Source organism: Pseudomonas sivasensis (assembly GCF_013778505.1).
GTDB lineage: Bacteria > Pseudomonadota > Gammaproteobacteria > Pseudomonadales > Pseudomonadaceae > Aquipseudomonas > Aquipseudomonas sivasensis.
The window spans coordinates 568,347-625,277 of sequence record NZ_JAAOWU010000001.1 but is presented as its reverse complement, the minus strand read 5'-3'; the positions used below and the strand labels follow the sequence as shown (position 1 = coordinate 625,277).

Annotated in this window: 51 protein-coding genes (2 of these 51 running past the window's edge); 27 read left to right on the top strand and 24 right to left on the bottom strand. The window is 57.2% G+C overall.

The features are described from left to right. Nucleotides 1-1,215 carry the beginning of a PepSY domain-containing protein gene (locus G9Q84_RS02800; RefSeq protein ID WP_181642859.1) on the bottom strand. Its footprint begins 1,311 nt before the window's first position, so only the first 1,215 of its 2,526 coding nucleotides appear in the window; its start codon is at nt 1,213-1,215; the stop codon falls past the left edge of the window. Nucleotides 1,216-1,350: 135 nt separating this feature from the next. Then, a complete protein-coding gene (locus G9Q84_RS02795; RefSeq protein WP_181642858.1) occupies nt 1,351-3,654 on the bottom strand; it encodes a TonB-dependent receptor in 2,304 nt (767 codons plus the stop codon). Between the two features lie 205 nt (nt 3,655-3,859). On the opposite strand from G9Q84_RS02795, the gene G9Q84_RS02790 reads away from it, so the two are divergent. The 4 genes from G9Q84_RS02790 to G9Q84_RS02775 all read left to right on the top strand — a co-directional run bounded on the left by G9Q84_RS02790 (nt 3,860) and on the right by G9Q84_RS02775 (nt 6,129). Then, nucleotides 3,860-4,540 (top strand): Fe2+-dependent dioxygenase, encoded by a 681-nt coding sequence (locus G9Q84_RS02790; RefSeq protein ID WP_032886214.1) that lies wholly within the window; start codon nt 3,860-3,862, stop codon nt 4,538-4,540. A 2-nt stretch (nt 4,541-4,542) separates the two neighbouring features. Continuing rightward, nucleotides 4,543-5,292 carry a tetratricopeptide repeat protein gene (locus tag G9Q84_RS02785; RefSeq protein ID WP_181642857.1) on the top strand — a complete coding sequence of 250 codons (750 nt, stop codon included), beginning with the start codon at nt 4,543-4,545 and terminating at the stop codon, nt 5,290-5,292. Between the two features lie 197 nt (nt 5,293-5,489). Next, nucleotides 5,490-5,672, top strand: coding sequence for a type II toxin-antitoxin system HicA family toxin (locus G9Q84_RS02780; protein WP_095183815.1), 183 nt, complete (start codon nt 5,490-5,492; stop codon nt 5,670-5,672). Between the two features lie 55 nt (nt 5,673-5,727). Continuing rightward, the gene (locus G9Q84_RS02775) at nt 5,728-6,129 is read left to right on the top strand and encodes a type II toxin-antitoxin system HicB family antitoxin (RefSeq protein ID WP_095183816.1); all 402 of its coding nucleotides are present in this window, start codon (nt 5,728-5,730) and stop codon (nt 6,127-6,129) included. Nucleotides 6,130-6,202: 73 nt separating this feature from the next. Here the strand turns inward: G9Q84_RS02775 and G9Q84_RS02770 are convergent, their stop codons facing one another. The 6 genes from G9Q84_RS02770 to G9Q84_RS02745 form a co-directional block, all read right to left on the bottom strand. Beyond that, nucleotides 6,203-7,366 (bottom strand): type III PLP-dependent enzyme, encoded by a 1,164-nt coding sequence (locus tag G9Q84_RS02770; protein ID WP_181642856.1) that lies wholly within the window; start codon nt 7,364-7,366, stop codon nt 6,203-6,205. A gap of 419 nt (nt 7,367-7,785) precedes the next feature. Further along, the gene (locus tag G9Q84_RS02765; RefSeq protein WP_181642855.1) at nt 7,786-8,133 is read right to left on the bottom strand and encodes a hypothetical protein; all 348 of its coding nucleotides are present in this window, start codon (nt 8,131-8,133) and stop codon (nt 7,786-7,788) included. A gap of 231 nt (nt 8,134-8,364) precedes the next feature. After that, the gene (locus tag G9Q84_RS02760; protein ID WP_032886218.1) at nt 8,365-9,522 is read right to left on the bottom strand and encodes an osmoprotectant ABC transporter ATP-binding protein OsmV; all 1,158 of its coding nucleotides are present in this window, start codon (nt 9,520-9,522) and stop codon (nt 8,365-8,367) included. Next, on the bottom strand, nt 9,519-10,172 hold the full coding sequence (locus G9Q84_RS02755; RefSeq protein ID WP_027604864.1) for an ABC transporter permease: 654 nt from the start codon (nt 10,170-10,172) through the stop codon (nt 9,519-9,521). Before G9Q84_RS02755 ends, G9Q84_RS02760 begins: the two co-directional genes overlap by 4 nt. 12 nt (nt 10,173-10,184) lie before the next feature. Further along, the gene (locus G9Q84_RS02750; RefSeq protein ID WP_032886219.1) at nt 10,185-11,078 is read right to left on the bottom strand and encodes a glycine betaine ABC transporter substrate-binding protein; all 894 of its coding nucleotides are present in this window, start codon (nt 11,076-11,078) and stop codon (nt 10,185-10,187) included. A 20-nt stretch (nt 11,079-11,098) separates the two neighbouring features. Further along, entirely contained in the window at nt 11,099-11,851 is a 753-nt protein-coding gene (locus G9Q84_RS02745) for an ABC transporter permease (protein ID WP_242460935.1), read from the bottom strand. Nucleotides 11,852-12,146: 295 nt separating this feature from the next. On the opposite strand from G9Q84_RS02745, the gene G9Q84_RS02740 reads away from it, so the two are divergent. From G9Q84_RS02740 to G9Q84_RS02715, 6 genes are all read left to right on the top strand, one after another. Then, entirely contained in the window at nt 12,147-13,730 is a 1,584-nt protein-coding gene (locus G9Q84_RS02740; RefSeq protein ID WP_181642854.1) for a peptide chain release factor 3, read from the top strand. Between the two features lie 248 nt (nt 13,731-13,978). Next, nucleotides 13,979-15,352, top strand: coding sequence for a DUF6002 family protein (locus tag G9Q84_RS02735; protein ID WP_181642853.1), 1,374 nt, complete (start codon nt 13,979-13,981; stop codon nt 15,350-15,352). A gap of 27 nt (nt 15,353-15,379) precedes the next feature. After that, nucleotides 15,380-16,414 (top strand): hypothetical protein, encoded by a 1,035-nt coding sequence (locus G9Q84_RS02730; RefSeq protein WP_233896952.1) that lies wholly within the window; start codon nt 15,380-15,382, stop codon nt 16,412-16,414. Then, entirely contained in the window at nt 16,407-17,606 is a 1,200-nt protein-coding gene (locus tag G9Q84_RS02725; protein ID WP_122752407.1) for an MFS transporter, read from the top strand. The genes G9Q84_RS02730 and G9Q84_RS02725 overlap by 8 nt, the downstream gene beginning before the upstream one ends. 308 nt (nt 17,607-17,914) lie before the next feature. Next, nucleotides 17,915-18,160 (top strand): hypothetical protein, encoded by a 246-nt coding sequence (locus G9Q84_RS02720; protein WP_099601121.1) that lies wholly within the window; start codon nt 17,915-17,917, stop codon nt 18,158-18,160. Between the two features lie 96 nt (nt 18,161-18,256). Next, nucleotides 18,257-18,517: a hypothetical protein gene (locus G9Q84_RS02715; RefSeq protein ID WP_122764732.1), complete on the top strand. Its 261-nt coding sequence runs from the start codon at nt 18,257-18,259 to the stop codon at nt 18,515-18,517. A gap of 98 nt (nt 18,518-18,615) precedes the next feature. Here the strand turns inward: G9Q84_RS02715 and G9Q84_RS02710 are convergent, their stop codons facing one another. The 11 genes from G9Q84_RS02710 to G9Q84_RS02660 form a co-directional block, all read right to left on the bottom strand. After that, on the bottom strand, nt 18,616-19,587 hold the full coding sequence (locus tag G9Q84_RS02710; RefSeq protein WP_095183822.1) for a peptide ABC transporter ATP-binding protein: 972 nt from the start codon (nt 19,585-19,587) through the stop codon (nt 18,616-18,618). Continuing rightward, nucleotides 19,587-20,555, bottom strand: coding sequence for an ABC transporter ATP-binding protein (locus G9Q84_RS02705; protein WP_095183823.1), 969 nt, complete (start codon nt 20,553-20,555; stop codon nt 19,587-19,589). The genes G9Q84_RS02710 and G9Q84_RS02705 overlap by 1 nt, the downstream gene beginning before the upstream one ends. A 10-nt stretch (nt 20,556-20,565) precedes the next feature. Next, nucleotides 20,566-21,477, bottom strand: a complete 912-nt coding sequence (locus G9Q84_RS02700) for an ABC transporter permease subunit (RefSeq protein WP_032886481.1) — start codon at nt 21,475-21,477, stop codon at nt 20,566-20,568. A gap of 10 nt (nt 21,478-21,487) precedes the next feature. Continuing rightward, nucleotides 21,488-22,498 (bottom strand): ABC transporter permease subunit, encoded by a 1,011-nt coding sequence (locus tag G9Q84_RS02695; RefSeq protein WP_003171721.1) that lies wholly within the window; start codon nt 22,496-22,498, stop codon nt 21,488-21,490. Between the two features lie 76 nt (nt 22,499-22,574). Further along, complete coding sequence (locus tag G9Q84_RS02690) at nt 22,575-24,173, bottom strand: ABC transporter substrate-binding protein (RefSeq protein WP_095183824.1); 1,599 nt, start codon at nt 24,171-24,173, stop codon at nt 22,575-22,577. Between the two features lie 80 nt (nt 24,174-24,253). Beyond that, complete coding sequence (locus G9Q84_RS02685) at nt 24,254-25,669, bottom strand: OprD family outer membrane porin (protein ID WP_032886229.1); 1,416 nt, start codon at nt 25,667-25,669, stop codon at nt 24,254-24,256. A gap of 171 nt (nt 25,670-25,840) precedes the next feature. Beyond that, nucleotides 25,841-27,394 (bottom strand): ABC transporter substrate-binding protein, encoded by a 1,554-nt coding sequence (locus G9Q84_RS02680; RefSeq protein ID WP_375803695.1) that lies wholly within the window; start codon nt 27,392-27,394, stop codon nt 25,841-25,843. A gap of 355 nt (nt 27,395-27,749) precedes the next feature. Continuing rightward, nucleotides 27,750-29,378 (bottom strand): ABC transporter substrate-binding protein, encoded by a 1,629-nt coding sequence (locus G9Q84_RS02675; protein ID WP_032886231.1) that lies wholly within the window; start codon nt 29,376-29,378, stop codon nt 27,750-27,752. Between the two features lie 258 nt (nt 29,379-29,636). After that, nucleotides 29,637-31,238 (bottom strand): ABC transporter substrate-binding protein, encoded by a 1,602-nt coding sequence (locus tag G9Q84_RS02670; protein ID WP_181642851.1) that lies wholly within the window; start codon nt 31,236-31,238, stop codon nt 29,637-29,639. Nucleotides 31,239-31,349: 111 nt separating this feature from the next. Further along, nucleotides 31,350-33,854, bottom strand: coding sequence for a hypothetical protein (locus G9Q84_RS02665; RefSeq protein ID WP_242461385.1), 2,505 nt, complete (start codon nt 33,852-33,854; stop codon nt 31,350-31,352). Between the two features lie 880 nt (nt 33,855-34,734). Beyond that, nucleotides 34,735-35,439 (bottom strand): SIMPL domain-containing protein, encoded by a 705-nt coding sequence (locus tag G9Q84_RS02660; RefSeq protein ID WP_095183826.1) that lies wholly within the window; start codon nt 35,437-35,439, stop codon nt 34,735-34,737. 396 nt (nt 35,440-35,835) lie between these two features. Between G9Q84_RS02660 and G9Q84_RS02655 the strand changes: the two genes are divergently transcribed. The 3 genes from G9Q84_RS02655 (at nt 35,836) to G9Q84_RS02645 (ending at nt 39,473) form a co-directional block, all read left to right on the top strand. Beyond that, entirely contained in the window at nt 35,836-37,098 is a 1,263-nt protein-coding gene (locus tag G9Q84_RS02655) for an ATP-binding protein (RefSeq protein WP_032886234.1), read from the top strand. Beyond that, the gene (locus G9Q84_RS02650; protein WP_003171731.1) at nt 37,091-37,651 is read left to right on the top strand and encodes a response regulator transcription factor; all 561 of its coding nucleotides are present in this window, start codon (nt 37,091-37,093) and stop codon (nt 37,649-37,651) included. Before G9Q84_RS02655 ends, G9Q84_RS02650 begins: the two co-directional genes overlap by 8 nt. 97 nt (nt 37,652-37,748) lie before the next feature. Next, entirely contained in the window at nt 37,749-39,473 is a 1,725-nt protein-coding gene (locus G9Q84_RS02645; protein ID WP_181642850.1) for an ABC transporter ATP-binding protein/permease, read from the top strand. Between the two features lie 167 nt (nt 39,474-39,640). Here G9Q84_RS02645 and G9Q84_RS02640 read toward each other — a convergent pair whose 3' ends face one another. After that, entirely contained in the window at nt 39,641-40,078 is a 438-nt protein-coding gene (locus G9Q84_RS02640; protein ID WP_032886236.1) for a Z-ring associated ZapG family protein, read from the bottom strand. Between the two features lie 147 nt (nt 40,079-40,225). On the opposite strand from G9Q84_RS02640, the gene G9Q84_RS02635 reads away from it, so the two are divergent. The 3 genes from G9Q84_RS02635 (at nt 40,226) to zapE (ending at nt 43,409) form a co-directional block, all read left to right on the top strand. After that, nucleotides 40,226-40,855: an alpha/beta hydrolase gene (locus tag G9Q84_RS02635; protein WP_095183828.1), complete on the top strand. Its 630-nt coding sequence runs from the start codon at nt 40,226-40,228 to the stop codon at nt 40,853-40,855. 24 nt (nt 40,856-40,879) lie between these two features. Next, nucleotides 40,880-42,235 (top strand): tryptophan--tRNA ligase, encoded by a 1,356-nt coding sequence (locus tag G9Q84_RS02630; protein ID WP_181642849.1) that lies wholly within the window; start codon nt 40,880-40,882, stop codon nt 42,233-42,235. 79 nt (nt 42,236-42,314) lie between these two features. Then, the gene (zapE, locus tag G9Q84_RS02625; protein ID WP_032886239.1) at nt 42,315-43,409 is read left to right on the top strand and encodes a cell division protein ZapE; all 1,095 of its coding nucleotides are present in this window, start codon (nt 42,315-42,317) and stop codon (nt 43,407-43,409) included. A gap of 112 nt (nt 43,410-43,521) precedes the next feature. Here the strand turns inward: zapE and G9Q84_RS02620 are convergent, their stop codons facing one another. Then, nucleotides 43,522-44,442 (bottom strand): GlxA family transcriptional regulator, encoded by a 921-nt coding sequence (locus G9Q84_RS02620; RefSeq protein WP_177326430.1) that lies wholly within the window; start codon nt 44,440-44,442, stop codon nt 43,522-43,524. A 220-nt stretch (nt 44,443-44,662) separates the two neighbouring features. On the opposite strand from G9Q84_RS02620, the gene G9Q84_RS02615 reads away from it, so the two are divergent. Then, the gene (locus tag G9Q84_RS02615) at nt 44,663-45,799 is read left to right on the top strand and encodes an acyl-CoA dehydrogenase family protein (protein ID WP_181642848.1); all 1,137 of its coding nucleotides are present in this window, start codon (nt 44,663-44,665) and stop codon (nt 45,797-45,799) included. Between the two features lie 105 nt (nt 45,800-45,904). On the opposite strand, the gene G9Q84_RS02610 is transcribed toward G9Q84_RS02615, so the two are convergent. Next, nucleotides 45,905-46,945, bottom strand: a complete 1,041-nt coding sequence (locus tag G9Q84_RS02610) for an NADP(H)-dependent aldo-keto reductase (RefSeq protein ID WP_032886242.1) — start codon at nt 46,943-46,945, stop codon at nt 45,905-45,907. 248 nt (nt 46,946-47,193) lie between these two features. Here G9Q84_RS02610 and rplM point away from each other — a divergent pair, with 248 nt between their 5' ends. The 8 genes from rplM to G9Q84_RS02570 all read left to right on the top strand — a co-directional run bounded on the left by rplM (nt 47,194) and on the right by G9Q84_RS02570 (nt 52,986). Continuing rightward, nucleotides 47,194-47,622: a 50S ribosomal protein L13 gene (gene rplM, locus G9Q84_RS02605; RefSeq protein WP_003171742.1), complete on the top strand. Its 429-nt coding sequence runs from the start codon at nt 47,194-47,196 to the stop codon at nt 47,620-47,622. A gap of 14 nt (nt 47,623-47,636) precedes the next feature. Then, nucleotides 47,637-48,029 (top strand): 30S ribosomal protein S9, encoded by a 393-nt coding sequence (gene rpsI, locus G9Q84_RS02600; RefSeq protein WP_003216038.1) that lies wholly within the window; start codon nt 47,637-47,639, stop codon nt 48,027-48,029. 266 nt (nt 48,030-48,295) lie between these two features. Continuing rightward, complete coding sequence (gene petA / locus G9Q84_RS02595; RefSeq protein WP_032886243.1) at nt 48,296-48,889, top strand: ubiquinol-cytochrome c reductase iron-sulfur subunit; 594 nt, start codon at nt 48,296-48,298, stop codon at nt 48,887-48,889. After that, the gene (locus G9Q84_RS02590; RefSeq protein WP_122680366.1) at nt 48,889-50,100 is read left to right on the top strand and encodes a cytochrome b; all 1,212 of its coding nucleotides are present in this window, start codon (nt 48,889-48,891) and stop codon (nt 50,098-50,100) included. Before petA ends, G9Q84_RS02590 begins: the two co-directional genes overlap by 1 nt. After that, complete coding sequence (locus G9Q84_RS02585; RefSeq protein WP_095183832.1) at nt 50,100-50,879, top strand: cytochrome c1; 780 nt, start codon at nt 50,100-50,102, stop codon at nt 50,877-50,879. Before G9Q84_RS02590 ends, G9Q84_RS02585 begins: the two co-directional genes overlap by 1 nt. A gap of 148 nt (nt 50,880-51,027) precedes the next feature. Beyond that, complete coding sequence (locus G9Q84_RS02580; RefSeq protein WP_032886246.1) at nt 51,028-51,645, top strand: glutathione S-transferase N-terminal domain-containing protein; 618 nt, start codon at nt 51,028-51,030, stop codon at nt 51,643-51,645. 17 nt (nt 51,646-51,662) lie between these two features. Beyond that, nucleotides 51,663-52,082 (top strand): ClpXP protease specificity-enhancing factor, encoded by a 420-nt coding sequence (locus G9Q84_RS02575; RefSeq protein WP_181642847.1) that lies wholly within the window; start codon nt 51,663-51,665, stop codon nt 52,080-52,082. Nucleotides 52,083-52,239: 157 nt separating this feature from the next. After that, nucleotides 52,240-52,986, top strand: coding sequence for a FadR/GntR family transcriptional regulator (locus tag G9Q84_RS02570; RefSeq protein WP_032886248.1), 747 nt, complete (start codon nt 52,240-52,242; stop codon nt 52,984-52,986). Nucleotides 52,987-53,066: 80 nt separating this feature from the next. On the opposite strand, the gene G9Q84_RS02565 is transcribed toward G9Q84_RS02570, so the two are convergent. Together G9Q84_RS02565 and G9Q84_RS02560 are read right to left on the bottom strand one after the other, a co-directional pair. Beyond that, nucleotides 53,067-53,309 carry a hypothetical protein gene (locus G9Q84_RS02565; protein ID WP_032886249.1) on the bottom strand — a complete coding sequence of 81 codons (243 nt, stop codon included), beginning with the start codon at nt 53,307-53,309 and terminating at the stop codon, nt 53,067-53,069. Nucleotides 53,310-53,585: 276 nt separating this feature from the next. Continuing rightward, complete coding sequence (locus tag G9Q84_RS02560; RefSeq protein ID WP_181642846.1) at nt 53,586-54,740, bottom strand: phospholipase; 1,155 nt, start codon at nt 54,738-54,740, stop codon at nt 53,586-53,588. A gap of 234 nt (nt 54,741-54,974) precedes the next feature. Here G9Q84_RS02560 and kdgD point away from each other — a divergent pair, with 234 nt between their 5' ends. Both kdgD and G9Q84_RS02550 read left to right on the top strand, forming a co-directional pair. Beyond that, nucleotides 54,975-55,886, top strand: a complete 912-nt coding sequence (gene kdgD, locus G9Q84_RS02555) for a 5-dehydro-4-deoxyglucarate dehydratase (protein ID WP_032886251.1) — start codon at nt 54,975-54,977, stop codon at nt 55,884-55,886. A gap of 54 nt (nt 55,887-55,940) precedes the next feature. Further along, nucleotides 55,941-56,931, top strand: the 5' portion of a protein-coding gene (locus tag G9Q84_RS02550; protein ID WP_032886252.1) for an aldehyde dehydrogenase family protein. Its footprint extends 455 nt past the window's final position; only the first 991 of its 1,446 coding nucleotides appear in the window; it begins with the start codon at nt 55,941-55,943; its stop codon lies off the right edge, out of view.

The following is a 56,931-nucleotide window of genomic DNA, read 5'->3' as shown; positions in this document are numbered from 1 at the left end:
TTGTCCGGCGGTCTGCCAGGCCAGTTGCTCGGCAAACCCGCTCTGGCTGGCAAAGCCGATCAGCCAGGCCGGAGCGTCGCTGTGGTTGGCGCTTAGGCCGTTGCGGGCGTCGCGCACCTGGCGTTTTTTGCGGCGACGGTCCAGGTACAGCAACCAGCCAGTGATGAAGAACAGCGGCATCAGCAATGAGCTGACGGTAAGGATGATTCGCCCGGCCAGGCCGAAGTAACTGCCGGTGTGCAGCGCATAGATGCTGGTCAGCAACTGCGCCTTGAAGCTTTTGCTGGCGTACTGGTCATGGGATTTGACCTCGCCGGTGGCCGGGTCCAGGTTGATCTGGTTGAGGGCACGGTCATGGGGCGAGTCTTTCAGCAGGTAGTAGACGGTCGCCGGTTGCCCTGCAACGGCGGGCATGCGGATGTTATAGGCATTCAAACCCGGGCCGGCCTGGCTGTAGATGCTGCTCCACATCGCGTCATAGTTGGCTACCGGTGCTGGGCCTTCCGGCGGCGGGCCGCGCTTGCGCATCCGCTCGGTTTGCGGCGCATCGGACAGCAGTTTGTTCAGGCCCTGGCTGTACCAGTCATAGGACCAGGACAACCCGGTGAGCGCCGCGAGCAAGTACGCCAGCAGGCACCAGGTGCCGAATACCGAGTGCAGGTCCCAGTTGAAACTGCGGCCTTTTTTGCGCCAGTCCAAGGTCAGCCACACACGCCAGTTTGCCACCTGGCGCGGCCAGCGCAGGTACAGGCCGGACAGGCAGAAAAACACCAGGATCAGCGTGCAGGCGCCCGTGATATTTCGCCCGGTTTCACCCATGGCGAGGAAGCGGTGCAGTTGCAGGATAAAACCGAAGAAGTCCTGGCCAACCGCGTCGCCCATGTAGTCGCCGGTGTAGGGATCGAAGTAGCGCAGTTGGCCACGTCGCTCACCCGGCGGTGGGGTAAAGAACACGCGCGCGGCGTTGCCACTTTCGCTTTCCACGAACAGCATGGACACGGTCTTGCCTTCGGTGGCTTCCAGTTTGCGCACCAGTTCGGCAGGCGGAAGCACGCCGGCTTCGCGTTTTTCTACGCTCAGTACGTGGGGGTTGAGAGCCCGCAGTAGTTCATCCTGGAACGAGACCGCAGCCCCGGTGATCCCCATCAAGGCCAGCACCAGCCCGGCAGTAATGCCGAAAAACCAGTGCAACTGGAACAGGGTTTTCTTCAACACGTCTGACCGCCTCGTCTATCTGGGTATGTAGGGCACGGCGCGCATTATGCCGTGGCCTGTCGAGAAACATTCTGTTTAACACGCAAAAGCCCCACGCATCCGATGCGTGGGGCTTTTTGCTATGTGGAGCGGTGTTTAGAAGTGGAAGCTGGTGGACACCAGCGCCGTGCGCCCAGCCGCCTGGTTGGCGAAGTGCGAGGCGTAGGCCTTGTCGTAATAAGTCTTGTCCGTGAGGTTTTGCACGTTCAACTGCAGGTCGACGTTTTTGGTCAGCTTGTAGCTGGCCATGGCGTCGTAGCGAGTGTAGGACGGCACGTACACGGTGTTGGCCGCATCGCCATAAACCTGGTCGACGTAGAACGCGCCACCGCCGACGGTCAGCTTCGGCGTTACGTCGTACGTGGTCCACAGGCTGAAGGCGTTCTTCGGGGTGTTGGGCATTTGGTTGCCTTTGTTGGAACCGGCCTGGACCACGCCCTGGCGGTTACCGTTTTTGCCTGGGTCAACCAGTTCGGCTTGCAGGTAGCTGTAGCCGGCGAACACTTGCCATTGATCGGTGATCTTGCCGCTGGCCGACAGTTCCAGGCCATCGACTCGCGACTCGCCCGCGGTTTCGTAGGTGTTGGAATCCACCAGGATGCGGGTGTTTTTCTTCTCGGTGCGGAACACCGCTGCAGCCAGGGACAGGCGGTTGTGGAAAAGGTCCCACTTGGTGCCCAGCTCGTAGTTGACGGTTTCTTCGGGTTTCAGGTCGCTGGTGTTGATACCGGTTGGGATCGCGTTGTTGTCGACGCCTTCACCCACCAGGCCGCCGGCCGGCGATGCCGAAGTGGCGTAGGAGGTGTAGATGCTGCCGTTGTCCAACGGCTTCCAGACCAGACCGGCTTGCCAGTTGAAGAACTGGCTGTCGTCCTTGACCTTGCTGCGTGCCTTGACCGTCGAGGAGGGCACGGCATTGGTGTTGGCTTCGGTGTCGAAGGTGTCGTAGCGCAGGCCGACGTTCAGCAACCATTTCGGGTCCAGCTCAATGGTGTCGAACACGTAGGCGGCGCGGCTGGTGGCCTTGGTGTTGGTGCCGTTGTAGTTGCGCGCGATGCTGCCGGTCCATGCGTCATCCGGGTTCGGGTTGCTCAGCGAGGTGCACTGACCGCCCAGGCTGCCGGCGGCCACGGTACAGGTCGGGTTGGTGTTCGGGCTGACGGTGTAACCGCTGACGCGGGTTTCTTCGCCGGTGAATTCCAGACCGGTGGAGTAACTGTGCTTGAAGCCCAGGGCCTGGAAGTTGCCGAACAGGTCGGTCTGGTTGGTGGTGGTCGTGGTGGTCGACACGCGGGTGTTGGCGCGGCGCCAAACGGTACCGAAACGGTTGACGTTGCGCTGGCTGTCGTCGGGCTGGGTAAGGACGTAGTCCTGGCCGGTGCTGCCATGGCGCAGGGTGTTTTTCAGCGTCATGTCGTCGTTCAGGTCGTGCTCAATGGAGATTGTGCTGATGTCGGCGCGGGTCTTTCGGAAGTCACGATCCTTGAGACCGTAGAAGTTATTGCTGTCGCCGCCGTCGGTGGGCTTGTCATGGCCGTGGGTGGTGGCGGTCGACGAGCTATAGCCGTAGGGAATGCCCGAATCCGGCAGGTCGTTGCTTTCCATGTGGTAGTAGCTGAGGTTGACGCGGGTCGGGGTGCCCAGGCCAAAGGTCAGCGACGGGGCCACGCCCCAACGGTCGTAATTCACGGCGTCACGGCCGGCCACGTTCTGCTCATGGGTCATCAGGTTCAGGCGGAACGCGGCGCTGTCGTCGAGGAACTGGCGGTTTACATCGAGCACGTAGCGACGGGTCTGGTCGGAACCGTAGGTGAAACCGCCGTTGGTGAAGTCCCGGGCTTGCGGGGTTTTGCTCACCAGATTGAGGCTGCCACCGGCCGAGCCACGACCGCCGAAAGAGGAGTTCGGGCCTTTGCTGACTTCAATGGACTCGATGTCGAAAATCTCACGGCTCTGGCCGCCGGTGTCGCGAACACCGTCCAGGTAGGTGTCACCCTGGGCATCGAAGCCGCGGATGAATGGACGGTCACCTTGAGGGTTGCCGCCTTCGCCGGCGCCGAAGGTAATGCCCGGTACGGTGCGCAAGGCATCCTGCAACGAGGTAGCGGCGGTGTCCTTGAGTACTTGTTGCGGCACGACGGTGACGGAACGTGGCGTGTCCACCAGAGGCGCAGTGTATTTCTGCGAAGAGGCTTTCTCGACCTGGTAGGAGGTGGCGTCCTGTTCTTCCCCGGTGATGCTGGTGGCGCCCAGGGAGATGCTGTTGCGCTGGCCTTTTTGTTCTGTGTCTTCGGCCGCTTGCGCCATATGGGCGACAGAACTGGCACCGAGGGCGACGCCGATGGCCGAGGCCAGCAAACGCGGTGAACTGGCAGTTGTTTTTAGCGTAGTGCGCGACATGACGTGTCCTTTCCCCAAGGATGTGAGGCCGCGGAATATAGGGTGAACAAGTATTCATATCAATTGCGATACATTGCTAATTGCGCTGAATTTACATTCTTTACACTTTTGGCTTACGGTTTTTACAGACTCGTCCGTCATGGCGTTTTACAGGGCGGATAAGAATCAATACCATTGGCGCCTCTCTGCCTACAGGTATTGCCCCATGCTGCTGCACATTCCCGGCCTGTTCTCTCGCGAGGAAGTGCAGCGCATCCGCCAAGCCCTGGAAAGTGCCGATTGGGCCGACGGAAAAATTACCGCTGGGCATCAGTCCGCCAAAGCCAAACACAATCTGCAATTGCCCGAAGGCCACCCGCTGGCCAAGGAAATCGGCGCGGCGATGCTCGAACGTTTGTGGCAAAACCCTCTGTTCATGTCAGCGGCGTTACCACACAAGGTGTTCCCTCCGTTGCTGAACTGCTACACCGCCGGTGGCAGTTTCGACTTCCATATCGACAACGCCGTGCGTCAGCCTAAAGGCAGTCACGAGCGGGTGCGCACCGACCTTTCATCCACGCTGTTTTTCAGCGACCCGGATGAATACGACGGCGGCGAACTGGAGATCCAGGACACTTTCGGTCTGCAACGGGTCAAGTTGCCCGCCGGCGACATGGTGCTGTACCCCGGCTCCAGCCTTCACAAAGTCAACGCCGTAACCCGTGGCGCGCGCTATGCCTCGTTCTTCTGGACCCAAAGCCTGGTGCGCGAAGACAGCCAGCGCACGTTGCTGTTCGAGATGGACGGCGCGATCCAGCAACTGACCCGCGACGTGCCCGATCATCCCGCGCTGATTCAGCTCACCGGCACCTATCACAACCTGCTGCGTCGCTGGGTAGAGGTCTGAGCATGGGCTTCCTATTGCGCCGCGAAGAGGTGCTCAACGTCGAACAACTGCAAGGCATGCTCGACGACTCACCGGTACGCGCCGCCCAGGCGATTCTGATCGCAGCGAAGGAAGGTGTGGTGGATGCCCAGGCCTTGCTCGGGCAAATCCTGCTGGAGGGACGCGGCATTGCACGCGATGAAGCGCTGGCATTGCGCTGGTTCCGCATTGCGGCTCAGAGCGGGCATTTGATGGCTCGTAATATGGCCGGGCGTTGCCTTGAGCATGGCTGGGGCTGTGCCGTCGATGAAGCGGCGGCGGTGCGGGAGTACCGCTTGGCGGCGCAGGCCGGATTGGATTGGGGGCAGTACAACTACGCCAACTTACTGGCGACCGGCCGTGGTGTTGCTGAAGATCAGCAGCAAGCACTGATGCGTTATCGCCAGGCGGCGGAGCAGGGGCACGCCAAGTCGATGAACCTGCTGGGGCGCTACCTGGAAGAAGGCCAGTTTTGCCCGAAGGACCTGGATGCAGCCGTTGAGTGGTACCGCCGCTCAGCCGAAGGCGGGGATTTTCGCGGGCAGTTCAGTTATGCGGCGGTGTTGGCTGACAGAGGCCAGATCGAGGCGGCGCTGGAGTGGCTGCGCAAGGCGTTGGCGGGCGGTAATCTGAAGTTCCTGCGCACGGCGCACAAGGCGCTGGCAGCGGCGAATGATCCGCGTATTCGTGCGATGGCGCAGGCCTATCAACAGCGGGCTGCGATGCTTTCATAGTGCACAAAAGCTTTTAACAGTCCGTGGCATAGAAACTGACATTACTTCGCTGGCGAAAAGGATTTACACATCGTCATCATTGCCTCACACGAGCCTGCTTATACGTTAAGCGGGCTTTTTCATTGGTGTGTCTCGTGTGTATAAAAAAGCGCATTGCCTAATGGCGGTGTGTAATATACACACTGAAGGGTGAGGCGATGAGAAGTCGAGAGGTGATTGAGCTGCTGGTTGCGGATGGTTGGTTTGAGGTGGCAGTAAAGGGCAGTCATCACCAGTTCAAGCACCCGGTGAAGCGAGGGCGAGTGACCGTTCCTCATCCCAAGTCGGAAATTGCAAAGGGCACTTTGCACAGTATTTTCAAGTCAGCAGGTCTCAAGTGATGGCCCCGATTGATGAGTTGAATGAGTTCTGTGAGGCTCGTTCAAAGGAGGAACAATGAAGTTTCCCGTGGTAGTACATAAAGATGCTGACTCGGACTACAGCGTGACGGTCCCCGACGTACCAGGGTGTTTTTCGGCTGGTGGGTCGTTTTCCGAAGCGCTGGATAATGTCCGTGAGGCACTCGCACTGCATCTGGAAGGGCTGGTTGCAGACCAGGAAACACTTCCCCATGCGCAGGAGGTTGATGCCCATTGGGATAACCCGGATTTTGCCGGTGGCGTATGGGCGATAGTCGACTTTGATCTCACCCCTTATCTGGGGAGATCGGTGCGGTTCAATGCTTCTTTGCCGGAACAGTTGTTGCAGCGCATTGATGAGCGAGTGCAAAAGGATCACCGCTATGCGTCGCGGTCAGGGTTTCTGGCGACGGCGGCGTTGCGTGAGTTATCTGCGTGACGCAACGGGTGATGACAAATCACAGGCATAAAAAAACCCATGACACGTCATGGGTTTTTTATTGGCCGGCTACTTACACGTAGAACGACTTCAGCGGCGGAAAGCCATTGAACTCAACTGCGCTGTAGCTGGTGGTGTAGGCACCGGTCGACAACCAGTACAAACGATCACCGATGGCCAGGTTCAGCGGCAGGCCGTACTTGTAGTTTTCGTACATGATGTCGGCGCTGTCACAGGTTGGGCCGGCGATGACCACTTCTTCCATCTCGCCTTTCTTCTCGGTCCAGATCGGGAACTTGATGGCTTCGTCCATGGTTTCGATCAGGCCGGAGAACTTGCCCACATCCGTGTACACCCAACGCTCGACGGCGGTACGGGACTTACGTGCAACCAACACCACTTCGCTGACCAGGATACCGGCGTTGGCGATCAACGAACGGCCTGGCTCCAGGATGATTTCCGGCAGGTCGTCGCCGAAGTCTTCCTTGAGGAAGCGGATGATTTCTTCAGCGTAGGTTTCCAGGCTGTTGGTGCGGGTGATGTAGTTGGCCGGGAAGCCGCCGCCCATGTTGATCAGCTTGAGGTGGATGTTGTCTTCTTCCTTCAGGCGCTCGAAGATCACTTTGACCTTGGCGATTGCCGCGTCCCACACGCTGATGTCGCGCTGCTGGGAGCCTACGTGGAACGAGATACCGTACGGCACCAGGCCCAGGTCACGGGCGAGGATCAGCAGGTCCATGGCCATGTCGGTCTGGCAGCCGAACTTGCGCGACAGAGGCCAGTCAGCGGTGGTCGAGCCTTCGGTGAGGATGCGCACATACACTTTCGAACCCGGCGCGGCCTTGGCGATATTGCGCAGGTCGGCTTCGGAGTCGGTGGAGAACAGGCGCACGCCCTTCTCGTAGAAGTAGCGAATGTCCTTGGATTTCTTGATGGTGTTGCCGTAGCTGATACGGTCGGCGCTGACGCCACGGTCCATGACCTTGTCCAGCTCATAGATCGAGGCGATGTCGAAGCTCGAACCCTTGTCTTTCAACAGGTCGATGATCTCGACGGCAGGGTTGGCCTTGACCGCGTAATACACCTTGGCGAATTCGAAACCGGCGCGCAGGTCATCGTAGGCCTGGCTGATCATGGCGGTGTCGATTACCACGAACGGGGTTTCTTGCTTGTCGGCGAACGCCTTCAGTTTGTCAAAAGTGGCGCGCGCGAAATAATCTTCGACGTTGATCGACATGCTGGGAACTCCTAAGGGCAAACTAAAATTAGCAATGGGTGCAAATGAACGTCCTCCGTATCCCCACTTTGGTTCGCCTACTTCCCAAGGCATGTCGCCGAAAGCAAAAAGGCCATGGGATCAACTGCGTCCCTTGGCCTTGCTGTCTCGTCGTCAGTACTTGAGCCGGATGGATCGTTTCCAGCATGGACGTTCGGCGCGAACTTTAGGGCGTGAGGGGCTTGAGATCAACTAAAAATGTCGCGTTTTTGCACGCGTTCGTCGCGCGATGGCGTGCAGCTACTTATGTAACCGACAGGTGTGACGGATTGATGTTCCCCAAAAGGGGAAATTTGAAGGCGTTTCAGCGCTTTCGTGGCGAAGGAGCAAGTGCCTTCGCCACGAAGGCTATCAGCGTGGGCGAGTCAGCCAACAAACCGTCAGAACGGAATCAGGCTGAAGCTGTGGGTCTTCCTAATGTTCGGGTATTGAGCCGTGGAAACGGTAAATGAAACGTTTGTAGTGCTCTGTACATTCCTTACCGTCAGCGTACCGTTCAATGGCCCCGGGCCTGATGCGAAGCTGGCCCCTGATGTGCTTGTACTCCAGGTTGTGGTGACGTTTGGAATCGCGGTGCCGCGTTCGTCCACGAGCTGGGCAGCGATCGTCAATGTGAAGTCGTTGCCTTGTTTGACACGCTGTGGATCAGCGATTCCACCGATGATCATTGCCGCTGGGGCCCGGGATTCTTCCCCAGAAATTGGAGTGGCCGATTCTTTCGTACTCATAGGGAGCCTCGTAGGTTCAAGACGTTAGGTGCAAGAGCGTTTCGATGTGTCGAGGCGCATTGGAACCTATTCCTGAATCCTTGGAACCTGTGAGTTCTGACAGTCTTTAAGGCTTAGTTAGAATGAGATTTGCGCGGCTTATCGCGTCCTGACTCGGCTCATGCACTGCCGGGTTTGTGGAAAACTCGAACAGTGATGGGCCGTTTCAGCGTGAATGGGTCTAACTGTGCATCAGCTCAAGGCTGTCTCAGCCGGCGAAACGATACTGGTCTTGCCCCCACGGGACTTACCGGAGCTCAGGTACTCGGCAATCGACTCCTGGGTCACTTCACCCAGGAACACCCGCTCGGCATCCATCACCGGCAGCCACGAACGGTTGAACTCGTACATACGCGACAACAGGATGCGCAAGTGCTCGTCATACGCCGCCGTGGCGTTGAATTCGCGCAGGTACTGGCCACAAGTGCCGGTCTGACGGTGCAGGTCGCGACGTCGTACATAACCCAGCGCTTTGTTCTCGGCGCAGGTGACGACCACATAGCGGCGGTCGGTTTCGTCCATCAGCTCCAGGGCATCGGCCACCGGGGTTTCCGGGCTCACCGACGGGGCGTTGTCCGCCGCGTCTTCGGCCTTCACCAGCAGCAGGCGCTTGAGGGTGCTGTCCTGGCCGACGAAGTTGCTGACGAACTCATCGGCCGGGTGCGCCAGCAGCGTATCCGGATGGTCGATCTGCAGCAGCTTGCCGGCGCGGAAGATCGCGATCTTGTCACCCAGTTTGATGGCTTCGTCGATGTCGTGGCTGACCATGATCACGGTCTTGTTCAGCGCGCGTTGCATCTCAAAGAACTCGTTCTGGATCATCTCGCGGTTGATCGGGTCGACCGCGCCGAATGGCTCATCCATCAGCAGCAACGGCGCATCGGCCGCCAGTGCGCGAATCACGCCGATCCGCTGTTGCTGGCCGCCCGACAGTTCACGCGGATAGCGGTGCAGATACTGCTTAGGCTCCAGCTTGATCATGCTCATCAACTCGCGGGCGCGGTCGTGGCATTTTTGCTTGTCCCAACCCAGCAGCTTGGGCACGACCACGATGTTTTCCTCGATGGTCATGTTCGGGAACAGGCCGATCTGCTGGATCACATAGCCGATGTTGCGACGCAGGGTCACTTCGTCGAGGTCGGTGGTGTCTTCGCCGTTGATCAGGATCTTGCCCGAGGTCGGCTTGATCAGGCGGTTGATCATTTTCAGCGTTGTGCTCTTACCGCAGCCCGAAGGGCCGAGGAATACGCAAATCTCGCCTTCGTTGACGGTCAGGCTTACGTCGTTCACGGCCGAAACAGTTTTGCCGTTGCTTTGAAAAGTCTTGGTCAGGTTTTGAAGTTCGATCATTTGAGCAGTCCTTTTGGAGTCAGCGAGCGTTGCAGCCATTGCAAAAGCAGGTCGGCGAAGATGGCCAGGAGACTGACCAGCACTGCGCCAACGATCAGCATCGACATGTCGCTGCGGCTGATGGAAGCCAGAATAAGTACACCCAGGCCACCGGCGCCGATGGTGGCGGCGATGGTCATGACGCCAATGTTCATCACCACGGCGGTGCGCACACCGGCGAGGATCACCGGCACGGCGATGGGCAGTTCGACCATGCGCAGGCGCTGGCCGAAGGTCATGCCGATGCCTTTGGCGGCCTCGCGAATGCCCGGTTCGACGCCGGTCAGCGCCAAGTAGGTGTTACGCATGATCGGCAACAGGGAGTAGAGGAACACGGCGGTGATCGCCGGCATCGGTCCCAGGCCCTGGCCGAACTTCGAGTAGAACGGCAGCAGCAGGCCGAACAGCGCGATGGACGGTACGGTCAGCAGTACCGTTGCGCTGGCTTGCAGCGGGCCAGCCAAGGTCGGGAAGCGCGTCATCAGCACGCCCAGGGGCACACCCACGACAATTGCCAGAATTACCGCGATGCCGACCAGGGTGATGTGCTGCCAGGTCAGGTGCAGGACTTGGGCCCAATCAAGATGGGAAAAGGCGTTCAGGAATTCCATGTCTTCTCCTTCTTAGTTGATGGGATGTTGGCGCAGGAAATCGGCGGCAACAGCGGATGGGCTTTCATGGTCGACGTCGACCCGCGCATTCAGCTGGCGCATGGTTTCGTCGTCGAACAGAGTGGCCAGCGGCTTGAGCTCGGCAGCCAGTTGCGGGTGCTTGTCGAGGTATTCCTGACGCACCACCGGCGCGGCGGTGTAGTCCGGGAAGTAGTGCATGTCATCCGCCAGCAGCTTGAGCTTGAAGGCGTTCAGGCGACCGTCGGTGGTGTAGACCAAACCGGCAAACACCTGGCCATTACGCAAGGCGGTGTAGACCAGGCCGGCGTCCATCTGCCGCGTGTTCTTGCGGGTCAGGTTCATGTCATACAGCTTGACCATGCCGGCCAAGCCGTCGGAGCGGTTGGCGAACTCGGTGTCCAGGGCCACCAAGCGGTGTTCCTTGGTGTCTTGCGCCATGGCTTTGGTGAGGTCGCTGATGCTGTTGATCTCAGGATGCTCTTCAGCCACTTTCTCTGGCAGTGCCAGTGCGTAGGTGTTGCTGAAGCGCGATGGCGAGAGCCAGACCAGGCCTTTTTTCGCGTCGAGTTCTTTGACCCGAGCGTAGGACTGTTCGCTGTTGAGCTTCTCGTCGATGTGGTTGTAGGCCACCAGCGACACGCCGGTGTATTCCCAGATCAGATCCAGTTGCCCGCTTTCCTGGGCACTGCGCGCCAGGTTGCTGCCCAGGCCGCCGGTCACGCGGGTGTCGTAACCCTTGGTGCGCAGGTACTGGGAAGTGATTTCGGCCAGCAGGGTCTGTTCGGTGAACACCCGTGCGCCGATGCGGATCACCGGTTTTTCAGCGGCTTGCGCAATACCTGCCAACAGCAGGGCGCAGCTCAATATCAAGGTCAGTTTTTTCATGTGAATTCCTTTGCAAAGCCTTAAGACGGACGCAACCCGCGTTCCAGCCAGAGGCGGCTGGCCATGGTCACCAGACCGTCAAGCAGCAAGGCCAGCAACGCGGTGCACGCGGCGCCGAGCAGCAATTGCGGCTGATTGTTCAGGGCGATGCCGGGGAAGATCAGACTGCCGAGGCTGTTTGCACCAATCAGGAACGCGAGCGGCGCAGTACCCACATTGATCGCCAGGGCCACGCGCACGCCGCCGATGATGATCGGCACGGCGTTGGGCAATTCCACGCGAAACAGCACTTGGCGAGGCGTCATGCCGATGCCGGTGGCCGCTTCTTTCAGTGAGCCTTGAACGTTTTTCAGGCCTTCGTAGGTGTTGCGCACGATGGGCAGGAGGGACGCGAGAAACAACGCGAAGATGGCCGGACCACTGCCGATGCCGAGGACGCCGAGGGCGATGGCCAGTACGGCCAGGGGAGGGACGGTGTTACCGATGTTGAAGATCTGCATGAAGCGTTCTGCGCGCCCGACCATGTTCGGTCGGCTGAGCAGGATACCGGCGGGGATGCCCACAATCAGGGCCGCCAGCATGGACACTAGAACAAGGATCAAATGAGCTTGCAGGTAAAACAACAAATCGTCGCGGTACAGTTCGATCGTGTTGATGCCGATCCAGTGGACCAGCAGGGCCAGGAGAGCGACGACAACCACTCCTCCTATCAGCCCTTTGCCATAGCGAATAGCCACAGGCGGACTCCTTTTTTCTTTTGTCGGCGAACACATTTCCGAGCGGCAATGCCATTCCTGGCTGTCGGCGAATGTGGTCGCGAAAAGCAGCTCGTCCATACCGGCAACGCGGTATCAATCCGAGCCATGAGCGCAGCCTCGTCAGGCTAACTTGCTGATTTATCAGCCCCTGTTCCGAGTGCGGTAGCAGGGGAGTGGACGTCTCTACCTTTTAAAAGGTTCCATACTTGGCAGCATTTAGCCACCCCCAATCGGGTGAACGGTGGTCCGGCCCCCGGGGTTTGCGCTATACTCGCCGCCCTTTTTTGACTCACCTGCCAGGCGATTTCCCATGACCCACCAGGCCGCCGAAGTCGCGAAACGCCGCACTTTCGCTATTATTTCCCACCCCGATGCCGGTAAAACCACCATCACCGAGAAGCTCCTGCTGATGGGCAAGGCGATCGCTGTGGCCGGCACGGTGAAATCCCGCAAATCCGACCGCCATGCGACATCCGACTGGATGGAGATGGAGAAACAACGGGGTATTTCCATTACCACGTCGGTCATGCAATTCCCGTATCGCGACCACATGGTCAATCTGCTCGACACCCCGGGCCACGAAGACTTCTCCGAAGACACTTACCGCACCCTGACTGCGGTGGACTCGGCCTTGATGGTCCTCGACGGCGGTAAGGGCGTTGAGCCACGGACCATCGCGTTGATGGACGTATGCCGCCTGCGCGATACACCTATCGTCAGCTTCATCAACAAACTCGACCGCGATATCCGCGACCCGATCGAGCTGTTGGATGAAATCGAAGCAGTCCTGAAGATCAAGGCCGCGCCGATAACCTGGCCGATTGGTTGCTACCGCGACTTCAAGGGCGTGTACCACCTGGCGGATGACTACATCATTGTCTACACCGCCGGCCACGGTCACGAACGCACCGAAACCAAGATCATCGAGAAACTCGACTCGGACGAAGCCCGCGCCCATCTGGGTGACGAGTACGACCGTTTTGTCGACCAGTTGGAACTGGTGCAGGGCGCCTGCCATGAGTTCAATCAGCAGGAATTCCTCGACGGCCAACTGACTCCGGTGTTCTTCGGTACCGCGTTGGGCAACTTCGGTGTCGACCATGTACTCGACGCCGTCGTGGGCTGGGCGCCGAAGCCTTTGGCCCGTGTGGCCAACGAGCGCACGGTTGAGCCGGTCGAAGAGAAATTCACCGGTTTCGTGTTCAAGATCCAGGCGAACATGGACCCGAAACACCGCGACCGTATCGCCTTCATGCGTATCTGCTCCGGCAAATACGAAAAAGGCATGAAGATGCGCCACGTGCGCACCGGCAAGGACGTACGCATCGGCGACGCCCTGACGTTCTTCTCCTCCGAGCGTGAACAACTCGAAGAGGCTTACGCCGGCGACATCATCGGCCTGCACAACCACGGCACCATCCAGATTGGCGACACCTTCACCGAAGGCGAAGCGCTGGGCTTCACCGGTATCCCGCACTTCGCCCCGGAACTGTTCCGCCGCGTACGCCTGCGTGACCCGCTGAAATCCAAGCAACTGCGCCAAGGCCTGCAGCAACTGGCGGAAGAGGGCGCCACCCAGGTGTTCTTCCCCGAGCGCAGCAACGACATCATCCTCGGCGCTGTCGGCGTGCTGCAGTTCGATGTGGTCGCCAGCCGCTTGAAAGAGGAATACAAGGTCGAATGCTCCTACGAGCCAATCACCGTGTACTCGGCGCGCTGGATCGATTGCAGCGATAAGAAGAAGTTGGAAGAGTTCTCCAACAAGGCTGTGGAAAACCTGGCGGTCGACGGCGGTGGTCACCTGACCTACCTGGCGCCGACACGGGTCAACCTGGCGCTGATGGAAGAGCGTTGGCCGGATGTGAAATTCCGGGCTACTCGCGAGCACCATTAAGGTCTGAGCGGTAAGGAGAAGGGCGAAGCTGTGATGGCTTCGCCCTTTTTTGTGGGACCTCCCGATGAGTGCCATAGTGGTTTTCTAAATATTTATCTGTGGTTTTTTTCTTATAAAGCAGTAGTCCAAATCCTTCATATAAGTAGCTCTATTCTATTTCTTTGTTCGTCTTGATTTTCATGATGACAAGGGTTTTTCCTACGTCTAGCTTCCATGTCGCGCTACCCTATTTTATGGAGTAACTACAGATGGATAATGCTAACCCGGCAGCGGCGTTAAGAAGCGTGGAAGGAAGAGTCAATGAAAGGGTCGCTATTCTAGAACGCTACTACGATTTACTTTCACAAAGTTCTGCCGGTTTTGAATCGCCTAGCTCTAATGGCGGGTTCGAACCTTCAATGGAACTGCCGTTATTAAATGAGCCTATGCGCCAATTTCTTTCAGTAGCGACAGCGCAGTTTTTTGAGCTTGGAGCGTATAGGGACGTACCACTACGCTTACTTGATCTGAGAGGAAATCCAAATACACAAACAACGAAAACACTTGCATCGACCCTGATAGTTGCTCGCGCGATCTGTCATATCCAGAAAACAGGGGAGAGGATTTTACTGTTTTCACCTTCCTCGGGAAATAAGGCAATAGCATTGCGCGACGCTGTACTGCGTGCCCTGCAAGCAAAATTGGTTGATGAAACACAACTGAGGATTATTACACTGACCCCAACCCAAACTGTCGAAAAACTTAGATCTACAGAACTATATGACAACCCGAGGCTTCGTGCTCTAAATCCAATTTTCGTGCTAGATACGGACTCGCCAGAACGAGTGAAGGTGATCGGTCAGGATTTTAAGGAGGCGTTTTCTAAGGCAGGGATCAGCGACCTAAAGTTATGGCATTCGCTACGCCTTGAAAACTACCGCTTTTCTGACCAAACCCGAGCTTTTTTTGACTTCGAATACGGAGACGCCTGGGATGTGGGCAGAAAAACAGTACATGTGCATGCAGTCTCAAGCGCATATGGACTCTTAGGCTATTTGTCAGGGGTAAAATTTTTAAGGGAGAACAAACACGCTGTAGCATCGCCATCATTTCTATTGGTCCAGCATTTGGCTACAAGTGACATGGTACTCCACATGCTGGATGGTGATTTTTCCGGAACGTCTACGCCTCGCTATTCACGTTTGGTCGGCGGACTATGGGGGCAATCAGCATCCCCACATTTCCCTACTACGACTTGGAGTCCAAGTGAGGTCCTTGAACCAACTTTTTATACACATCAGCCTACTACTGCTGATGAGATGACTGCAGCAATAAGAGAAGGCGGCGGTTCAGGTATTGTTGTATCTCTTCATGAATGCTTGCAGCGTTATAGCGAGTGCGTGCAATTATTAGCGAATACCCCGGTGAAGCTACCCTCAGACCCTCGGGATCTCAAGGAGTGGTCATTAGTCATGGCGCTCTGCGGGTGTTTGAATGCAATTGATCGTGGATTATTAACGCCGAGTAACGGATGTACCATACATGCTTCTGGCTCCTACTCATGTCAGGATTATAAACGCATCCCTACAAATGGTTTGACTTATATAAACACTGCTGAAGAAATGCTGGCTTTTTTTCGCTAGCGTTAAGCATAAAGTTGGGTTGTGAGTATGTCGGTAGATAAGTTATGCCATTTTCGCGTTGTCAAGGGGTACTCTGTATTAGGTGAAGAGGCTGAAATTACATATGTGGGTGTCAGAGAGGGGTTGGTCTATATTGCGCCGTTTATAGAAGAGCGTTTTTTCGAACGTTCATCTGTAGTCCGTCAAGGCGCTTTTGAATGGAGGGAGCTTGAATGCTTTCTGCAAATAGTCAAAAGCGAGATGTTATGTCTAATGGCCCCTAAGACGATCATTAGCCACTTTGCGCTGGACAGTGATGTTGTGGGGGTAAGTCGTATCCATCAGGCGGTTGATGTGTCTGGACCCTGGGATGACATAAAGAGCCAGCTGTCTAAGAGAGAGGGTAAGCGGCGAGAGCAATGTGTCGCTCAGGGATTTCATTACAATGTTTCGTTTGAAGATCATGATTTTTTTGAGTTTTATCACTCGATGCATTTGCCAACGATGAAGAGTCGCTATGGAGATCTGGCGCGTAGCGTCGAGGAAAAAGAAGCATACGCTCGCTTGTTCAAACAAGGCGTGTTGTTTCGGATATACGATGCCAAGGAGTGGGTCGCGGGAAGCGTTTCGCAAATTGATAAGTCTGGTCGGATACTAAATGCTCGGCTAATCGGAGTTAAAAATGGGAGCGGTACTTATCGGGTTAACGGCTCTCAAAACTTTGTTTATCACTCAATTATAGAGTGGGCGGCGAATAGTTCAGCTATTGACTATGTTGATTTTCAGGGGTGCGAGCCATTTCTGACTAAGGGGACGTTTCAATATAAAAAACGGTTTGGTACGAGAGCTGTTATTCCGGAAAATAATTTCGGTGATTGGCGTTTGCTTATTCGGATGGCAGCACTTAGCCCCTCAGTCAGGTATTTTTTAATAAATAACCCTCTGTTAATAGAGGCTGGGTGTAAGTCGTTAAAGGCGCTATATTTTTACGATGCAAATAATGTTGCGCGCTTAGATATTCCGTTCGAGTCAAGCGGAATAGATGGGGCGGTGTTTCGGGATTTGGATTCGCTATATGGTTAGGTTTAATTTCTTTGCCTCTCGACTTAATCATTATTTCAGTCAAGTGGCTTGGGTGCTTGCATCACTGATTTTTATTAATCGAGTGAGCGCCATGGTCAAGCTGTTTATGGCGCTGTATCTCCGTCAAATTCTGGGTTTGCCTATTGAATGGGTCGGCTGGTTGTTGTCGGGTTATGGTGTCGGCCTTTTAGTAGGTTCGTTGGGTGGGGGCTTATTAAGTGATCATGTCCCTTGCGCAAAACTTACTCTAATACTTTTATTCGGATGTGGCATCGTACTGGTTCTCTTGGGGCTTAGTACGAATATGTATGTGCTTGCTGGGCTTCTGGTATTAGGCGGTGTATTTGATGGGGCCGTTCGAACACTGCACCAACGTTTAATCATGGAATATTGTGATGTGATGGAAAGGCCTCGGGCCCAGGCATTGAATCGCGTCGCAGCGAATTTAGGAATGGCGGTTGCAGGGGTGATGGGCGGTGCATTGGCACAAATCGACTTTCGATGGTTGTTTTTTGTCAGTGCTGCGGTGATGTTTTCTGGGCTTCTGTGGTTTGCCTATTCGATTTTACATAGAACTGTAGAAGTGTCGTGTGTTCCAGACGACTTCAATAAGACTTCCCAAAAGCCCTACAGAGACCGATCTTTTCTCTGGCTATTGGCGGCCAGCGTTTTACTTGGACTTGCCTTTGAACCGATCTACAGCATGCTTGGGAATTACTTGATCGACTACTATCACCTCGGTGCGGACTTTATAGGATGGCAATTTGCATTGAATGCTGGGTTGATTGTGGTACTGCAAATTCCAATTTCTCACTGGACTGAGCGCTGGGGGGCTCGTCGCCAGATTTTAACCGGCAGTCTGCTGCTTGCTGTTGGGCTAAGTATGTTGCCTTTTGGCTCTGATCCATTTTATGTTTTTATATCAACTGCACTTTGGACGCTTGGCGAAATTCTATTTTTGCCGACCCTAAGCGTACTTGTTATGCAGTTTGCGCAATCTGGTAAAAGCGGGCATTACTTCGGGCTTTTTTCTGTTTGCTGGAGTGCCAGTGCCGTTTTTGGTCCGGCATTGGGCGGACAAATTTACGGTTTGTTCGGTGGGCATAGCATTTGGGTGGTAACAGCTACATTGGCAATGTGTTCAATGCCCTTTATCTATCAAGCTACTCGTTTCGAACCCGAACCCTTATAGACTCCTGGCATTTATGGAGGCGCGTTGGCCGGATGTGAAATTCCGGGCTACTCGCGAGCACCATTAAGGTCTGAGCGGTAAGAAGAAGGGCGAAGCTGTGATGGCTTCGCCCTTCTTCTTGGGCGTTGCAAAACAAATGTGGGAGGGGGCTTGCCCCCGATAGCAGTGTGTCAGCCAGTACATTCGGGGCTGACACTACGCTATCGGGGGCAAGCCCCCTCCCACATTTTTGCTTTCAACAGGCATGGGATTGGCGAGAAGCCTGCATCGGGTCTAGCGTTTACCCACCGACTGTAAAGGAGACCACCGTGCGAAATGTTCAACGCGCTATCCCCCTGGTGTTGCTGGCCGCTCTGGGGCTGACGGCCCTTCCGGCACTGGCGGGCGCAGGAGCGCCGCAGTGGAAGGACACCGGCCCTGTCACCAAGAAGAAGCAAAACGAGGTCAACTCCGGCAGTTGGCAGCCGCAAGTTCAGCCTGCGCCAAAGGAGGATGCGGAAAACCCTTACAACGAAGGCGAAGACAGCGAAACCTACGACGATGGCGACACCTGAGCCCTGGCGCAAACACCGTATCGGGGCTAGCGTCAACGCTGGCGGGGCTGAACAGCTGCCGCGCGGGATTCACCTACTGACTGGACGGAATCAACCATGAGTATTTTTCAACGCGTAGTGTTGTTGATAAAGGTGCTGGTGCTGTTGTCGTTAGGGATGTCGACGGCCTGGGCGCATAACCCGGCGCAGGGCGGTGTTGCGCTGTCGGCGGTGCACAGTGCACAGGATCTGCAACTGGCGAAGTCCGAGGCTGAACCGGGTGATCAAGACCAAGGCGGCAGCAAGGATGATGAAGACTCCACCACCGACGATCCGGACAGCGATGACCCGGACGATGAAGGCGACAGCCAGACATAAAAAACCCCTCCTGCCAGGCTGATGCGCAACCTGGCGGGAAGGGCTGTAGAACTCAAGCAAGGCTCTGGAGTGAAACCCCAGGGCCTTTTTTGTGGGGATCAGGCCACGAACTGCTCGGCATAGTGGCAAGCCACCTGCCGGTTATCCAAGGCGCGCAATTGCGGCTCCTCGCTGCTGCACCGCGCCGTCGCGTACGGGCAGCGCTTGTGGAAAGCGCATCCTGACGGCGGGTTCAGTGGATTGGGCAACTCGCCGACGATTTTGATCTTCGGTTTGTTCGGATCCGGATGAATGGTAGGGGTGGCCGACAACAGCGCCTGGGTGTACGGGTGCAAAGGGCGCGCGTAGATGTCTTCTTTAGGGCCCACCTCCACTGGACGGCCGAGGTACATCACCATCACGTCATCCGCGACGTGCTGCACCACCGCCAGGTTGTGGGAAATGAACACGTAGGCCGTGTTGAATTCCTGCTGCAAATCCATGAACAGGTTGAGTACCTGCGCCTGGATCGACACGTCCAGTGCCGAGGTCGGTTCATCCGCCACCAGCACTTTCGGTTGCAGCATCATGGCGCGGGCCAGGGCGATGCGCTGGCGCTGACCACCGGAGAACATGTGCGGGTAGCGCTGATAATGCTCAGGGCGCAGGCCCACTTGCTTCATCATCGCCTGCACTTTTTCGCGGCGTTCGGCGGCGGACAGATTGGTGTTGATCAACAGCGGCTCGCCGAGTTGATCGCCGACCTTCTGGCGCGGGTTCAACGAGGCGTACGGGCTCTGGAACACCATCTGCACGTCTTTGCGCAATTGCTTGCGCTGTGCCTTGTCGGCGCCGGCCACTTCCTGACCGGCGATTTTCAAGGAGCCGGACGACGGTTCTTCAATCAGCGTCAGTGCACGGGCCAGGGTAGATTTGCCGCAACCCGACTCGCCTACAACCGCGAGGGTCTTGCCGGCTTCCAGTTCGAACGACACACCATTGAGGGCGCGCACGGTGGCGTGGCCCTTGAACAGGCCACGGGACACTTCGTAGTGACGGGTCAGGTCGCGGGCGGTAAGAACGACGGCCATTACGCCACCTCCTGGTTCAAGGGGTAGAAGCAGCGTGCAAGGCTGTTGGATTTAGGGTCGAGGCCCGGGCGTGTCTGACGGCAGCTGTCCTGCACATACGGGCAACGCGGCGACAGCAGGCAACCCTGCGGGCGGTCATAGCGGCCGGGCACGATACCCGGCAGCGTGGCCAGGCGCGTAGCTCCGAGGCTGTGTTCAGGGATCGCCTTGAGCAGCGCTTCGCTGTACGGGTGTGCCGGAATGTCGAACAGTTGCGGCACTTGGCCGACTTCCACGGCTTGGCCGGCGTACATCACGCACACGCGCTGGGCGGTTTCCGCCACGACGGCGAGGTCGTGGGTGATCAGCACCAGGCCCATGTTCTGCTCTTTCTGCAGGGCTAGCAGCAGGTCCATGATCTGTGCCTGGATGGTCACGTCCAGCGCGGTAGTCGGCTCATCGGCGATCAACAGCTTGGGCTCACCGGCAATGGCCATGGCGATTGCCACACGTTGGCTCATGCCGCCGGACAGTTGGTGCGGGTAGGCGTCCATACGGCTGGCGGCGCCTGGGATTTCGACCTTTTCCAACAGCTCGATGGCACGCTTGCGCGCTTGCTTGCCGGACATTTTCAGGTGCAGGCGCAGCACTTCCTCAATCTGGAAACCCACGGTGTAGCTCGGGTTCAGCGCAGTCATCGGGTCCTGGAACACCATCGCCAGGTCTTTGCCGACGATCTGGCGGCGCTGGCGGTTGCTCAGCTTGAGCATGTCCTTGCCGTCAAAGTTCAGGGCGTCGGCGGTAACGATGCCGGGATGCTCGATCAGTCCCATCAGCGCCATCATGGTCACGGATTTACCCGAGCCCGATTCGCCAACGATCGCCAGGACTTCGCCTTTGTCGACCGAAATGTCGAGGCCATCGACCACTGGCACGGCGGTCTTGTCGCCGAATCGTACGTTGAGATTCTTGATTTCTAACAGTGACATGGGAATCTCCTCAGGCGGCGTTCTTGAGTTTCGGGTCCAGCGCATCGCGCAGTCCGTCACCCATCAAGTTGATTGCCAGCACGCTGAGCAAAATGGTCAAACCAGGCAAGCTCACCACCCACCAGGCGCGTTCGATGTAGTCACGGGCCGAAGCCAGCATGGTGCCCCACTCAGGGGTTGGCGGTTGAACGCCCAAACCGAGGAAGCCCAACGCGGCAGCGTCGAGAATCGCCGAAGAGAAACTCAGGGTCGCCTGCACGATCAGCGGTGCCATGCAGTTAGGCAGCACGGTGATGAACATCAGGCGTGGCAGGCCGGCACCGGCGAGGCGAGCGGCGGTCACGTAGTCACGGTTCAACTCGCCCATCACCGCCGCGCGGGTCAGACGCACATAGGACGGCAGCGAGACGATAGCGATGGCGATCACGGTGTTGATCAGGCCAGGGCCGAGGATTGCGACAATGGCAACCGCCAGCAGCAGCGACGGCAGTGCCAGCATGATGTCCATCAAGCGCATGATGGTCGGGCCGAGCAGGCGCGGGAAAAAGCCGGCGAACAGGCCCAGCAGGATGCCCGGAATCAGCGACATCACCACCGACGACAAACCGATCAGCAACGATAGGCGCGAACCCTGGATCAAGCGCGAGAGCAAGTCACGGCCCAGCTCGTCGGTGCCGAGCAGGAACTGGATCTGCCCGCCTTCCAGCCACGACGGCGGGGTGAGCAGGAAGTCACGGTATTGCTCACTCGGGTTGTGGGGTGCAACCCACGGCGCGAAGATCGCGCAAAACACGATCAACAACATGAAGAACAGGCCGGCAACCGCGCCTTTGTTCTTGGAAAAGGCTTGCCAGAATTCTTTGTACGGGGACGGGTACAGCAGGCTTTGATCGACTGCTGACACGGGAGTAGGTGTGGTCATGGTCATGATCTCAGCGCTGGTGACGGATGCGTGGGTTGGCGAAGCCGTAGAGGATATCCACCACGAAGTTCACCAGGATCACCAGACAGGCGATCAGCAGGATGCCGTTTTGCACCACCGGGTAGTCCCGCGCGCCGATGGCTTCGATCAGCCATTTGCCGATGCCGGGCCACGAGAAGATGGTTTCGGTCAGTACCGCACCGGCCAGCAGGGTGCCGACTTGCAGGCCGACCACGGTCAGTACCGGGATCAGCGCGTTACGAAGGCCGTGGACAAATACCACGCGTGCCGGCGACAGGCCTTTGGCCTTGGCGGTACGGATGTAGTCTTCACGCAGCACTTCGAGCATGGATGAACGGGTCATCCGTGCGATCACTGCCAACGGAATGGTGCCGAGCACGATGGCCGGCAGGATGAGGTGGTGCAGCGCATCCCAGAACGCGTCCGGCTCGTCAGCCAGCAGGGTGTCGATCAGCATGAAGCCGGTGCGCGGCTCGATGTCGTAGAGCAGGTCGATACGCCCGGAAACCGGGGTCCAGCCCAGGCTCACCGAGAAGAACATGATCAGGATCAGGCCCCACCAGAAGATCGGCATCGAATAGCCCGCGAGGGAGATGCCCATCACCCCGTGGTCGAACAGGGATCCTCGCTTGAGTGCCGCGATCACCCCGGCCAACAGGCCCAGGATACCGGCGAACAACAGGGCGGCCATGGACAGTTCCAGGGTCGCCGGGAAAAGGGCGGTGAATTCGGTCCACACGCTGGTACGGGTACGCAGCGATTCGCCAAGGTCGCCTTGGGCGAGTTTGCCGACATAGTCCAAATATTGCGCATACAGCGGCTTGTTAAGGCCAAGGCGCTCCATTGCCTGTGCGTGCATCTCGGGGTCGACTCGTCGTTCGCCCATCATGACTTCGACGGGGTCGCCGGGGATCATGCGAATCAACGCAAACGTCAGCAACGTGATGCCGAAAAACGTGGGGATCAATAACCCCAGTCGGCGGGCAATAAAACTAAACATCTTGGTGTGTACCTCAATCAGCCGGTTAGGCAGGTTCGGCACCGTCCTGGTGGACGGCGCCGAGCGTTTCTCTTATTTACTTCACCTGGGTGGTGGCGAAGTTATTTGTACCTAGAGGGCTTTGGGTAAAGCCTTCTACGTTTTTACGCATGGCGGTGAACAGTTTCGGGTAAGCCATGGGAAGCCATGGTTGGTCCTTTTCGAAAACGTCCTGTGCTTGTTCATAGAGCGCAGCCCGAGCCGCGGGTTCATCAATTGCGCGGGCTTTGTCGATCAGGGCTTGAAACTCTTTGTTACACCAGCGGGCGTAGTTTTCGCCGTTTTTAGCGGCATCGCAACTCAGGTTGGGCGTGAGGAAGTTGTCCGGGTCGCCGTTATCGCCTACCCAGCCAGCCGAGACCATGTCGTGCTCGCCGTTTTTAGCGCGCTTGAGCATCTCGCCCCATTCCATGACTTTGATATTCACCTTCAAGCCAACCTGCGCCAGATCCGCCTGCATGCGCTGGGCGCCGAGCATCGGGTTGGGGTTGGTTGGGCCGCCGCCGTTACGGGTAAACAGGGTGAACTCGGTGCCTTCCGGTACACCGGCTTCCTTGAGCAGGGCGCGGGCTTTGTCGAGGTCGCGGGGCGGGTTTTTCAGGTTCGTATTGAAACCCAGCAAAGTCGGTGGATACGGGCCGGTGCCCACGACCGCATTGCCTTTGCCGAAGAGGGCTTCGGTATAGCCTGCTTTGTCGAACGCGATATTGATCGCGTGTCGAACCCGTGCATCGCTCATGTACTTGTGAGTGGTGTTCATTGCGGTGTAACTGGTGGTCATCGCCGCCAGTTCATCGACCTTGAGGTTCGGGTCTTTCCTGATGCTTGGAATGTCATCGGGCTTGGGGAACAGCGCGATCTGACATTCGTTCGCCTTGAGCTTCTGCAGGCGTACGTTATTGTCGGTAGTGACCGCGAGGATCAGCGGATCTGCTGCCGGCTTGCCACGGAAATACTCCGGGTTGGCCTTGAAGCGTACCTGGGCGTCCTTGGCGTAGCGCGTGAAGATGAACGGACCGGTACCGATCGGCTTGGCGTTCAGGTCGTCGGTCTTACCGGACTTGAGCAGTTGGTCGGCGTATTCGGCGGAGTGGATCGAAGAGAACGCCATACCCAGGTCGGCCAAAAACGGTGCTTCAGGACGAGTCAGGGTAAAGACGACGGTGTGATCGTCAGTCTTCTCTACGCTCTTGAGCAGTTCCTTGAAGCCCATGCTTTCAAAGTAGGGATAGCCCACGACGGACTTGTTGTGCCAAGGGTGATTCGGGTCCAGCTGGCGCTGGAAGCTCCACAGCACGTCATCGGCATTCAGGTTGCGCGTGGGTTTGAAGTAGTCGGTAGTGTGGAACTTGATGTCGTCACGCAGGTGGAACGTGTAGGTCAGGCCATCGGCGCTGATCTCTGGCAGGTCTTTGGCCAGTGCAGGCACCACTTCGGTGGTGCCTGGCTTGAAGTCGACCAGACGGTTGAACATGGTTTCAGCGGCGGCATCGGCGGTGACGGCGGTGGTGTAAAGGACCGGGTCAAAACCTTCCGGGCTGGCTTCGGTGCAGACCACCAGGGGTTTGGCCGATACGCCGATAGCGACGCTTAACAGCGCTGCGGCAACGGCAGCTTGTAGCGGGAGCATTTTCATTCAGAGCCCTCTGCAATCGATGGGACCAGACAAGCGTAAACGGCGGGCTCGTCCTGAGCCCGCCGTTTACCTGGCGCTAATTAAAGAATGTTGAACGGGATGGTGGTAACCAGACGGAATTCGTTCAGGTTGCCGTCAGACTGTTGTTCACTAGCACGGTGCGCTACGTAGGTGGCGCGAATGGTGGTGGCTTTGAGCGGGCCACTTTGCAGGGCGTAAGACGCGCCAACACCGTATTCATAGTGGTGTTCGCCATCCTGAGCCTGGACACCGTCGTAGCCTTTGTTCTCTACACCGCGGTTGCCGGTGTAGTGCGTACCGTCGATGCCCCAGCCGCGAGCGGTGTAGATGTTGAACTTCAGGCCAGGCACGCCGTATTCGGCCATGTTGATACCGTAGGCAACCTGGAAGGACTTCTCGTTCGGGCCGTTGAAGTCCGACGTCAGGGAGTTGGCCAGGTAGATACCGTTGGTTTCGTGCAGGTAGTCGAAGTACTCGTTACCGTTCACTTGCTGGTACGAGAACGTCAGGCTGTGGGCCTGGTGGGTCAGGCCCAGGGACAGGGAGTAGGTATCGTTGTCGATATCCCCCATCAGCTTTTTGCCTTCATCGACGGTTTTGTAGTAGTTGAAGCCGGTGGTCAGGCCCAGTACCGAGCTGTCACCCAGCTCGTGGGTAGCGCCGAAGTAGTACTGGTTCCAGAAGTCCTTCACGTTGGCTGCGAAGAAGCTGGTTTTCAGGCTCTTGAGCGGCTGGTAGTTAGCGCCCAGGGTGTAAACCTTGTCAGTCTCGACGCCCGCTGCGCCCTTGCTGTTGTACTCACTGCGGAACTTCGACAGGCTCTGTTCGGTACGTGGCGAAACGCGATCGAACACGCCGCCCTGGAACGACAGGTTGCTGAATTCTTCGCTGTTGAAGCTCACACCTTCAAAGCTCGACGGCAGGGCACGGTTGCCGATGGTGTCGACGATGCCGCTGCTGAAGTTCTGGCGGCCGGCGGTCAGCGTGGTGTTGGATACGCGGAACTTGACGTTGGCCAGGCCCAGTTTGCTCCACTGGTCCACCGCGTCACCGCGGTCGTGGGCCAGGGTGCGGTTGGAGCCGCCGCCGATGTCTTTTTGATCACGGATCAGAGCGATCACGTTGTAGGCCGCAACTTCGGTGCTGACCCCAACGGTGCCTTGGGTAAACCCCGAGGTGTAATTGAGGATGGTGCCTTGGTCCCAGTTGTAACGACGGGAAATGCTGGTCTTGGTCAGGTCGCCTTTATCCTTGAAATAGGTGATGCGGGTGTTGCGGTTGAATTTTTCGTTCGAGTACCAGTTACGCGTGGTGCCGCCCAGGCTTTGACCGTCAATAAAGCCTTTGGCCTCGCTTTGGGCGCTGGTGCCGGCCAACGTGGTAGGAACGAAGTCCTGGCTTTGGGTTTCAGCGTAGGCGGTTGCCGTGATGGTGCTGATGGCCAGGGCCAGAAGCGCTTTGCTGCTCAGTTTCATGGGTGAAGCTCCTTTGGTTCTCTTTTTTTATGCCGGTCTTTTTAGGTGAACCGACTATTGGTGTGTAACTCGCTCAGGCACTTGCAAACGTTTGCCGTAGGAAAAATCCCAATAAAAGGCTGCACGTTTGCCGGAGAGCTGACTTCGCTCTCCTGCAATCCGGTTATTTTCTTATGGGGTAATACTGACGCCCGAGAACACGTTGCGGCCGAAGGGGCTCACTTTGAACCCTTCGACTTTGGTGCTTAACGGCTGGTTGACCGTCGAGTGGGCGACAGGCGTGATCGGCACTTGCTGCTTGAGCAATTGCTGAGCCTGCTTGTAGAGAACAGTCCTTTGTTCGCGGTCGGTGACGACCTTGGCTTGCTTGATCAACTTGTCGTACGCCGGGTCACACCACATGGAGTAGTTGTTCCCGCCGATAGCGTCGCAGCTGTAGAGGGTGCCCAGCCAGTTGTCCGGGTCACCGTTGTCGCCGGTCCAGCCGATCAGGCTGATATCGTGCTCACCGTTCTTGGTGCGCTTGATGTACTCGCCCCATTCGTAGCTGACGATCTTCACTTTCAGGCCGATCTTGGCCCAATCGCTTTGCAGCATTTCGGCCATCAGCTTGGCGTTGGGGTTGTACGGCCGTTGCACCGGCATCGCCCACAGGGTGATCTCGGTACCTTCCTTCACACCGGCAGCCTTGAGCAGTTCCTTGGCTTTTTCCGGGTTGTAGGCGGCGTCTTTGATGGTGTCGTCGTAAGACCATTGCGTCGGCGGCATGGCGTTGACCGCCAGTTGCCCCGCGCCTTGGTACACGGCATTCAGGATGCTCTGCTTATTCACCGCCATGTCCAGCGCCTGGCGCACTTCGAGCTGGTCGAATGGCTTGTGGCGCACGTTGTAGGCGATGTAACCGAGGTTGAAGCCCGGCTTGGTCAGCAGTTGAAGCTTCGGGTCGGCCTTGAGCGCATCGACGTCAGCCGGACGCGGATGCAAGGTCACCTGGCATTCCCCGGCCTTGAGCTTCTGCACCCGCACCGAGGCGTCGGTGTTGATGGCGAAAATCAGTTGATCGAGCTGAACTCGACTCGGGTCCCAGTACTGTTTGTTGCCCGTGTAACGGATCTGCGAGTCTTTCTGATAGCGCTGGAACACGAACGGGCCAGTGCCGATCGGTTTTTGGTTGATGTCGCTGGGCTTGCCGCTCTTGAGCAACTGCTCGGCGTATTCGGCTGAGAGGATCGAAGCGAAGCTCATGGCGATGTTTTGTATGAACGCGGCGTCCACCGTGTTCAGGGTCATCACCACGGTGTTTGCGTCGGTTTTTTCGACCTTGGCAATGTTCTTGTTCAGGCTCATCCCGTTGAAGTACGGAAACTCGGTGGGGTAGGCCTTACGGAAAGGGTGGTCGGGGTCCAGCATGCGGTTGAAGGTGAACAGCACGTCGTCGGCGTTGAAGTCGCGCGTCGGCTTGAACTCCTTGTTGCTGTGGAATTTCACCCCTTCACGCAAATGGAAGGTGTAGGTCAGACCGTCTTCGGAAATATCCCATTTGGTCGCCAGCCCAGGCTGTACGTTGGTTGCACCTTTTTCAAACTCAACCAGCCGGTTGTACAGCGGCTCGGCCGCGTCGTTGTCGGTGGCGGTGGTGTATTGCGCGGTGTCAAAACCTGCCGGGCTGCCTTCCGAGCAGAACACCAGGCTCTTCTTGTCGGCGGCGTGGCTCATGGTGGCCATGGCCAGCAGGCTTGTGCCAAAAATGGCGGATAGAACGGTGGTATGGCGCATGACGATCCCGATCCTTGTTTGTAGTTGTCATCAGCGAGCAATCACCCAGGCGCAAAGCCAGGGAGACATCACTGATCCCACACACAGCAAGTGCCTTTCCCAAGTCGGAGCCTCTGCTGTCCTACGACGTTATGGGTCGCGGACTTCACAGTAAATGCGCCAAATTGGATTGACCCTGTAGGCAACGGAGTCCCGTTTCGCAGTTCGTTGCTGTAGGAAGCATCGGCTGCGAACGTGGTCAATTTCCTAAGGGCCAGGCGGATGTAATAACGGCGACGTTACGAAACGTCGCCGTCAATGATCCTTACTTGCCGCTGACGCTCACGCCGTAGAAGGAGTTCAAGCCAAACGGGCTGATCTTGAAGTCCTGCACGGTGTTGCGCATGGGTTGATACACCGTCGAGTGCGCGATAGGTGTCATCGGGACTGCATCTTTGAGGATATGTTGCGCCTGCTTATACAGCTCGGTGCGTTTGGCGACATCCGATGTGGCCTTGGCTTCTTTCACGACGCCGTCGAATTTCTTGTCGCACCACTTGGAGAAGTTGTTGCCGGACAGGGAATCGCAGCCAAACAGCACGTTCAGCCAGTTGTCCGGGTCACCATTGTCGCCGCTCCAGCCAATGATCATGGCCTGGTTCTCGCCGCCCTTGGAACGCTTGATGTACTCGCCCCACTCGTAGCTGGTGATCTTGACCTTCAGGCCGATCTTGGACCAGTCGTTCTGCAGCATTTCAGCCATCAGTTTGGCGTTCGGGTTGTACGGACGCTGAACCGGCATGGCCCACAGCACGATTTCGGTACCTTCCTTGACGCCCGCTTCCTTGAGCAGCGCCTTGGCTTTCTCAGGGTTGTAGGCGGCGTCCTTGATGGTGGTGTCGTAGGACCATTGAGTCGGCGGCATGGCGTTGACGGCCAGTTGGCCGGCGCCCTGGTAAACGGAGTCGATGATCTGCTGCTTGTTGACCGACATGTCCAGCGCCTGGCGTACGCGCAGGTCAGCCAGTGGGTTGGGCTGGTCGCTGCCCTTGACCTTGTCCATGACGTTGTAGGCGACATAACCCAGGTTGAAACCGGCCTGGTTCGGCAGTTTCAGGTCCTTGTCTTCGCCCAGCGCTTTGAGGTCGGCCGGACGCGGGAAGAGGGTGATCTGGCATTCGTTTTTCTTGAGCTTCTGGATACGCACCGACGGGTCGGTGGTGATAGCGAAGATCAGGTTGTCGATCTTCACGTCTTCAGGTTTCCAGTAGTCCTTGTTGCCGGTGTAACGAATGTTCGAGTCTTTCTGGTAGCTCTTGAACACGAACGGGCCAGTGCCGATTGGCTTCTGGTTGATGTCCTGAGGCGTACCGTTCTTCAGCAACTGGGCGGCATATTCGGCCGACTGGATCGACGCGAAGCTCATCGCCAGGTTTTGGATAAAAGCGGCGTCCACGGTGCCAAGGGTGAACTTGACGGTGTGGGCGTCGACTTTCTCGATGTTCTTGATGTTGGTGTCCATACCCATGTCCGTGAAGTACGGGAACTCAGTGGGGTAGGCCTTACGGAATGGATCGTCTTTGTTGATCATTCGGTTGAAGGTGAACAGTACGTCGTCAGCCGAGAATTCACGAGTGGGCTTGAAGTACGGGGTGGTGTGGAACTTGACGCCTTCGCGCAGGTGGAAAGTGTACGTCAGGCCATCCGGGGATACGTCCCAGCTGGTGGCGAGGCCAGGAACAACAGCGGTGCCGCCACGTTCGAACTGGCTCAGACGGTTGAACATGGTTTCGGCCGAAGCATCGAAGTCTGTTCCGGTGGTGTACTGGCCTGGATCGAAACCGGCCGGGCTCCCTTCGGAGCAGAACACCAGGTTAGTCGCCGCTTGGGCGAAAGGGGCTGCGGCCATAAGGCCAGCGCTAACAATTAACGGAATGACTGCGTGTTTAAGCATGTTGGCCTCATGATTTGTTGTCATTTTTGGTGGTGAGGGCGACCTCGTGAGTCGGCCTGCGGATACTTATGCAGGCGCCATACCCATTGCAAGATGCTGAACCGTTGCAGGCGGGAAAGAGTGGTACGAACGTACAGGAATGTCGCAATTATGAAAGTTTTGACATATTTGTATCTGTTTTGAGGGTTTTTTCGGTGCGCAGGGCGCACCAAAAAAGCCCAACCAAGGCGTCTAGCGCACTTGGTTGGGGCGTCGCTGTTACTTATCTAGACTCACGCCGTAGAAGGGCGTCAGGCCAAACGGGCTGATCTTGAAGTCTTTGACTTCTTTGCGCAGGGGTTGGAAAACCGTCGAGTTTGCAATAGGCGTTATAGGTACTTGTTCTTTAAGAATTTTTTGCGCCTGTTGATACCACTTGATGCGCTGCTCACGGTCACTGCTGACCTTTGCTTGCTGCACCAGCTTGTCGTAGGCCGGGTTACACCATTTGGCGTAGTTGCTGCCCTTCACCGCGGCACAACTGTAGAGCACGCCGAGCCAGTTATCCGGGTCGCCGTTGTCACCGGTCCAGCCGTAAATCATCGCGTCGTGCTCGCCATTTTTGGCGCGCTTGATGTACTCGCCCCATTCATAACTGACGATATTGGCCTTGATGCCCACTTTTTCCCAATCCTGCTGGATCATCTGTGCCGACATGCGCGCATTCGGGTTGGACGCGCGTTGTACAGTCATCGCCCATAGGTTGATGGTGGTACCGGGTGCAACCCCTGCTTCTTTAAGTAGCGCCTTGGCTTTGGTGGGATCGTAAGGGGCGTCCTTGATGGTGGGGTCATAAGACCACTGCGCCGGTGGCAGTGCGTTCTGCGCCAATTGTCCGGCGCTCTGGTACACGGCCTTGATGATCGCCGGCTTGTCGATCGCCATGTCCAGGGCCTGGCGCACCTTGAGCTGGTCCAGTGGCGGGTGGGTCACGTTGTACGCCAGGAAGCCCAGGTTGAACCCGGCTTGCTGCAGCACGCGCAAATTCGGGTCTTGTTTCATCACTTCGATATCGGCGGGGCGCGGGTAACCGCTGACCTGGCATTCGCCGGCCTTGAGTTTTTGCAGGCGCGACGCCGCATCCGGGGTGATGGCGAACACCAGGTTATCGAGCTTTACGTCCTCGGGTTTCCAATACTGTTTATTGGCCACGTAGCGAATCTGCGAGTCCTTTTGGTAGCGCTTGAACACAAATGGTCCAGTGCCCACCGGCTTCTGATTGATGTCCGAGGCTGCGCCTTGCTTGAGCAATTGCGCGGCGTACTCGGCGGACTGCACCGAGGCAAAGCTCATGGCCAGGTTTTGCACGAAGGACGCATCGACGTTGTTCAGGTTGAAACGCACGGTATGTTCGTCGAGTTTTTCGACGTTTTTGATCGTGGTGTTCAGGCCCATGTCAGTGAAGTACGGCGATTCGGAAGGGTAGGCCTTGCGAAACGGACTGTCGGCATCGAGCAGCCGGTTGAAGGTGAACAGCACGTCTTCGGCATTGAAGTCACGGGTGGGCGTGAAGAAATCGGTGGTGTGGAACTTGACGCCATCGCGCAGGTGGAAGGTATACGTCAGGCCATCGCTGGACACATCCCAGCTTGTTGCCAGACCGGGTTCGACTGCGGTGCCACCGCGCTTGAATTGGGTCAGACGGTTGAAAACGGTTTCGGCGGAAGCATCAAAATCAGTACCGCTGGTGTACTGGCTGGGATCGAATCCGGCGGGGCTCGCTTCGGAGCAATAGACCAGGGTGCTGGCGGCCTGGGCCATTGGCATGAACGCCAGCAGGCCGGCGGCGAGGAGGAGCGGTTTTAAGGCGATTCTTTCCATGGAGACCCCTGAAGTGGCAGGCATGTAACCGTAGCCAAATGAAAACGGCGGTGACCGAGGTTACCGCCGTTCAGGGGCGTCATGTAAGGGGGCGTTGTAGCCAGGCTTCGGCTATGGGGCGACCACTACTTCGATGTGAGTGGGGGCGTCTTTGTCGATCGTGAATAAACTATCCAGATCATTGCCTTCCCGGATCGTGAACGTTCTCTTGATGATCACCTCCACACCCGGAACACGGTTGATATCTTTTTCCGGGTTGGAGAGGTGCCCTTTGGAGGTGATCCGGACCGTCGTCACGCTATCGGACCCGCCATTAGACACGTCGTGATTGATGTGGAACTGGGTGTCGTCAGCGCCAAAGTAGTAGCCATCCTGCAGTACCGAACTGCCGTTCAATTCAATGGTGGCCGGGGCTATTGAGCCTTGATGGGCTACTTCGGAAATGCGCGCACGTAGGTCCGCATCAGCAATTGCGCTCTCAAACTGCCTGAGCCTCGCTTGCCTGATGCTTTCGGCCGAACCCGCCGTGGCGTCCAGTTGCAGGGTCTCGGTTAGCCCATTTTCGGTCGAGGTGACGCTGTAGGGATTGCGGTTTATATCCAAAACAAAGTTGGGTGAGTATTCGCTGGAGCTGTGTTCCGTGAGCTGTGCCTTCTCACCCGATTCAACGGAAAATCCAGTCTCGTCGATGTTCCAAAACACCTTGAAATTCGCTCTGGGGCGGCCTCCGCTGACCTCGAAATTGGTAGTGGCGAAGTCGTAGTTGGTTCCCGCTTTGATTTTCAAGAATTCATCGACTCTTGCGGAACCTTCCATCTGTTTGCCGTCGGTATTGAGGAAATGATTGGCAAAGGACGGTGTGGGCTTTATTTCCTCGATTTGTGGGGGTGAGATGCTGCGCCCCCAGGGCAACCTGATACCGCCGTTTCCTTTGGCCGACACCCATTCGCCATTGCCCGAAGAGTGGACTGTCGTCACTGGCAGTCTGGTTTCGCGGTCAATGATCTGCACATAGTTGTTGCTCAGTTTGAAATCCTCCCGGATCTCGTACACCTTGCTGGTGCCGGTTGCGTCGGCGTAGCGGATGAGCCAGCGGTCGGCGCCTGTGCTCGCATCTTTGATCTGATAAATACCCTTGGCGTTGGGTGCAGTGTTTTTGATCAGTTGCTCGCCGTCCGGCACCGCGTGCTGGCTGATGTTCCCCGCTTGGCTGGGGCGCAGCCGGTTGCCAGGCAGTCCTTTAGTTGGAACGCTGATGTCATCGGTATTTTTTGGGGGCTTGGGAGCGTTCACGAACTCAAAGTCGTGTGTCTGCGAGTTTCGCTTCCAGGTGTAATTTTCGGCACTCGGGAGGCCAGTACCCTTGAGGGTGTCACTCAGTCCGGACTCTACAGCGCCTGGAGCAAGTTCATGGGCTAATTGCAGGCTTGATATGACCGCTGCTGCATTGCCTCCCACACGATCTTCTGCCGTCATACCGTAGAGACCATCATGGACGCCGAATACGATGTTGCCCGTGTTACCAATGACAGGGACGTACCCGAATGTATTACCCCAGAAGTCTTTCGCAGACTTCCAGTCCTGCTGCGAGGAACCAAAGACTTCAGTCTGGTCGGACCATAACGCATTCTTGGCATTCACCGCTTGATAGTGAGAGGCCACGCCATTGTTCAAGGTGCCAAACTTCAACCGATAATCACCGCCTCGGGCTCGGGTGTAGTTAAATAGTTGCGCCGCCGGTATCTCCTCATCTGAAAGGAAGTTGTGATAACCAGGGAAGTGGGCATTGGCTCCTGAGATTAACGTATCAAGCACATAGGCCGCACTTGGCCAGTGCGAATCCTTGCCTCCTTGTATGTCTCGGGTATTAAAACTTCTCAGTAAGTTAGAGTGGTTGTCTTTAGCCCAGCTTGCAAAATCTGCATCACCATGTAACTCATGGACAGAACCATTCTTGATGTCAATCATTAACCCTTGGTTGGGCCGGTGTTCATAATTTCCATCATAAGGGGTGTACGCAATAAAGGCATATCCTGACATTGGATAGCCGTATACGTTTGGAATGATGACTTGCGAGTTGTTGTCCAGGGTGCGCGCGACCGCTTGTTGCCCTTGAGGGCTTAACTTGTTAAAGCTCCCTGTATCACTGCGCAGGCTTTGCAATGTTCCCTTTACAACATACGCGTCCGCTTCTCCAGAGATGGCCGCCAGTGGGGCCGAAGGATCGCGCATGGGTTTGGATACTTCATTTTCCCAATGATTTTGAAGGGTTTTACCAACCGACTCCAGTTGGTCGATCTTCCTTTTATCCTTCGCCGCTATATCCATTTCGTTGAAGTTGACCGGGCCGCCCCGTTGCACTTTATCGTGCGCTAAAGCACCTGCTGCAATTTCCCATGCAAAGTAGGTGCGCTCCGACCTGCTGCTCAGGTTTTCCGGCTTTCCCATTCCCGTGTAGGAAGAGAACGTCACTGTGAATTTTTCATGAGGGTCGTACCCCGCGGCCAATAAACCACCGCTGAAGTAGCCGGCGGGCTCCATGAACAGTCGGGCATTCTGGAAGTTAACGCTTCTTTCACCCTGATGGATGCTGGGTATTTTTTCAGTCAGCATCATGACGCGAAAAGCGTAATCATTGATGCGCTGCTTGCGTTCTTGCAGGGTGTAGCCAGCCGAAGGCGCAGATAAAGTGTCTGACCCATAAATCACTCTTGTTTGGACAGCTGCTTCAGGATTGCTGGGCGTGGCCGGACTCGTCGTATGGCGTGAGGTGCCCCTTCCGCTCTCAGTTATATTCTGTGAAGAGGGGGGAGCGCTGATTGAATGAGCATGGTGGCGATGTGCAGGTGGAAGTGGGGACGCTGAATGTATGTTCATTAAAGGCTCATTTTACTCGTGGATGTCATAGTGTTAATCGTCTGTCGCCAAGCAATAGCTTCGGTGTGACTATTGTTTTCAACTGCCGGTATTTTGGTGCTGGTTAGATTATGTTTCGCGTCGTTTCCATTGGGTTAACTCTCGCAATCCCATCATCCTTATGAGCGCTCGAATAATGTTTTCTATGTCGATCTATCAGGCATAAGTGTTTGTTCCGACTTCTTGGCGGTGCCTGGTTGCCCTGTGCCTGAATGGAGTTGTGTTGTAATTGAAATTTACGGTTTTCGTGTTTTGCGCCGAAGCATAAAAGTTGTGTGAATGGTTCCTGTTGGTGTGTTCGATTAGTTAAGCAGTGAGTTAGAAGTGGTTGGCTTAACTAAGTGGCAGCCCACAAGGCAACGGTTCAATTTTTATGTTGGCGTTTTATGTGCAATTTATTTTTAAGTATAGGTCTGCTTCGTTCGGGGGCAGCTGTATCGGCATCGCCCTCTTTGATAGCGGTGATCCTATTAAAGTGTGGTTTGTTTGACGGGCGCCGCTTGGCGTTATTGCATTGATGGAATGACAGGCAAAAAAAAGCGCAGCCATCAGGCTGCGCCGTTTTTATGAATTGAAACGGTTACTGCAAGACTTCGATCACCCCGTCGGCGCTCATGTTGACCTGGCTGGTACCGGCCTCGACTTCCGGCGTCGGTGCAGAATCCATCTCGGCGGCTTTCATCATCATCGCCCCGCGTGCGTAGGGTTGTGGATAACCATTGGTGTTGAAGTTCAGGTTGACGATTTTGTAACCCTTGCCGCCCAGGGCGTCGGTGGCCAGTTGTGCGCGCGCTTTGAAGGCAGCCACCGCGTCCTTGAGCAGGGCGTCTTCGCTGGCCTTGCGGGTGCTGTCGGCGATCGCGAAATCCATGCTGTCCATTTTCAGGGTGCTCAGCAGCTCGCCTGTGAGTTTGGACAGTGCCGGGAAGTCCGCGCTTTCCAGACGCAGTTCGGCACGTTCACGCCAGCCGGTAATTTTCTGGGTCTTGTTGTCGTAGATCGGGTAGCTGTTGCGGCTGCCCTGGCGCAGAGTCACAGCCTTGACTTCACGAGCCTGGCCCAGCGCTGTGTTCATGGCGGTGGTGATAGTGGCGGCGAGTTTGGCCGGGTCACTGTTCTGGGACTCGGTGTAGAGCGTAACGATCATCTTGTCGCGGGCCACTTCCTGGCTGACTTCGGCACGCAGAGAGATCTGGTTGTAATGCAGCTCATCGGCGGCCAGCGCCGGAAGGCTGGCCAGCGCGCTGAGGGTGAGAACGGCTGCACTGCGATTGAAACGAGACATGGAAGCTCCTTGGGATATTCGTGTTCGGTATGACTGTAGACGGCGACGTGGGGTTCTTCGGGTTTACACAATACAAACAAATTGTAGAAGGGCCGTTTGCCAGGCTCAGCGACTGCGCCTTGCCGGGTGGAAGCGGTGGGCCTGTAGCTGAGGTTCTATTTCAGAACTTCCGCAACCAGCCCTCGGTCCTGCTGTGATCAAGTACAGTCTTGGGCACCGCCTGAGTGACGCGTGGGAAATGCGCCTTGGGTGGTCCGTCGTTCACGGCGGTTCCTGAATGAATGCCGCAAAATATGTGTGCGAAGGTGCTGTGGCGGTTTGCCGCACGCACCCTGCCATCGTCGTGTCTTGGTTATACTCGATGCGATCTACCCGCTGCGCTCACCGGGAGAGCTCATGCTCGCCGCCGTAAAACTGACTTCCGCCACCCGCCAGAATCTCTGGCGCCTGACGTTCATTCGTACCCTGGTACTGGCCGCACAGGCCGGTTCGGTCGGGCTTGCCTATTGGTTCGACCTGCTGCCGCTGCCGTGGCTACAACTGGGCGTGACCCTTGGTTTCTCTATCGTGCTGTGCGTGTTCACTGCCATCCGCTTGCGCACTACATGGCCGGTGACCGAACTCGAATACGCGCTGCAACTGGCCTGCGATCTGTTTATCCACAGTGTGTTGCTGTATTTCTCCGGTGGCTCCACCAACCCGTTCGTGTCTTATTACCTGGTGCCGTTGACCATCGCCGCCGTGACGTTGCCGTGGCGCTACTCGGTGGTGCTGTCGGGTATCGCCCTGACCCTCTACACCTTGCTGCTGGCACAGTTCTACCCGCTGCAAACGTTCCCAATTGCCCGGGAAAACCTTCAGATCTATGGGATGTGGCTGAGTTTTGCCCTGTCTGCCGCCGTCATTACCTTCTTCGCCGCGCGCATGGCCGAAGAACTGCGCCGCCAGGAAGAACTGCGCGCCATTCGCCGTGAAGAAGGCCTGCGCGACCAGCAACTGCTGGCCGTTGCCACCCAGGCCGCCGGAGCCGCCCACGAGTTGGGTACACCGCTGGCCACCATGAGCGTGCTGCTTAACGAAATGGTTCAGGACCACCCCGATCCTGCGCTGCAAGAAGACCTCGGCGTATTGCGCGAGCAGGTCAAGCAGTGCAAGCAGACTTTGCAGCAATTGGTGCGCGCCGCCGAAGCCAATCGCCGCCTGGCGGTGGAGATGCAGGACGTGACACAGTGGCTCGACGAAGCGCTCAACCGCTGGCACCTGATGCGTCCCGAAGCCAGTTATCGTTTCAGTCTGCTGGGGCAGGGCACCGTACCGCGCATGGCGCCGCCGCCGGATCTGACTCAGGCGCTGCTCAATCTGCTGAACAATGCTGCCGACGCCTGCCCGGAAGGCCTTGGCGTACAGTTGGATTGGGACGCAGAAAACGTGACCATCAGCATTCGTGACCACGGCGCCGGCGTGCCGCTGGCTATTGCCGAGCAGATCGGCAAACCTTTCTTTACCACCAAGGGCAAAGGCTTCGGCTTGGGCCTGTTTTTGAGCAAGGCCAGCGTGACCCGCGCGGGTGGCTCAGTGAAGCTCTATAGTCATGAGGAAGGCGGTACGCTCACCGAGCTGCGCCTGCCCCGTGTTGCACGAGGAGATATCGATGAGTGACGAGATCCAAGTCGAAGGCGAAGAACTGCCGCACCTGCTGCTGGTAGATGACGACGCTACCTTTACCCGCGTGATGGCGCGCGCCATGAGCCGTCGCGGCTTTCGTGTGAGCACCGCAGGTTCGGCTGAAGAAGGCCTGACCATCGCACAGGCCGATTTGCCGGACTACGCCGCGCTCGACCTGAAGATGGACGGCGACTCCGGTCTGGTGCTGCTGCCCAAGCTGCTGGAACTCGACCCGGAAATGCGCGTGGTGATTCTCACCGGTTACTCCAGCATCGCCACCGCCGTCGAGGCCATCAAGCGCGGCGCCTGCAATTACCTGTGCAAACCGGCGGACGCCGACGATGTGCTGGCCGCCTTACTCTCCGAGCATGCCGACCTCGACACCCTGGTACCGGAAAACCCGATGTCGGTGGACCGCCTGCAGTGGGAGCACATTCAGCGTGTCCTGACCGAGCACGAAGGCAACATCTCCGCTACCGCCCGCGCCCTGGGCATGCACCGCCGCACCCTGCAACGCAAGCTGCAGAAACGTCCGGTACGACGCTGAACCTAGGCTGAACAACCCGCTTCAGGCCGCACGGAGCCCTGAACCGATCAACTATGATCGGTTCAAACGCCTGCCTTCTTTCCTACGAGCCTGAACGATGAATCAGAACGCTGAGTACTCTGCGGTCAACGACGCTGTTCGTGGGCAATTTTTTCGGCGAACCTGGGCGATGATCACGCCCTATTGGCACAGTGAAGAGAAAGGTAAGGCCTGGTTGTTGCTGGCAGCGGTGATCGCCCTGTCGCTGTTCAGCGTGGCGATTTCCGTGTGGCTCAACCACTGGTACAAGGACTTCTACAACGCCCTTGAGAACAAAGACACCGCCGCTTTCTGGCAGCAGATCGGCTATTTTTGCGGCATCGCAGCGGTGGCCATTCTCGCCGCGGTGTACCGTCTTTACCTGACGCAGATGCTGACCATTCGCTGGCGGGCGTGGCTCACTGAAAAGCATTTTGCGCGTTGGCTAAGCCAAAAAAACTACTACCAGCTGGAGCAGGGCGGTTACACCGACAACCCGGACCAGCGTATTTCGGAAGACCTCAATAGCTTCACCTCGAACACGTTAAGTCTTGGCCTCGGGCTGCTGCGCAATGTCGTCAGCCTCGTGTCCTTCTCCGTCATCCTTTGGGGCGTGTCGGGTAGCATTGAGGTGTTCGGCATCACCATCCCCGGCTACATGTTCTGGTGTGCGTTAGTTTACGCCGGTGTCGGCAGTTGGTTGACCCATCTGATCGGTCGCCGCTTGATTGGCTTGAGCAACCAACAACAACGTTTCGAAGCTGACCTGCGTTTCTCCATGGTGCGGGTGCGCGAGAATGCCGAGAGCATTGCCCTGTACAACGGCGAGCCCAACGAGAACCAGCGCTTGAGCGCGCGTTTCGGCAAGGTCTGGCACAACTTCTGGGACATCATGAAGGTGTCCAAGCGCCTGACATTCTTCACCGCCGGCTATGAGCAGATTGCGATTGTCTTTGCATTTGTCGTGGCCGCGCCACGGTACTTTGCCGGCAAGATCGAACTGGGTGAGCTCATGCAAATCAACTCGGCGTTCGGCAACGTGCAAAGTAACTTCAGCTGGTTTATCAGTGCTTACACCGACCTGGCCGCCTGGCGTGCTACCAGTGACCGTCTGCTGAGCTTCCAGCAAGCCATGAGTGAAAACGAGCAACGCCCGGCAGCCATAGAGGTCAGCGCGGAGGGCGAGCGTCTGGTAGTGCAGGGCTTGGGCATGAACCTGAGCGATGGTCGCCACTTGCTGACCGACGCCAACATGATTGTTGAACCGGGCCAGCGCCTGATGCTCAGCGGCCGTTCCGGCAGCGGCAAAAGCACCTTGCTGCGCGCGATGGGCCATCTGTGGCTGGAGGGTTACGGCAGCATTCGCATGCCGGTGGCGCGTTATCTGTTCCTTCCGCAGAAGCCCTACCTGCCGATTGGTACGTTGAAATCCGTGTTGAGTTATCCACAGGACGACAGCACCTACCCGGCAGAACGTTATGCACAGGTCCTGGAAACCTGCCGCCTGCCGCACCTGGTCACGCGTTTGGACGAGGCCAACCACTGGCAACGCATGCTTTCACCGGGCGAGCAACAACGCCTGGCCTTTGCCCGTGCCTTGCTGTTCGCGCCGCAATGGCTGTACATGGACGAAGCGACCTCTGCGATGGATGAAGAGGATGAGGCGACGCTGTATAAGGCGCTGATCGATGAGTTGCCGGGGCTGAGCATTGTCAGTGTCGGCCACCGCAGCAGCCTCAAGCGCTTCCATGGGCGGCATGTGCGCATCGAGGCAGGGTGGCTTCAAGAACAGCCCGTGGCCTGAAAACCAATGTGGGAGGGGGCTTGCCCCCGATAGCTGTGTGTCAGTCTGCACATGTATCAACTGATCTACCGCTATCGGGGGCAAGCCCCCTCCCACAAGAGCGAGGCCCAACAAAAAGCCCGGTTGATCATCGATCAACCGGGCTTTTTTTATTGCTTGAAAATAACTTACTTCTTCAAGCCGTAATGCTCATCCAACATCCCTGGGGCGTTTGGCGTTTTTGGCGCGTAGTCCCTTGGTGGCTCCTGGTTTTCCCGAGGTGGGGTCAGGCGTTCCCGCGGAGTTTGCGGTGCATCGGAATGCAGCGCAGCCAGCAGACGCTGACGAGTGATGTCGTCGAGGGCGAGGCGGTTGGCGCCATCGGCGAGATGATCCTGTACTTCCTGATAGCTCTGAGTGAGCTTCTTGACCAGGTTTGCGGTGCTGTTGAAGTGGGTAACAACCTCGTTCTGATAACTGTCAAAACGTTCCTGAATGTCATCCAACTGACGCTGCGTGCGGTTAGGCGCGGCATTCGGCAGCAGGCGAGCAACCAGGAATCCAATGGCGACACCGGCAACCAGGGCAAGAGTCGGCAACAACCAAACTAAGAGCGAGTGTTCCACGAGTCCTTCCTCTATAAACGGCTTTGCTTTACGTTAACGGCTCAAACCTGCGCTGTATACCGCGATTAAGCTCGCAATGATGCCATGCACAGACTTTTAGCTAGACGAGTCGACCCTTTGAGAGGTCACGGAGTTCATTCCTTGCTCATGCGTGAAACCCCCGTTTTGATCGATGGCCCGGTAGGCCAATTGGAAGCCCTGTACCTGGATCACCCCGAGCCACGTGGCCTGGCGCTGATCTGCCACCCTAATCCGGTGCAGGGCGGGACCATGCTCAATAAAGTCGTTTCGACCCTGCAACGTACCGCCCGCGACGCCGGTTTGATTACGCTGCGTTTTAATTACCGTGGCGTCGGTGCGAGTGCCGGTACCCACGACATGGCCACTGGCGAAGTCGACGATGCTGAAGCGGCCGCTACCTGGCTGCGGGAAAAACATCCCGGACTGCCGATGACCTTACTTGGTTTTTCCTTCGGTGGTTATGTGGCAGCCAGCCTCGGTGGTCGCCTGGAAGCCAAGGGCGAAAAACTCGCACACCTGTTTATGGTCGCTGCCGCTGTGATGCGCCTGCGCGACACGGATGTACTGCCCCAAGGCTGCCCGTTGACCCTGATCCAGCCGGAAACCGACGAAGTGGTCGAGCCGCAACTCGTCTACGACTGGTCCGCGGCTCTGAATCGCCCCCATGAGCTGCTGAAAGTGGCAGAATGCGGACACTTTTTTCATGGCAAGCTGACCGATCTCAAGGATCTGGTACTGCCGCGCCTCTCGAATTGATAGCAGTCTGATAAGCGATTACCCATGACGACTCGTACCCGTATCCTCACCGGCATCACCACCACTGGCACGCCGCACCTGGGCAACTACGCCGGTGCGATCCGCCCGGCGATCCTGGCCAGCCAGGACGCCAACGCCGATTCCTTCTACTTCCTGGCCGACTACCACGCCCTGATCAAATGCGATGACCCGCAGCGCATCCAGCGCTCGCGTATGGAAATCGCTGCGACCTGGCTGGCCGGTGGCCTGGATGTGGATCGAGTGACCTTCTACCGGCAGTCCGACATTCCAGAGATCCCCGAGCTCACCTGGCTGCTGACCTGCGTCGCCGCCAAGGGCCTGCTCAACCGCGCCCACGCCTACAAGGCCTCGGTGGACAAGAACGTGGAAACCGGCGAAGACCCGGACGCGGGCATCACCATGGGCTTGTACAGCTATCCGGTGCTGATGGCGGCCGATATCCTGATGTTCAACGCACACAAAGTGCCGGTCGGCCGTGACCAGATCCAGCACGTGGAAATGGCCCGCGACATCGGCCAGCGGTTCAACCACCTGTTCGGTAACGGCAAAGAATTCTTCACCATGCCCGAGGCGTTGATCGAAGAAAGCGTCGCCACCTTGCCGGGCCTGGACGGCCGCAAGATGTCCAAGAGCTACGACAACACCATCCCGTTGTTCACCAGCGCCAAGGACATGAAGGACGCCATCTCGCGGATCGTCACCGATTCGCGCGCACCCGGCGAAGCCAAGGACCCGGACAACTCGCACCTGTTCACCCTCTATCAGGCGTTTGCCAGCAAGGCCCAGGAAGAAGAATTCCGCGGCGAGTTGCTGCAAGGCTTGGGCTGGGGCGAGGCCAAGAGTCGTCTGTTCCAGCTGTTGGACGGCCAACTGGGCGAAGCCCGCGAACGCTATCATCAACTGATGTCGCGCCCGTCGGACATGGAAGACCTGCTGCTGGTCGGCGCCAAGAAGGCCCGTGCCGTGGCCGCACCTTTCCTGGCCGAGTTGCGTGAGGCGGTTGGCTTGCGTTCATTCGTCGAGCAGGCTGCTGCTCCCGTCAGCACCAAGAAGAAAGCCGCAAAAGCAGCGCGCTTTGTGAGCTTTCGCGAAGACGACGGCAGCTTCCGCTTCCGCCTGTTGGCTGCCGATGGCGAGCAACTGCTGCTGTCGCGCAACTTTGCCGACGGTAAAGCCGCTGGCGCAGTGACCAAGCAGCTGCAAAGTGGCTTGATGCTGGACGTGCGTCCTGAAGCCTTGGGCTTCAGCGTTTGGCTGGACGGCGCGGCCGTGGCCGACAGCGCTCAGTTCGCCGACAGCGCGACCCGCGATGCCGCCATCCAAGCGTTGCGCATCGCGTTGACCCCAATCGAGGATTAACCCGACCAAGGGTTGATTGCCATTATCCAGGGCCGTCGTTACAGTGACGGCCCGTTTTTGTTGCCTTGCTAACGAAATTATGACGCCCCTAGAACGATATCAAGCTGATCTGAAACGCCCTGAGTTCTTCCATGACGCGGCCCAGGAAACGGCGGTGCGTCATTTGCAACGTCTGTACGACGACCTGGTCGCGGCCTCGCAAAGCAAGCCAGGGATGCTCAGCAAGCTGTTTGGCAAGAAAGACCATGCGCCGGTCAAAGGCCTGTATTTCTGGGGCGGCGTGGGCCGTGGCAAGACCTATCTGGTCGACACCTTCTTCGAAGCGCTGCCGTTCAAGGAAAAGGTCCGCACCCACTTCCACCGCTTCATGAAGCGTGTGCACGAAGAGATGAAGACCCTGCCGGGTGAGAAAAACCCGCTGACCATCATCGCCAAGCGCTTCTCCGATGAAGCGCGGGTGATCTGCTTCGATGAATTCTTCGTCTCCGATATCACCGACGCCATGATCCTTGGCACCCTGATGGAAGAGCTGTTCAAGAACGGCGTGACCCTGGTCGCCACCTCGAACATCGTGCCGGACGGCTTGTACAAAGACGGCCTGCAACGTGCGCGCTTCCTGCCAGCCATCGCGTTGATCAAGCAGAATACCGAGATCGTCAACGTCGACAGCGGTGTTGACTACCGCCTGCGCCATCTGGAGCAAGCGGAGCTGTTCCACTTCCCGCTGAATGAAGCCGCCCACGAAAGCCTGCGCAAAAGCTTTCGCGCGCTGACGCCGGAATGCACCCAGGCGGTGGAAAACGACAAGCTGATGATCGAGAACCGCGAAATCATCGCGCTGCGTACTTGCGATGACGTGGCCTGGTTCGAATTCCGCCAGTTGTGCGACGGTCCGCGTAGCCAGAACGACTACATCGAACTGGGCAAGATCTTCCACGCGGTGATCTTGAGCGGCGTGGAGCAGATGAGCGTCACCACCGACGACATCGCGCGCCGTTTTATCAACATGGTCGATGAGTTCTACGACCGTAACGTGAAGCTGATCATTTCGGCAGAAGTCGAGCTCAAGGACCTGTATACCGGCGGCCGCTTGAACTTTGAGTTCCAGCGCACACTGAGTCGCTTGCTTGAGATGCAGTCCCACGAGTTCCTGTCGCGCGGGCACAAACCCTAAGACCGACACAGTAAAAAATGCGGGAGGGGGCTTGCCCTCGATAGCGGTCTTTCAGTAACAGATGCACTGACTGATCCGCCGCTATCGGGAGCAAGCCCCCTCCCGCATTTGCTTACGCGGCCTGCTGGAACTGCTGGCGATATTGGTTTGGCGACAACTCCGTGTGTTGCCTGAACAACCGCGCAAAGAAACTCGCATCGTCGTAACCCACCTCATAACTGATGGTCTTGATGCTCTTGCGACTGCCCGAGAGTAGGCCTTTGGCCGTCTCGATACGCAGTCGTTGCAGGTAATGCAGCGGCTTATCGCCGGTGGCGGTCTGGAAGCGCCGCATGAAGTTGCGGATGCTCATGCCGTGCTCCCGGGCGACGTCTTCGAAGCGGAATTTGTCGGCAAAATGCTCTTCGAGCCAATGCTGGATCTGCAGGATTATCACGTCCTGGTGCAGCTTCTGCCCACCAAAGCCGATACGCCCCGGCGAGTAGCTGCGCTGCACTTCGTAGAGAATGTCACGGGCCACGGCCTGGGCGATGTTGGCGCCGCAGAAGCGTTCGATCAGGTAGATATACAGGTCGCACGCCGAGGTAGTGCCACCGGCGCAATACAGGTTGTCGGCGTCGGTGAGGTGCTTGTCCTGGTTGAGTTGGACCTTGGGAAAGCGCTCGCTGAATGCATTGAAGAAGCGCCAGTAGGTGGTCGCCTCCTTGCCATCGAGCAGTCCAGCTTCGGCCAGCCAGAACACCCCGGTGGCTTCGCCACAGAGCACGGCGCCGCGAGCGTGTTGATCACGCAGCCACGGCAGCACTTGGGGGTAGCGGGTGCACAGGGCGTCGAAGTCATCCCAGAAGGCCGGTAATACGATGATGTCGGCGTCTTCGAGGCCGCCGTCCACGGGCATGATCACATCGCTGAAGCTGCGCACCGATTGCCCATCCGGGCTCACCAGGCGTGTTTCAAACGCAGGCGTCAGGCCCAGGCCTTGCTGTTTGCCATAACGCAGGCTTGCGAGGTGGAAGAAATCCTTGGCTTGCATGAGGGTCGAAGCGAATACCCGATCAATGGCCAAAATGCTGACGCGCCTCAGGGGCGTGGAGATTTGGTTAGACATAATTTCATTTATTCTTATAGGGGAAAGTGGTCACCAGACGGCTGGATCGTCTTATTTTTTGTCGCATGTGTCCAGTGTCCTGTCATGCTTTCGCGGCATAGGCTCTGTGGGCTTGTTTTTGTCCGACAATCCACGCAGGTGACCCATGATTCCCAGAACTTTGTTCAGCCCAGAGCACGAACTCTTTCGCGAGAGCGTGCGCACCTTCCTCGAAAAAGACGCCGCGCCGTTCCATGGGCAATGGGAAAAACAGGGGTATATCGACCGCACTCTATGGAGCAAGGCAGGGGAGGCGGGGATGCTGTGCTCCCATCTTCCAGAGGCGTATGGCGGGTTGGGTGCGGACTTTCTCTACAGTGCGGTGGTGATTGAGGAGATCAGTCGGCTGGGCCTGACCGGTATTGGTTTCTCTCTGCATTCGGACATCGTCGCGCCTTATATCCTGCATTACGGCAGTGAGGCGCTGAAGCACAAATACCTGCCCAAATTGATCTCCGGCGAGATGGTCACCGCCATCGCAATGACCGAGCCGGGCGCCGGTTCCGACCTGCAAGGGGTCAAGACCACCGCCGTGCTGGATGGCGACGAGTATGTGATCAACGGCTCCAAGACCTTTATCACCAACGGCTATCTGGCTGAGCTGGTAATCGTCGTGGCCAAGACCGATCCCAAGGCCGGCGCGAAGGGGACCAGCCTGTTTCTGGTGGAGGCTGACACGCACGGCTTCGCCAAGGGCAAGCGGCTGGAGAAGGTCGGCATGAAGGCCCAGGACACCTCGGAGCTTTTCTTCCAGGACGTGCGGGTGCCCAAGGAAAACTTGTTGGGCCAGGCGGGCATGGGCTTCGCCTACTTGATGCAGGAGCTGCCCCAGGAGCGATTGACCGTGGCCATCGGCGCGATCACCTCAGCCGAAGCTGCGTTGCAATGGACGCTGGAGTACACCCGTGAACGCAAAGCGTTCGGCAAAGCGATTGCCGATTTCCAGAACACGCGGTTCAAGTTAGCGGAGATGGCGACTGAGATTCAGATCGGCAGAGTGTTTGTCGATAAATGCATGGCGCTGCACCTGGAGGGCAAGCTGGATGTGCCTACAGCTGCGATGGCTAAGTACTGGGCCACTGAGCTGCAATGCAAGGTGCTCGACGAATGCGTGCAGTTGCACGGCGGTTACGGCTTCATGTGGGAGTACCCGATTGCACGAGCCTGGGCGGATGCTCGGGTGCAGCGGATTTATGCGGGAACCAATGAGATCATGAAGGAGATCATTGCGCGGGCGCTTTGATTTTTTGCTGGTCTTGGAGCGTCATCGGGGGCGAGCCCCCTCCCACATGTGGAGTGCATGCCAATGTGGGAGGGGGCTTGCCCCCGATAGCGGTCTACAGATCAATCAAGGCGCAGGATTCGGATGATCCTTCTGAATCGCCTCAATCCCTTCCAGTACTTCCTTCGACAGCGTCAGATCAGCACTGGCGATGTTGCTGTCCAGTTGCTCCAGCGACGTTGCGCCAATAATGTTGCTGGTCACGAACGGTTGCTGGGTCACGAACGCCAACGCCATCTGCGCCGGGTCCAGGCCATGCTCCCGAGCCAGTGCAACATATCGGCTGCAAGCCGCTTCCGACTGCGGGTTGAAGTAACGGCTGAAACGGCTGTATTCCGTCAGACGCGCTTTCGCCGGGCGTGCACCACCTTCGTATTTCCCGCTGAGCATGCCGAATGCCAGGGGCGAGTAGGCCAGCAGGCCGCACTGTTCACGAATGGCGACTTCCGCCAGGCCCACTTCAAAGCTGCGGTTGAGCAGGTTGTAGGGATTCTGGATCGACACTGCACGGGGCCAGCCACGGGCTTCGGCCAAAGCGAGGAATTTCATGGTGCCCCATGGGGTTTCATTGGACAGGCCGATGTGGCGAATCTTGCCGGCTTTTACCTGTTCGTCCAGCGCTTCGAGGGTTTCTTCCAGTGGCGTGAGGTCGTCTTCGTCCTTGTGCTTGTAGCTCAGTTGGCCGAAGAAATTGGTGCTGCGCTCTGGCCAGTGCAATTGATAGAGGTCGATCCAGTCTGTTTGCAGGCGCTTGAGGCTGGCGTCCAAGGCGTCGACGATGTGCTTGCGGTTGTGGCGCAGGTGGCCATCGCGGATGTAGTCGATGGTGTTGCCGGGGCCGGCGATCTTGCTGGCGAGGATCCAGTCGGCACGGTCGCCACGGCTTTTGAAGTAATTACCGATATAACGCTCGGTGGTGGCATAGGTGTCGGCCTTGGGCGGCACCGGGTACATTTCGGCCGTGTCGAGGAAGTTGATCCCTGCGGCCTTGGCTCGCTCGATCTGCGCGAAGGCCTCTGCCTCGCTGTTTTGCTCGCCCCAGGTCATGGTGCCCAAGGCTATCGCGCTCACGTTCAGATCCGTACGGCCCAGCTGTCGATAATCCATCGGGTACTCCTTCGGGGAAAACAATCATAAAAGCAGGTTGAATTTTTTTTCGCAATCTGCATAATTGCCCACCTCTTTCTGCAGTGGAAGTGATGCGCCGCCTGCCGAAGAATCTTGCCGTTGAACGGACGCGCCGACCCGAGCCCCCGATAGCGTCTGTATCCGGCTGCCTTTGACTTGTCAAAGTACGCACTATTCAGTAAGATCCGCCGTCTAATTTACAGGGCGGCCCCTGAGGCTATTAAAGAATGACAACTTTTACTGCAAAACCGGAAACAGTTCAGCGCGACTGGTTTGTCGTCGACGCCGCTGGTCAGACCCTGGGTCGTCTGGCCACTGAAGTCGCCAGCCGTCTGCGTGGCAAGCACAAGCCTGAGTACACCCCTCACGTTGATACCGGTGACTACATCGTGATCATCAACGCTGAGCAGGTACGTGTTACCGGCAACAAAGCGCAAGACAAAATGTACTACCGTCACTCCGGTTTCCCAGGCGGTATCAAGTCTTCGAACTTCGAAGGCCTGATCTCCAAGAAGCCTGAAGCCCCGATCGAAATCGCGGTCAAAGGTATGCTGCCTAAGGGCCCACTGGGTCGCGATATGTTTCGCAAGCTGAAAGTCTATGCGGGCGCTGTACACCCTCATGCTGCTCAGCAGCCCCAAGAACTGAAGTTTTAACGGAATAGTTCATTATGTCGGCGACTCAAAATTACGGCACTGGCCGTCGCAAAACCGCAACCGCACGCGTTTTCCTGCGTCCGGGCACTGGCAACATCTCGATCAACAACCGCACTCTGGAAAATTTCTTCGGTCGCGAAACTGCCCGCATGGTAGTTCGTCAGCCGCTGGAACTGACCGAGACTGTTGAGAAGTTCGACATCTATGTCACCGTTATCGGTGGCGGTGTAAGTGGTCAAGCTGGCGCAATTCGCCACGGTATCACTCGCGCTCTGATGCAGTACGACGAAACCCTGCGTGGCGCTCTGCGCAAAGCTGGCTTCGTTACTCGCGATGCTCGTGAAGTTGAACGTAAGAAAGTCGGTCTGCGTAAAGCGCGTAAGCGTCCGCAGTACTCGAAGCGTTAATTCGCTTTACGTTCCACAAAAACGCCCAGCCTCCTCACGGAGCTGGGCGTTTTTTATTGCCTGCGATTTATCTAGATTTTTCGCCGTGACAACTTGCCACATCCGTAGACCCCCTATACTACAAGGCCTGGAGGCAGAGCCTCGGGCAATTCCCTTGTCATACGTGGGGCTTTTCATTACCATCCGACAAAATTTTTATAAGTAAAGATTCAATACTTAGTAGACGCCTGATTTAACAGGCCAAAAAGCTGATGGGAGAGGACTGAATGAGCAATGACGGCGTGAATGCAGGCCGGCGTCGCTTCTTAGTAGCAGCCACATCCGTGGTGGGTGCTGCAGGAGCGGTGGGGGCTGCGGTCCCGTTCGTGGGGTCATGGTTTCCCAGTGCCAAGGCGAAAGCCGCAGGTGCACCGGTGAAGGTGAATGTCAGCAAGATCGAGCCAGGCCAGCAGATGATTGCTGAGTGGCGCGGCCAGCCAGTCTTCATCGTTCGTCGTACTGAGGAAATCCTGGGGAATCTGAAAAAGATCGAAGGCCAGTTGTCTGACCCAAAATCTGAGAATTCCGACCAACCCGCCTACGCCAAAAACGAAGTGCGCTCGATCAAACCAGAGATTCTGCTACTGGTTGGTCTATGTACCCATCTGGGGTGCTCGCCCACCTTCCGCCCGGAAGTAGCGCCGGCAGATCTGGGGAAGGACTGGGTCGGCGGCTATTTCTGCCCGTGCCACGGTTCTCACTACGACCTCGCCGGTCGTGTCTACAAGTCCCAGCCTGCTCCTTTGAACCTGCCCGTGCCTCCGCATACCTACGAAACTGACGACCTTATTGTCATTGGCCTCGATAAGGAGAACGCGTGATGAGCAAGTTCATGGATTGGGTAGATGCGCGCTTCCCCGCCACTAAGATGTGGGAAGACCATCTCAGCAAGTACTACGCGCCAAAAAACTTCAACTTCTTCTACTTCTTCGGCTCCCTGGCCCTTCTGGTGCTGGTCAACCAGATCGTGACCGGTGTATGGCTGACGATGAGTTACACCCCGTCAGCGGAGGAGGCGTTTGCTTCCGTTGAAGGCATCATGCGTGACGTCAATCATGGAGCGATCCTTCGATTGCTACACGCCGTGGGTGCGTCGATGTTCTTCATCGTCGTGTATCTGCATATGTTCCGTGGCCTGCTCTACGGTTCGTACCAGAAACCCCGCGAGTTAGTGTGGGTCTTCGGCATGCTGATCTACTTGGCGCTGATGGCCGAAGCCTTCATGGGTTACCTGTTACCTTGGGGGCAGATGTCGTACTGGGGCGCCCAGGTGATTATCTCGCTGTTCGGCGCGATCCCGGTTATCGGCAACGATCTGACCCAGTGGATTCGTGGTGACTACCTGATCTCCGGTATCACCCTGAACCGCTTCTTTGCCTTGCACGTGGTGGCCTTGCCTATCGTGATCCTAGGCTTGGTGGTTCTGCACATCTTGGCGTTGCACGAAGTTGGCTCTAACAACCCGGACGGCGTGGACATCAAGAAGCACAAGGACGAGAACGGCATCCCGCTGGATGGCATCCCATTCCACCCGTACTACACCGTGAAAGACATCGTCGGCGTGGTCGTGTTCTTGTTCGTGTTCTGCTCGATCGTGTTCTTTTTCCCGGAGATGGGCGGTTATTTCCTGGAGAAGCCGAACTTCGAACAGGCCAACGCTTTCAAGACACCTGAGCACATTGCCCCGGTTTGGTATTTCACGCCGTTCTACGCAATCTTGCGGGCCATCCCCGACAAGCTCATGGGCGTGATCGCCATGGGTGCAGCCATTGCCGTGCTGTTCGTGTTGCCTTGGCTCGATCGAAGTCCGGTCAAATCCATGCGCTACAAAGGCTGGCTGAGCAAGATCTGGTTGTGGGTGTTCTGCATTTCGTTCGTGATCCTGGGTGTGTTGGGCGTATTAGCGCCAACTCCTGGACGTACGTTGCTGTCGCAGGTCTGCACATTCCTGTACTTCGCCTACTTCATTCTGATGCCGTTCTATACCCGGCTTGAGAAGACCAAACCGGTTCCGGAAAGGGTGACTGGCTGATGAAAAAATTATTCGTTGCATTGATGCTTGCGGCGCTGCCGCTACTGTCCTTCGCTGCCGAGCACGGTGGTCCGGAGCTGGAAAAAGTCGATATCGACGTGTCTGACAAGGCTGCCATGCAAGACGGCGCGCGTACGTTCGCCAACTATTGCATGGGCTGTCACAGTGCCAAGTTCCAGCGGTACGAGCGGGTTGCCGATGATTTGGGCATTCCCCACGAACTGATGTTGGATAAGCTGGTGTTCACCGGTGCCAAGATTGGCGACCACATGAATATCGGTATGCAACCTGCGGACGCCAAGGCCTGGTTCGGCGCCGCACCGCCTGATCTGACCCTGGTAGCCCGTGTGCGCGGCACCGACTGGCTGTACGGCTACCTGAAGTCGTTCTACGAAGATCCGGCCCGGCCTTATCGCGTGAACAACCGAGTATTCCCGAACGTCGGCATGCCTAACGTTCTGGTCGGCCTTCAGGGCAAGCAAGTGGTAGGATGCAAGCAGATCCAGGTCGTTGAAGACGGTAAGAAGCAATATGATCCGTTGACCGGTACGCCTTTGACTCATGAAGCGTGCGATCAACTGAAGATCGAAACCCCCGGTTCGCTGACTGACGAGCAGTTCGACGAGAAGGTCAAGAACCTCGTGACCTTCCTGGCCTACTCGGCCAACCCGGTCAAACTGCAGCACCAGCGCATCGGTACTTACGTCTTGCTGTACCTGGCTTTCTTCTTCGTATTCGCCTATCTGCTCAAACGCGAATACTGGAAGGATGTGCATTGATCCAACCGTAAGCAATTGCTGTTAATCTTGCGCGCCCAGCGGCATCTCTGAATACGTAGCGAACGGGTTAACCCGCCGTTACAGAGATGCTCTCTGGGCGCGCTCGTTTTTGAGCTTCCGATAATTTCAACAAGCGAGGAGGACCGCCATGGGCGTGACCAATCGGTTGGCCTGTTACTCCGACCCCGCCGACCACTATTCCCACCGAGTACGTATCGTGCTCGCAGAGAAGGGTGTCAGCGCCGAGATCATCAGTGTGGAGGCGGGCCGTCATCCGCCAAAACTGATCGAAGTGAACCCTTACGGCAGCTTGCCCACCCTGGTCGATCGTGACCTGGCGTTGTGGGAGTCGACCGTGGTGATGGAATACCTGGATGAGCGTTATCCTCATCCGCCTTTGCTGCCGGTATATCCGGTGGCGCGTGCCAACAGTCGCCTGCTGATCCATCGGATCCAGCGCGACTGGTGTGGGCTGGTGGATGTGATTCTGGATTCGCGCAGCAAAGAGGCGGCCCGTGTCGTGGCGCGTAAGGAATTGCGCGAGAGCCTGACCGGCGTTTCGCCGTTGTTCGCCGATAAACCTTTTTTCCTCAGCGAGGAACAAAGTTTGGTGGATTGCTGCCTATTACCGATACTCTGGCGTTTGCCGATTCTCGGTATTGAACTGCCGCGGCCGGCCAAGCCGCTGCTTGATTACATGGAGCGCCAGTTTGCGCGTGAGGCTTTCCAGGCAAGTCTGTCTGGTGTCGAACGCGATATGCGCTAAGGCTTAAGGAGCCGTTGATGAACTCCAGTCGACCTTACCTGGTCCGCGCGCTCTACGAGTGGATTGTGGATAACGATTGCACCCCGCACATGCTGGTCAATTCCGAATTTCCTGCGGTTCAGGTACCGCAGGGTTTTGCCAGTGACGGGCAGATTGTGCTCAATGTATCGCCGAGTGCCGTGCGCCACCTGCACATGGACAATGAGGCGGTCAGTTTCGAAGGGCGTTTTGGCGGTGTACCGCACACGCTCTACGTGCCGATTGGCGCCATTCTTGGGATTTATGCTCGGGAAAATGGTCAGGGCATGGTGTTTGATCTGGAGTCACCTTTCGAGGGCGACGAATCGATCGAAAGCGAAGAAGGTGATGATCTGCCACCACCAGATGCCGAGCCACCGCGTCCTAGCGGCCGGCCTAGCCTGAAAGTGGTGAAGTAATCGGCGTTTGCCTTCGGGTGTGCCTGAAAAATGCCTCGATTTGTGTCGGGGCATTTTTTTGCGTGAAGGATATAAGTGAAAGTCGCGACTGAACGGTGATCGTACAACCGCCATGGGCTATGATGCCTCTTTACTCAACCGAGATAGATGATTCCACATGGAAAACGCCAGCACCGCCCCTCGTCTTCCCCGCAAGCGCCGCAGCCTTGCCCAGGAATTGGTCACGGTGCTGTCTGAGCAGATCCGTGACGGCGAACTCAAACGGGGCGACAAGCTGCCCACGGAGTCCGCGATCATGGAAGCCCATGGCGTCAGTCGCACCGTAGTGCGCGAAGCCATCTCACGTTTGCAGGCGGCGGGGCAGGTGGAAACCCGTCATGGTATCGGCACTTTCGTGCTGGACACGCCGAGCCCCAGCGGTTTCCGGATTGATCCCGCCACGGTCGTGACCCTGCGCGATGTGTTGGCGATTCTGGAGTTGCGTATCAGCCTGGAAGTGGAGTCTGCCGGCCTGGCGGCCCTGCGTCGTAGCGAAGAGCAGTTGGCTGCGATGCGTGCAGCACTCGATGCGTTGAATGAAAGCGCCGCGCACGCCGGCGATGCCGTCGCCTCAGACTTCGCATTTCACCTGGAAATCGCACTCTCCACCGGCAACCGTTACTTCACCGACATCATGACGCACCTGGGCACCAGCATCATTCCACGTACCCGCTTGAATTCGGCGCGCCTGGCCCATGATGATCAACAGCATTACATGGGGCGCCTGAGCCGTGAGCACGAAGAGATTTACGAGGCGATTGCCCGCCAGGACTCAGATGCGGCGCGGGCGGCGATGCGTTTGCACCTGACTAACAGCCGTGAACGGCTGCGCCATGCCCATGAAGAGGCTGAAAGGGCAGGCTGATTAAGCCGCCGCTGGTTGGTATCACTGGGCGGCTTGGTGATCAGGGTGTCTAGCGTGACGATGTGCCATTCAGCGTTTTTCTATGACTGTTGCCTGGATTGGATATAGGCAGCCAATTCGTCCAGTGTTGGTTTCTCGGCCACGTCGTCGGGCAGTTGTAAATGAAGCTCCGTCATTGACGAGTTGATCACCCGAAGCCTTTCTTTCTTGTCAGCGATCAGCTCAGCCAAAGGCCTATCGGGATCAAAGTCTTGATCTTTTTCATCCCGACTGGCTTCGAAACCGGATGCCAGTAGGCCGAAAATTTCATCAGTGGTTTTCATGAAGCACCTCTCTTCTCAGTATGAGTTCTAGAAGCAGAATCAAGCACGGACTGGAACCTGCGCCACGTTACGACCTCTTGATGTTCGTGGTGTCAGTTCCGTTGTCGGCATATTCGGAATGGGGCATGGCGACGTCCTGATGCGGCGACTTCAGGTATCAGGAGAGCTACAGCGAATCGCCTCAGGAGCTAATGCCTTAGCCCCTGAGGTTTGTTATCCCTCGTGTATGAACTGTGCATAACTGTTAGAAATCACAGTATCGACAAACGGTACTGTCTAGGTCTGAGGACTCGGCTTGTAGTCCTTAAGCAACAAATACGTACTCCACCCCCACCAATCATTGGTCCAATGCTTGTCGTTCAGGTCATTCACGTCCTTGCGGCGCAGCACTTTGTCACCCTCCATCTTGAACAATGGCGAAAAGTTATTTGCCGGGTTCTGTGCTGCGTTCAAATCCGGCACATACAGTGGAGCCTTGAAGTTGGCCGGGGAGGGCGCGATACCACTGATGAAGGTCTCAAAGATCTCGTCTGCGGATGCCTGAACGGCGCGTTTGACCTGTGCTCGATTGTTTGCGTCAACGGTATCGAAATAGCGCTTATCTCCATAGGCGTGCCACTCATCACCTATGGCATTGCGCACCTTCAGCCCGAATTTGCTGTCTTCATCGTGCATGAAGCGACTGATCAGCGAGCCCAACTCTCCCGGCGTGACCACCGCCGCCAGTTGCTTGCGTGGCACTCGCAAGTGGCCCGCGGAAAACAGATCGGTCAAGAAGTGATCAGCAAAACTGTTCATGGCATACGCCAGTTCCAGTGCCTGATCGGTACCGGTTTGATGCGCTATCACGGCCTGTTGCAACGCTGCCGTATGCCCCGCCAGGTAGGCCGATAGCGCCCATTCGCCGAAGTGATCGGCGTTGTCCGCCGCCAGTTTCAGGTAACGGCCCAGCGGAACCAGCGCCGATACCGTACTGCCGCCCCCGGTGATTCGGTTCCATTCCTCGGACAACGTATCACCCAGCGCGTCATAGGCTTCATGGGGTTGTTTGCCATCTTTAATGGCTTGATTGACCGCGCTGATTTCCTTTTGCATCACCGCGAGAATCTTTCCTGCTTCATCCCGTGAGGCCGGCAACACTGCCAGCGAGTTAAAGGCGGCGGTGAAGCGTTGCACGCGCTCGGCAGGGGAGGCGCCATCGCTGATCGGCTTGCCAGGAATGCCATAGAAGTCACCGCCCAGGGCAATCACTTGGCCGTAAGTCAGTGCCAGCCCATTGGGTAGGTGCAGTTCGACTTGCCGGGCGGGAATCGCCGGGGCGTTCGTGTTGAAGCGCAACAGTGTGTCGTCGCCGATGGCGGTGTGTTCGCCACCTTCGAATCGCAGGATCGGTTGAGTTTTTTCGGGTGCTACGAGATCAAGACCTGACATGTTAGCTCCTTGCTATGTCGTAGGAATCTTCCGTAATAGCTGTATGTATATACAGCACTGACGAGCATAGAGGATAAATTTCCTACGTCAAGAACGCTTCTATCAACACCGTTTAAACCGAAGGCCGATGAATTGCAGTTGACGAATCTTTTTATAGTTGTACGATGACGTACGACATCACCAAAACCAACAACAATCTTTCGACAGAAAGTCTTTACCCAGGGTGTTCGAATAATGAATCCACAAGAGCTGAAGTCCATCCTCTCCCACGGTCTGCTGTCTTTCCCGGTGACCGATTTCAACGCCCAGGGTGACTTCCACCAAGCGGGCTATATCAAGCGTCTTGAATGGCTGGCCCCTTACGGCGCCACCGCATTGTTCGCCGCAGGCGGCACGGGTGAGTTTTTCTCCCTGGCGGCCAGCGAATATTCCCAAGTGGTAAAGACCGCTGTTGATACTTGCGCCACCAGCGTGCCGATCCTCGCCGGTGTTGGCGGTTCGACACGCCAAGCCATCGAATATGCCCAAGAGGCTGAACGCCTGGGCGCTAAAGGTCTGTTGTTGCTGCCGCACTACCTCACCGAAGCCAGTCAGGACGGCGTTGCAGCCCACGTTGAAGCGGTGTGCAAATCGGTGAAAATCGGTGTGGTGGTCTACAACCGTAACGTGTGCCGCCTGACCGCTCCGTTGCTGGAGCGTTTGGCCGAGCGCTGCCCGAACCTGATCGGCTACAAGGATGGCCTGGGCGATATCGAGTTGATGGTGTCGATCCGCCGCCGTTTGGGCGATCGTTTCAGCTACCTCGGCGGCCTGCCGACTGCAGAGGTTTACGCCGCTGCCTACAAGGCTCTGGGCGTGCCGGTGTACTCCTCGGCGGTGTTCAACTTCATCCCGAAAACCGCGATGGACTTCTATCACGCTATTGCCAAGGATGATCACGCCACCGTCGCCAAGATCATCGACGACTTCTTCCTGCCTTACCTGGACATCCGTAACCGCAAGTCCGGCTATGCCGTGAGTATCGTCAAGGCAGGCGCAAAAATCGCTGGCTATGACGCAGGCCCAGTGCGTACGCCGCTGACCGACTTGCTGCCGGAAGAATACGAAGCCCTGGCCGCGCTGATCGACAAGCAAGGTCCGCAATAACCCATTCACAAGGCCGCTGAGTAATCAGCGGCCTTTTGCGTCAGGAGAAGATTCGTGTCCCAAGTCCAACGTTACGAAAACTACATCAACGGCCAATGGGTAACCGGCGCCGACTACTGCACCAACCTCAATCCCTCGGAGTTGTCTGATGTCATTGGCGAATACGCCAAGGCTGACGTCACTCAAGTCAACGCTGCCATCGACGCCGCCCGCGCAGCATTTCCGGCGTGGTCCACGTCCGGTATCCAGGCGCGTCATGATGCGTTGGATAAAGTTGGCAGCGAAATCCTCGCGCGCCGTGAAGAGCTCGGCACCCTGCTGGCCCGGGAAGAGGGCAAGACCTTGCCTGAAGCCATCGGCGAAGTGACCCGCGCCGGTAACATTTTCAAGTTCTTCGCCGGTGAGTGCCTGCGTTTGTCCGGCGACTACGTGCCGTCGGTACGCCCGGGTGTCAACGTTGAAGTCACCCGTGAAGCACTCGGTGTGGTCGGCCTGATCACGCCGTGGAACTTCCCGATCGCCATTCCTGCATGGAAGATCGCCCCGGCGCTTGCTTACGGCAACTGCGTAGTCATCAAGCCGGCCGAACTGGTACCGGGCTGCGCCTGGGCCCTCGCAGAAATTATCTCCCGCGCCGGTTTCCCTGCCGGTGTGTTCAATCTGGTGATGGGCAGCGGCCGCGTGGTAGGTGACGTGCTGGTCAACAGCCCGAAAGTCGACGGCATCAGCTTCACCGGCTCCGTCGGTGTGGGCCGTCAGATCGCCGTCAGCTGCGTGTCGCGCCAGGCCAAAGTGCAGTTGGAAATGGGCGGCAAGAATCCGCAGATCATTCTCGACGACGCCGACCTCAAGCAAGCTGTCGAGCTGTCGGTACAGAGCGCGTTCTACTCCACTGGCCAGCGTTGCACCGCGTCCAGCCGTTTGATCGTCACCGCTGGTATTCACGACCAGTTCGTCGCGGCCATGGCCGAGCGCATGAAGTCGATCAAGGTTGGCCACGCGTTGAAAAGCGGTACCGACATCGGTCCGGTGGTTTCCCAAGCTC

Coding starts and splice junctions, on each gene's coding strand:
- G9Q84_RS02795 (WP_181642858.1), bottom strand. CDS start 3,654: ATGTCGCGCACTACGCTAAAAACAACTGCCAGTTCACCGCGTTTGCTG.
- G9Q84_RS02790 (WP_032886214.1), top strand. CDS start 3,860: ATGCTGCTGCACATTCCCGGCCTGTTCTCTCGCGAGGAAGTGCAGCGC.
- G9Q84_RS02785 (WP_181642857.1), top strand. CDS start 4,543: ATGGGCTTCCTATTGCGCCGCGAAGAGGTGCTCAACGTCGAACAACTG.
- G9Q84_RS02780 (WP_095183815.1), top strand. CDS start 5,490: ATGAGAAGTCGAGAGGTGATTGAGCTGCTGGTTGCGGATGGTTGGTTT.
- G9Q84_RS02775 (WP_095183816.1), top strand. CDS start 5,728: ATGAAGTTTCCCGTGGTAGTACATAAAGATGCTGACTCGGACTACAGC.
- G9Q84_RS02770 (WP_181642856.1), bottom strand. CDS start 7,366: ATGTCGATCAACGTCGAAGATTATTTCGCGCGCGCCACTTTTGACAAA.
- G9Q84_RS02765 (WP_181642855.1), bottom strand. CDS start 8,133: ATGAGTACGAAAGAATCGGCCACTCCAATTTCTGGGGAAGAATCCCGG.
- G9Q84_RS02760 (WP_032886218.1), bottom strand. CDS start 9,522: ATGATCGAACTTCAAAACCTGACCAAGACTTTTCAAAGCAACGGCAAA.
- G9Q84_RS02755 (WP_027604864.1), bottom strand. CDS start 10,172: ATGGAATTCCTGAACGCCTTTTCCCATCTTGATTGGGCCCAAGTCCTG.
- G9Q84_RS02750 (WP_032886219.1), bottom strand. CDS start 11,078: ATGAAAAAACTGACCTTGATATTGAGCTGCGCCCTGCTGTTGGCAGGT.
- G9Q84_RS02745 (WP_242460935.1), bottom strand. CDS start 11,851: ATGTGTTCGCCGACAAAAGAAAAAAGGAGTCCGCCTGTGGCTATTCGC.
- G9Q84_RS02740 (WP_181642854.1), top strand. CDS start 12,147: ATGACCCACCAGGCCGCCGAAGTCGCGAAACGCCGCACTTTCGCTATT.
- G9Q84_RS02735 (WP_181642853.1), top strand. CDS start 13,979: ATGGATAATGCTAACCCGGCAGCGGCGTTAAGAAGCGTGGAAGGAAGA.
- G9Q84_RS02730 (WP_233896952.1), top strand. CDS start 15,380: ATGTCGGTAGATAAGTTATGCCATTTTCGCGTTGTCAAGGGGTACTCT.
- G9Q84_RS02725 (WP_122752407.1), top strand. CDS start 16,407: ATGGTTAGGTTTAATTTCTTTGCCTCTCGACTTAATCATTATTTCAGT.
- G9Q84_RS02715 (WP_122764732.1), top strand. CDS start 18,257: ATGAGTATTTTTCAACGCGTAGTGTTGTTGATAAAGGTGCTGGTGCTG.
- G9Q84_RS02710 (WP_095183822.1), bottom strand. CDS start 19,587: ATGGCCGTCGTTCTTACCGCCCGCGACCTGACCCGTCACTACGAAGTG.
- G9Q84_RS02705 (WP_095183823.1), bottom strand. CDS start 20,555: ATGTCACTGTTAGAAATCAAGAATCTCAACGTACGATTCGGCGACAAG.
- G9Q84_RS02700 (WP_032886481.1), bottom strand. CDS start 21,477: ATGACCACACCTACTCCCGTGTCAGCAGTCGATCAAAGCCTGCTGTAC.
- G9Q84_RS02695 (WP_003171721.1), bottom strand. CDS start 22,498: ATGTTTAGTTTTATTGCCCGCCGACTGGGGTTATTGATCCCCACGTTT.
- G9Q84_RS02690 (WP_095183824.1), bottom strand. CDS start 24,173: ATGAAAATGCTCCCGCTACAAGCTGCCGTTGCCGCAGCGCTGTTAAGC.
- G9Q84_RS02685 (WP_032886229.1), bottom strand. CDS start 25,669: ATGAAACTGAGCAGCAAAGCGCTTCTGGCCCTGGCCATCAGCACCATC.
- G9Q84_RS02680 (WP_375803695.1), bottom strand. CDS start 27,394: ATGGCCACCATGAGCCACGCCGCCGACAAGAAGAGCCTGGTGTTCTGC.
- G9Q84_RS02675 (WP_032886231.1), bottom strand. CDS start 29,378: ATGCTTAAACACGCAGTCATTCCGTTAATTGTTAGCGCTGGCCTTATG.
- G9Q84_RS02670 (WP_181642851.1), bottom strand. CDS start 31,238: ATGGAAAGAATCGCCTTAAAACCGCTCCTCCTCGCCGCCGGCCTGCTG.
- G9Q84_RS02665 (WP_242461385.1), bottom strand. CDS start 33,854: ATGATGCTGACTGAAAAAATACCCAGCATCCATCAGGGTGAAAGAAGC.
- G9Q84_RS02660 (WP_095183826.1), bottom strand. CDS start 35,439: ATGTCTCGTTTCAATCGCAGTGCAGCCGTTCTCACCCTCAGCGCGCTG.
- G9Q84_RS02655 (WP_032886234.1), top strand. CDS start 35,836: ATGCTCGCCGCCGTAAAACTGACTTCCGCCACCCGCCAGAATCTCTGG.
- G9Q84_RS02650 (WP_003171731.1), top strand. CDS start 37,091: ATGAGTGACGAGATCCAAGTCGAAGGCGAAGAACTGCCGCACCTGCTG.
- G9Q84_RS02645 (WP_181642850.1), top strand. CDS start 37,749: ATGAATCAGAACGCTGAGTACTCTGCGGTCAACGACGCTGTTCGTGGG.
- G9Q84_RS02635 (WP_095183828.1), top strand. CDS start 40,226: ATGCGTGAAACCCCCGTTTTGATCGATGGCCCGGTAGGCCAATTGGAA.
- G9Q84_RS02630 (WP_181642849.1), top strand. CDS start 40,880: ATGACGACTCGTACCCGTATCCTCACCGGCATCACCACCACTGGCACG.
- zapE (WP_032886239.1), top strand. CDS start 42,315: ATGACGCCCCTAGAACGATATCAAGCTGATCTGAAACGCCCTGAGTTC.
- G9Q84_RS02620 (WP_177326430.1), bottom strand. CDS start 44,442: ATGCAAGCCAAGGATTTCTTCCACCTCGCAAGCCTGCGTTATGGCAAA.
- G9Q84_RS02615 (WP_181642848.1), top strand. CDS start 44,663: ATGATTCCCAGAACTTTGTTCAGCCCAGAGCACGAACTCTTTCGCGAG.
- G9Q84_RS02610 (WP_032886242.1), bottom strand. CDS start 46,945: ATGGATTATCGACAGCTGGGCCGTACGGATCTGAACGTGAGCGCGATA.
- rplM (WP_003171742.1), top strand. CDS start 47,194: ATGACAACTTTTACTGCAAAACCGGAAACAGTTCAGCGCGACTGGTTT.
- rpsI (WP_003216038.1), top strand. CDS start 47,637: ATGTCGGCGACTCAAAATTACGGCACTGGCCGTCGCAAAACCGCAACC.
- petA (WP_032886243.1), top strand. CDS start 48,296: ATGAGCAATGACGGCGTGAATGCAGGCCGGCGTCGCTTCTTAGTAGCA.
- G9Q84_RS02590 (WP_122680366.1), top strand. CDS start 48,889: ATGAGCAAGTTCATGGATTGGGTAGATGCGCGCTTCCCCGCCACTAAG.
- G9Q84_RS02585 (WP_095183832.1), top strand. CDS start 50,100: ATGAAAAAATTATTCGTTGCATTGATGCTTGCGGCGCTGCCGCTACTG.
- G9Q84_RS02580 (WP_032886246.1), top strand. CDS start 51,028: ATGGGCGTGACCAATCGGTTGGCCTGTTACTCCGACCCCGCCGACCAC.
- G9Q84_RS02575 (WP_181642847.1), top strand. CDS start 51,663: ATGAACTCCAGTCGACCTTACCTGGTCCGCGCGCTCTACGAGTGGATT.
- G9Q84_RS02570 (WP_032886248.1), top strand. CDS start 52,240: ATGGAAAACGCCAGCACCGCCCCTCGTCTTCCCCGCAAGCGCCGCAGC.
- G9Q84_RS02565 (WP_032886249.1), bottom strand. CDS start 53,309: ATGAAAACCACTGATGAAATTTTCGGCCTACTGGCATCCGGTTTCGAA.
- G9Q84_RS02560 (WP_181642846.1), bottom strand. CDS start 54,740: ATGTCAGGTCTTGATCTCGTAGCACCCGAAAAAACTCAACCGATCCTG.
- kdgD (WP_032886251.1), top strand. CDS start 54,975: ATGAATCCACAAGAGCTGAAGTCCATCCTCTCCCACGGTCTGCTGTCT.